Raw genomic sequence first — 56863 nt, 5'->3', positions numbered from 1 at the left:
GTGGGGATCGTTGGCGAGCAGCGGCTTTCCGCTCGCCGTGTGGGCGCCGGAGACCACCCACGAGTTCGAGCCGATGTCGGTGCCCGCCGGCCCCATCAGTGTCGGAAGCCCTGCGAGGCTCGACTGGAGCTCTTCGAGGGCGCCGACCTCTCCCGGCGCGGTCGGGGGAGTCGACGCGGCCGCGGGGGTCACGGCCGGCGCCGTCCGCGACGTGTCACCGTCGCCGAGTGCCGTGATCGTCGGATGCTGCGCATACGGATAACTCGGATGCAGCTGGGCGATCTGCTGGAGTGTCAGCTTGGTCAGCGCCAGGGCCCGGTCGATCTCGTCGTCGAGGTTCGACCGGAGGTCCCAGGCCATGGCCTTGAGCCAGGCGACGGAGTCCGCCGGTGTCCACGGTTCGGGGGAGTAGCCGGGATTCTGCAGGCCGAGGACGGCGTACTCCAGTGAGAGGGCGGCGCCGGAATGGCCCTTCAGGTACGCGTTCACACCGTCGGCGTAGTCCTGGTAGTACCGCAGCGACGTCGGGTCGAGGGCTTTGACCTCCTGCTCGGCGACGGTGCGCCAGCCGAGGGTTCGGATGAACGTATCGGTCGCGACCTGGCTCGCGCCGAACAGCTCGGAGAGGCGACCCGCTGTGACGTGCCGACGGAAATCCATCTCCCAGAAGCGATCCTGGGCGTGGACGAACCCTTGTGCCTTGAACAGGTCGTCGGCGGTCGTGGCCTCGATCTGGGGTACGCCGGCATCGTCGCGGTAGACGGTCACGGCCGCCGAGAGACCGGGGACCCGGATCGTGCCGGACGTCTGCGGGAACGACCGGGTGACGGTCCAGACGCCGAGACCGCCGACGATGATGGCCAGGGCGACGACGACCGCCAGGATCACACCGATGACCCGCAGTATCGGATGGCGGCGCCTCAGGCGCGGCAGATCATCCCCCACGCCACTCCTTCGGGTCGGGTTGCCGTCTTCTTCAGCGACACTAACCCATCCCGCCCCCAGGTGACCCCTGTAAAACGGCTCAGGCGTGAAGAGCGGCGTTCAGCTCGATGCCGGTACCGCCGCGCTGGAGGACTTCGACGGCGCCGCTGAGCGAATTGCGACGGAACAGGAGGTCGGGCACGCCCGAGAGTTCGACGGCTTTGATCGACTGCGGCGTGCCGTCCGCATTGGGGGTGGATCCGACCAGGACGACCTTGGTTCCCGCTGTGACGTACAGCCCGGCTTCCACCACCGAGTTGTCTCCGATGGAGATGCCGATACCGGAGTTCGCGCCGAGGAGTGCGCGCTCGCCGATCGAGACGCGTTGCGTGCCGCCGCCCGAGAGCGTGCCCATGATGGACGCCCCGCCACCGATGTCCGAACCATCGCCGACGACCACCCCTTGGGAGATTCTGCCCTCGACCATCGACGTCCCGAGGGTTCCGGCGTTGAAGTTGACGAACCCCTCGTGCATCACGGTGGTCCCCGGCGCCAGGTACGCGCCGAGCCGCACCCGGGATGCGTCAGCGATGCGCACACGGTGGGGCGTCACGTAGTCGAGGAGGCGCGGGAACTTGTCAATGCCCGTCACGTGGATGCCGGCGCGCTGCAGGGCGGGGCGCAGGCGCGTCAGGTCGGCCGGCAGCACAGGGCCGGCGTTCGTCCAGGCGACGATCGGCAGGTGGGCGAAGATCCCCTCGAGGTTCACCGTGTTCGGCTTCACGAGCAGGTGCGAGAGCAGGTGCAGGCGCAGGTAGGCGTCCGGAGTGGTCGCAGGGGGAGTGTCGAGGTCGATGTCCACCGTCACGATGTCGATGCGGACGTTGCGCCGGCGGTCGTCGCCGGCGAGGGACTCGAGCTCGGCAGGGGCGATCCAGCGGTCGCGCCCGGCCGGAAGCGCACCCAGGCGCGGCTCGGGGTACCAGGTGTCGAGCACCGTTCCGTCACCGGCGACGGTCGCGAGGCCGTAACCCCAGGCGAGCCGGGGCGTGCGGGCTGAGTGCGCAGCTGATTCGTGGGGTACGTCGGAGGGCATGGCTCTAGATTAGTAGGGTGCCTCTCGACCTGACTGCGACCTCCACCGACCTCACCCGGCAGCTCTGCGACATCGAATCCGTCTCGGGGAACGAGACGACGCTCGCCGACGAGATGGAGGCGGCCCTCGCCGGACTCGACCATCTGGAGATCATCCGCGACGGTGACACCATCGTCGCCCGGACCAACCTCGGCCGGCCGCGGCGCGTGATCATCGCGGGCCACATCGACACGGTGCCGCTGAACGGAAACCTGCCCACCCGCTACGAGACGATCGACGGGGTGAAGTACCTCTGGGGCCGGGGAACCGTCGACATGAAGGGCGGCACGGCCGTCCAGCTGAAGCTCGCCGCCGAGCTCGACGAGCCGGCCATCGATGTGACGTGGATGTGGTACGACCACGAGGAGGTCTCGAATGAGCTGAACGGGCTCGGCCGACTGGCGCGCAAGCGGCCCGACCTCTTCGTCGGCGACTTCGCGATCCTCGGCGAGCCGAGCAACGGCATCGTCGAAGGCGGCTGCAACGGCAACCTGCGGGTCGAAGTGCGCACCTTCGGACTCCGCGCGCACTCGGCGCGGGGCTGGGTCGGTGACAACGCCATCCACAAGGCGGCGCCCATCCTCGACATCCTGGCGGCCTACCAGGCGCGCGAAGTCGACGTCGACGGCCTGGTGTACCGCGAGGGACTCAACGCCGTCGGCATCAGCGGCGGCGTCGCGGGCAACATCATCCCCGACGAGTGCATGGTGCACATCAACTACCGGTTCGCGCCCAGCCGCAGCTCCGACGAGGCGATCGAGCACCTGCGCGAGCTCTTCGCCGGCTACCAGCTGACCGTCGTGGACCGCGCGGACGGCGCCCGCCCCGGTCTCGACGCTCCGCTCGCGCAGGAGTTCCTCGCCGCCGTCGGCGCGGAGGCGAAGCCGAAATACGGCTGGACCGACGTCGCGCGCTTCTCGGCACTCGGCATCCCGGCCGTGAACTTCGGTCCGGGGGACCCCCTCAAGGCTCACGCGGACGACGAACGTGTCGCTGTCGACCAGATCACTTCGTGCGAAACGGGATTGCGTGCCTGGCTCACCGGCGCCGTCGCCGTCAACTGACGCGGTCGAGGTCGCGCGGGAGGCGCCCGCCGGCACAGCGGTGAGCCGGTGGCGGCGCTCGCCATGGTGGCTGAGCGTCATCCTGATCTTCGTGGCGAGCCGGATCGTCACCACCGTCATGCTGCTCGTGCTCGCGAGTGTCCAGGGACCCAACCCCTGGACCGGCGCGCATCCCGGCTATTTCGACTTCGCGGCGATCTGGGACGGCCGCTGGTACAACATCGTGTCCATCGCGGGATATCCGTCGTCGCTGCCCCTGCTCGATGGGCACGTGAACCAGAACGCGTGGGCGTTCATGCCGGGCTACCCATCGGTCGTGGACATCGTCGCCTTCGTGACCCGGGCGCCCTGGCCGGTCGCCGCCGTGATCGCCTCGACCGCGTTCGGTCTGGGCGCAGCCCTCGTCTTCTACCGGCTCCTCCGGCTCCGGCTCCTCCCGTCGACGAGCCTCTACGCCGTCGTCCTGTTCTGCGTCGCACCGGTCTCGCCGCTCTTCCAGCTGGCCTACGCCGAGTCGATGTACATCTTCCTGCTCGCGCTCGCGCTGTACCTCCTGATGCTGCGGCGCTACTGGTGGCTGATCCCGGTGGTGACCGTCATGGCGTTCACCCGGCCGAGCGGCCTGGCTTTTGCGCTCGCGCTGGGGATGCACGTCGTCTACCGGTTCGCGGTACGGGCCCGCGATCCGTTCCCGGCCGCCGACCGCGTCGCCTCCATCGCCGTGACGATCTACAGTGGCCTGGCCGGGTTGGCGTGGCCGGCGACCGCTGCGATCGTCACCGGCTCGATCACCGCGTACACCGACACGGAGCTCTCCTGGCGGGCGCAATACATCGGCTTCACCCATCTCGTGCCGTTCACGCCGTGGTTCGAGGGCGCGGACTGGTGGTTCAGCTTCGCTCTCGGACTGCCTGCGTGGCTCGGAACCGTCACCGTCGTGCTGCTGATCGAGCTCTATGTCGTGCTTCTGTTCACCCCCGCGGTCAAGCGCCTGGGTGTCGATCTGCGCTTCTGGCTCGCCGCGTACGGGCTCTACCTGCTGGCCGTCTTCTTCCCGCAATCGAGCACCTTCCGCCTGCTGATGCCGATTTTTCCACTGCTCGGCGTGCTCGCGATGCCGAGGAGCAAGGTTTACCGGATAGCTCTCGTCATCGTGTTCCTCGCACTCCAGTGGGGCTGGTTGCTGATCTGCTGGGGGGTCGACGGACTCGACTGGACTCCGCCGTAACCGTGACTGGGGTAGACCCGCGATTTTCTCCGGTCTCCCGGATGACAGATAATAGAAGGACATCCACGAAAGGGGAGCTGCATGGCGGCCATGAAGCCGAGGACCGGAGACGGGCCAATGGAGGCTGTAAAGGAGGGTCGGCTCATCATCGTGCGTGTTCCGCTCGAGGGTGGCGGCCGTCTTGTCGTCTCAGTCAACGACGCGGAAGCCAAGGAGCTTCACGACGCGCTTGCGAGCGTCGTCGCCAATTCCTGACGAGCAGGGCTCCCGGCTGGGGGCCCTACTCGCTCAGTTTGGTGATCTGGAGCAGACCGTCACCGACCGGTGAGAGTGCACTGACGACAGCACCGGATGCCGCAGTCTCGGTGACGAGGGTGCGGAATCCGGTGGCGACATCGTCGCGTTGCGCCGGGTCGGACACGCGTCCCTTCCAGAGCGCGTGGGCGACGAGCACGGTCCCTCCGGGGCGAGCGAGCCGCAGCCCGTGTTCGACGTATTCGATGACGGACTGCGGGTCGGCGTCGACGAAGACGATGTCGTACGAGTTCTCGTTCATCCGGGGCAGGACGTCGAGCGCGCGGCCGGTGATGAGCCGGACCCGGTTCGACTGGATGCCCGCCTCGGTGAAGAAGGTCCTGGCATGCTGCTGGTGGTCGAGCTCGGAGTCGATGGACGTCAGGGTGGCGTGGGTGCCGCCGGTCAGCAGCCACAGGCCCGAGACGCCGACGCCCGTGCCGATCTCGACGATGCTCGATGCGTCGGTGGCCGCAGCGACCACCGCGGCCTGGGCGCCGACCGAGGGCGCGATGGGGTCGATCCCGAGCTCGAGGGACTGTTGACGCGCACGCGCGATGACCTCAGGCTCGACGACGATCTCGTCGGCGAACTTCCAGTTCGATTCTTTGTCTGACACAGCGCTCCCAGGGGTCTACCGGCACCAGAATACGGCTCGCACTGGCAGCATTCGTGCAGGCCGCACGCGTTAGTCTGATCTGGTGTTCGGATTGACCTTCGAGAAGCTGCTCATCATCGGGGTGATCGCTGTCTTCCTGCTCGGTCCCGAGCGTCTTCCGACGTACGCCGCGAAGCTCGGCCAGTTCACGCGCACCCTCCGCGACATGGCGAACGGGGCCAAGGACCGCATGCGCGAGGAGATGGGTCCCGAATTCGAAGAGGTCGACTGGAAGAAGCTCGACCCCCGGCAGTACGACCCGCGGCGGATCATCCGTGAGGCGCTCCTCGAGGACGAGCCGGCTCCCACCATCAAACCGGTCACCGAGTCCGCCTACGCCCAGAGGCAGCGCAAACTGCAGGCCGGGTCTCTCCCGCCCTTCGATACCGAAGCGACCTGACGCACCGGCGTCCGATCCGGCGTCGGCTTCGGCTATATCATTCTCGAATGATCGCAACAGAGCAGTTGCTCGACCGCCGCACGATCGCGCGTTACGCGATCGGCTCACTCGGCACCGGGGGGTTCGCAACCCTGCCAGGACTCGTCCTCGTCTACTACCTCACGGACACACTCGGGGTGGCCGCTATCGCGGCAGGAATCGTTGTCACACTGGCCAAGGTGTGGGATGTCGTGATCGATCCGGTGATCGGATCGCGAAGCGACCTGCTCCTGGCACGCAGCGGTACGCGACGCGGGATGATGGTCCTCGGCGCCGTCACCCTGCCCGTCTTCTTCATCGTGACGTTCGCGGTGCCGGCGGGCGTGGCCGCGGTGCCCGCCGCCGTCTGGGTCATGGTCGCCTTCCTGCTGACGGCCACATCGTTCAGTCTTTTCCAGGTGCCGTACATCGCCCTGCCGGCCGAACTGGCGTCGGGCTACGACCAGCGCACCCGGCTGCTGACATGGCGCGTCGTCGTCCTGACCTTCGCCATCCTGCTCTTCGGGGCAGGCGGTCCGGCCCTCCGCGCTCTCGGGGGCGCGGACAAGCACGCAGGCTACCTGCTGATGGCGATCGTCGCCGGCCTCGTGATCGGTGGCGGGATGCTCGTGTCGAGCTTCGTCGCACCGAAGGGTGTGCCCGCACCGGCTTCGAACGAGCGCAAGGTGGGCATCCTCACAACGCTCCGCACCAACTATTCAGCCGGGATCGGCGCCCTGCGTGACAGCCAGCCGTTCCGTGCGCTGCTGCTCACCTTCCTCCTCCAGGGCCTGGCGACGGGCGCGATGCTCGCCGGAGCGAACTACGTGGCCACCTGGGTGCTCCATTCCGAGGATGCGGTCACGTTCCTCTTCGTCGCCCTGATCGGCCCCGCGCTCGTGGTGACACCGCTCTGGGCCGTGATCGCGCGACGGATCGGCAAGGAGCGTGGCTTCGCGGCGGCGAGCATCCTGTTCGGCCTCGCCGCCCTCTCGATGGTGCTGCTCGTCTGGGCGCCCGGGAACTGGGTCTACCTTCCGGTCGCCCTGGTCGGCGCCGGCTACGCGGGCATGCAGTCCCTGCCGATGGCGATGCTGCCCGACGTGATCTCTCACGACGCTCGACGCAACGGCCCGGGCCGCGCCGGTACGTTCGGAGGCATGTGGACGGCGGGGGAGACCACGGGCATGGCACTCGGAGCGACGGTGCTCACCGCCGTGCTCGCGGTCACCGGCTACGTCGCACACACGGCGACGGTGACGGCGGCGGCGGGCGAGACCCAGCCCGCCAGCGCGATCGTCGGAATCGTGCTCAGCTTCAGCGTGGTGCCGGCGGCCATCATCGCGGTCAGTCTCGTGCCGCTGGCGCGTTACCGGCTGCGCAAGGAGGACATCGATGGTGCAGTTTGACGCACGGGAGATCCTGGGACGGCTCGCGGAACTGCGTGAAGGCGACGCTCCCACGCACGGGGGCCGCGTGCTCTCGTACGTCTACGACTCCGGTGTGCCGGAGATCGACCTGCTGGCAGCCGATGCGATCCGGATGGTGCAGCCGGTCAACGGCCTGGACCCGACGACGTTCACGTCGGTCGCCGTCATGGAGCGGGACCTGATCGCGTTCGCTCGCGGCCTGCTCCGCGGCGGCGAAGGCATCGTCGGATCGGTGACGACGGGCGGCACCGAGTCGTGCCTGCTCGCCGTGAAGACGGCCAGGGATGCGTGGCGCGCCGCCGGAGGTCAGGGAAGGCCCCGACTCGTCGCTCCGACGACCGTACACGCCGCGTTCCAGAAGGCGGCCCACTACTTCGATCTCGTCCTCGACCTCGTCCCGGTCGACGTCGCGAGTGGACGAGTCGAGGCCGACCGGATCGCCCAACGGCTGGGATCCGACGTCGCGCTCGTCGTCGTCTCGGCGCCCTCGTACCCTTTCGCATCGCTCGACCCGGTCGAAGCGGTCGCAGCGCAGTGCGACGACGTCGGGATCGCGTGCCATGTGGACGCGTGCATCGGGGGGCTCATCCTCCCGTTCTGGAGCACCGGGGACGGTGAGGCGGTCCCGCCCTGGGACTTCAGCGTCCGCGGCGTGACGAGCATCTCGGCAGACCTGCACAAGTTCGGGTACGCGCCCAAGGGTGCGAGTGTCCTCCTCCACCGTGACCGGGACCGCCAGCGTCTGCAGTACTTCGCAACGACGTCGTGGCCCGGCTACCCTGTCGTGAACCCGACGATCCTGGGGTCGAAGTCGGCAGGCGCGCTGGCCGCATCGTGGGCGATCGTCGAGGCGCTCGGCGCCGACGGCTTCGCCGAGCTCGCGCAGTCCTGCCTGCGCGCGACCCGCGCACTCGTCGACATCGTCGGCGACATCGAGGGGCTCCGGGTGATGGGTGATCCCGTCGGACCCCTGCTGGCGGTTGCCGCCGACACCTCGGTTCCCGCCGAATCCCGGGTGGACCCCCACCACTGGGCCGACCAGGCGAGAGCACGGGGCTGGTTGCTGCAGCTCCAGCCCGGACTCGAGCAGGCGGATGGCACACGGCTCCCGCATACCACGCATCTCACGGTGACGCCTGTGACGCTCGAACGCATCGACGAGCTCGAAGCCGTGCTCCGCGCATCCGCCGCCGAGGTTCGTGGGGTAGCCGCCGTGGCCCCGGCCGACCTGCTCGCCACGTTGCCGGCCGACCTGCTGGCCGGGCTCGCGGGCGGCGATGCGTCACTCGACTCGGAGGCGGCGCTCCAGGTGCTCAGACAGATCGGTCTTGTCGGCGTGGAGGCGGGAGCCGGTGCCGCGTCCGCGCGCCTCCCCGAGCGGATGGCGCCGTTCCTGGCACTGATCGAGACGCTTCCGCACGCACTGACCGAGCGACTCCTCATCGAGCTCTTGGCGCGGATCGTCGAGCCCCGATGAGGTGGTGACTAGGAGATCGTGACTCCGAGCCGGCGGCCGGCGAGCGAGCGACCGCGCGTCGCGAGCCGCCCGGCCACCGCGCGGATCGCCTGCGCCGCGGGGTCGTCCGGGTCGCTCAGCACGATCGGGATGCCCGCGTCACCTCCTGCTCGCAGGGAGACGCTCAGAGGGATGGAGGCGAGCAGGGGCACCGGGTCGTCCTGACCGACCGACAGCCTGCGGGCCACCTCCGCGCCGCCGCCGCTTCCGAAGAGGTCGAGGATCGTGCCGTCCGGTTGGGCGAGGCCCGCCATGTTCTCGATGACACCGATGACACGCTGGCCCGTCTGCCGGGCCACCGTTCCGCTGCGCTCCGCGACATCGGCCGCGGCAGGCTGCGGGGTCGTCACGACGACGACCTCGGCGTGGGACAGCAGCTGGCCGACCGTGATGGCGACGTCGCCCGTCCCCGGCGGCAGGTCGAGCAGCAGCACATCGAGGTCGCCCCAGTAGACGTCCGTGAGGAACTGCTGGATCGTGCGGTGGAGCATCGGCCCGCGCCAGGCGACCGCCGCAGACGGCGAATCGACAAACATGCCGATGGAGATGATCTTCACCTCGTGCGCTACGGGCGGCAGGATCATGTCGTCGACGCGCGTGGGCCGGGGTGCCGCACCGGACGCATCGAGGAGCCCGAGGATGCCCGGGATCGAGAAGCCGTAGACGTCGGCGTCGAGAATGCCGACGGCGAGACCGCGTTGCGCGAGCGCCACCGCGAGGTTGGCGGTGAGGGTGGACTTGCCGACGCCACCCTTGCCGCTGGTGACGGCGTAGACCTGGGTCAGCGAGTCCGGGCCGAACTGCGGCCTCCGCGCCGCCCGTGAACCACGGAGCCGCTCGGTCAGTGCCGCCCGTTCTTCCTTCGTCATCACCGACACGTCGACGACGACGGTCGTGACGCCGGGGACCGAGGCCGTGGCGGCGCGGACGTCGCGTTCGATCGTGTCGGCTGCCGGGCATCCGACGATCGTCAGCTTGACGGCGACGGTCGCCGTCCCGAGGTCGTCGACGGAGACGGAGCCGACCATGTCGAGCTCGGTGATCGGCCTCCTGATCTCCGGATCGAGGACGCGCGACAGCGCCGCACGCACCGCTTCGGCGAGTCCGGCATCCGTTCCGCGACTGCCGCCCTCAGGCACCGGACTGCTCGGCTTCGGCCTCATCGCGGCTGTCCAGGTCTTCGAGCAGAGCGCGCAGTTCGGCGCGGATGAAGTCCTTCGTGGCCATGTCCCTGACCGCGAGTCGGAGTGCGACCACCTCGCGCGCGAGATATTCGGTGTCGGCGAGATTGCGCTCCGCGCGTTGCCGGTCCTGCTCGATCTGGACCCGGTCGCGGTCGTCCTGCCGGTTCTGGGCGAGCAGGATGAGCGGCGCGGCGTAGGAGGCCTGGAGCGAGAGCACCAGAGTGAGCGCGATGAACCCGAGCGCAGCAGAGTCGAAACGCAGCGGCGCCGGGGCCAGGATGTTCCAGGCCATCCAGAAGATGACGAAGATCGTCAGCCCGATGATGAACCAGGGCGTGCCCATGTTGCGGGCGATCCACTCGGTGAAACGACCGAACCGGTCCCTGTCGCTCGCACCCCGGCGGGGAAGGACGCTCGTGCGCAGCCCTTTGGGCGCGTCCAGGCGGATGTCCGACCGGCTAGCTCGTGCCATTTCCGACCCTCCTTCCGTTCGCGATGGGGATACTGCCTGTACTGTCCGAGAGCGCCGGGCGTTTCAGCACGTCGTCTTCGTCGTCGCGACTTCGCCAGTCGTCGGGGAGCAGGAAGTCGAGGATGTCGTCAATGGTCACCACCCCGACCAGGCGATGGTTCTCGTCCACGACCGGGACCGAGACGAGGTTGTAGCTGGCGAGGATGCGCGAGACCTCGGCCGCCGAGGCGTCTGCCGTCACCGGCTCGAGGCTCGGGTCGAGCAGCGTGCCGAGGCGCACGTGCGGCGGGTAGCGGAGCATCCGCTGGAAGTGCACCATGCCGAGGAAGCGGCCCGTAGGGGCCTCGTACGGGGGAAGCGTGACGCAGATTGCGGCGCCGAGCGCGGGCGCGAGCTCGTGCCGGCGGATCAGGGCGAGACCCTCGGCGACGGTCGCATCCGCTGAGACGATGATGGGCTCGGTGGTCATGAGGCCGCCCGCGGTGTCCGGCGCATAGTTGAGGAGCATGCGGACGTCCTCGGCCTCCTCCGGCTGCATCAGCTCCAGGAGGTGCTCGCCGCGTTCGTCCGACAGCTGGGCGATCAGGTCGGCGGCGTCGTCCGGCTGCATCTGATCGAGCACGTCGGCCGCACGGTCGTCATCGAGCTGCCCGAGGATCTGGACCTGCTCGCTCTCCGGCATCTCTTCGAGGACATCGGCGAGACGGTCGTCCGGCAGCTCCTCCGCGACTTCGAGCATGCGCTGCTGCGGAAGGTCGAGAAGGGTGTTGGCGAGGTCGGCCGGCTTCAGCTCGGAGTAGGTCGCGATGAGCTGCTCGGCCGACTGGGCCTGACCCGCACTCGCCTTCTCGAACACCTCGGACCAGGAGACGAATGCGGTCGGCCCTTTGCCGAACGGCGACGAACCGGTCTTCGGACGCCGCACGAAGAGCTGCTCGATCGCCCACTCGCCCTGGCCCGAATTCTCGATGGCCACGTCCTCGATGGTCGCCTCGCCGGAGCCGTCGGCGAAGACGACGCGGCGTCCGAGCATCTCGGCGATGACGCGCACCTCGCCGCCGCGCTGCTCGAAGCGGCGGACGTTGATCAGGCCGGTCGTGATGATCTGACCGCTGCCGATGCTGGTCACCCGGCCGATCGAGACGAATACCCTGCGCTTCCCGGGGATCTCGACGATGAGGCCGACCACGCGCGGCGGGTCGCTCTTGCGGTAGACCACCAGGACGTCGCGCACCTTGCCCACGCGGTCTCCCGCGGGGTCGAAGACGGTGCACCCGGCGAGCCGAGCGACGAAAACTCTGGAGGCACTCACAGGTAATAACTTATGCCCTCGAAGCCGGGGAACGGCGCTGGGTGAAAGAATGGTCAGGTGAGTAACCAGAGCCCGTTCGGCGGCCGCAGCAGAGTGGTTTTCCCGACACTTCCACGCGGCGAGGTCATTGCGACCTACGAGACGTATCCCGAGGCCCAGCAGGCGGTCGACGTGCTCGCCCGCGCCGACTTCCCCGTCGCCAAACTCTCGATCGTCGGAAGCGACCTCAAAAGCGTCGAGCGGGTCACCGGCAAACTGAGCTGGGGGCGGGTCGCAGTCGCAGGAGCGGCCTCCGGCGCCTGGTTCGGGATCTTCATCGGTCTGCTGCTCGTGATCTTCAACCCGGCCACCAGCTTCGCGTTCGTGATCGCAGCCGTGCTGATCGGCGCGGGCTTCGGAACGCTCTTCGGGGTCGTGTCGTACGCGGTGAACCGCCGCCGGCGCGACTACACCTCGGTCGCCCAGGTCATCGCGACGAGCTATTCGGTGCTCGTCGATTCCGAGCTCGTCAATCGTGCGCGCAATCTGATCGCCGGTGACCACCAGGCGGCGCCGGTCGCGGATGCGGCTCCGGTCGCACCGCACCCGTCCGACCCGCCGCCGGCACGGGCTGCGCCACCCGCACCGCCGGCGGACGCGGGGCCCTCGCATCCGTCGGATCCGCCGCCCGCCCCGCCTGCCGTAGGCTAGGCCGGCGCAAGCGGAGCCGGCCGCCCCAGGTCGGCTGCCTAGTTCCGCGCGCCCTGCACCCAGGCTTCGACCTCGTCGGCCGTGCGGGGGATCGCGATCGAGAGGTTCTCCGCGCCGTCCGCCGTCACGAGGATGTTGTCCTCGATGCGCACACCGATGCCGCGGAAATGCTCGGGCACCGTCAGATCGTCAGGCTGGAAGTACAGGCCGGGCTCGATGGTGAACACCATGCCGGGCTCGAGCACGCCGTCCAGGTAGAGGTCGCGGCGCGCCTGCGCGCAGTCGTGGACGTCGAGGCCGAGATGATGGCTCGTGCCGTGCACCATGTAACGGCGGTGCTGCTGGTTGTCAGCCAGGAGCGCCTCCTCCGCCGACACGGGGAGGAGGCCCCATTCGGCGGTCCGCCGGGCGATCACGGCCATCGCCGTCGCATGGATCTCACGGAACCGGATGCCGGGGCGCACGATCGCGAATGCCGCATCCGCTGCTTCGCGCACCGCCTCGTACACGAGGCGCTGGGTCTCGGTGAACCGCCCGCTGATCGGGAACGTTCGCGTGATGTCGGCGGTGTAGTAGCTGTCGACCTCCACTCCGGCGTCGAGCAGGATGAGATCGCCGGGCACGACGGGCCCATCGTTCCGGGTCCAGTGCAGGATGCACGCGTGCGGCCCGCTCGCAGCGATGGTGTCGTACCCGACCGCGTTGCCGTCGGCCCGGGCGCGCCCGTTGAACACCCCTTCGACGAGTCGCTCGCCGCGGCGGTGCGCGGTGATCCGGGGGAGGTCTGCGACCACGTCGTCGAACCCGCGTGCCGTGGCGTCCACCGCGGCGCGCAGTTCGCCGATCTCGAACGAGTCCTTCACGAGGCGCAGCTCGGAAAGGTCGCGTGCCAGCTCGTCATCGCCCTCGTGCGCCTCCACATCGGCGATCCGGTCGTCGAGGTTGAGCAGCCTGAGGCCGTCGATCTGGTCCGTGAGCGTCGGATCGGCCTCGCGCACGACCAGGGTGTTCTCGTCGGTGGCCTCGATGACAGCCGTCAGCTCGGCGATGCCGCGTGCAGGAAGGGCGAGATCGCTCGCTACCTGTGCGAGCGAAGGCCGCGGCCCGATCCAGAACTCGCCGATCTCGGGGTTGGCGTAGAACTCGTCCGAATCGCGTCCGGCGCGCTCGCGGAAGTACAGGGTGGCGTCGTGGCCGTCAGCAGTCGGTTCGAGGACCAGAACGCTGCCCGGCTCCGTGTCCGAGCCCCAACCGGTCAGGTGCGCGAATGCGGAATGCGCGCGGAAGGCGTAGTCGGTGTCGTTCGAGCGCGTCTTGAGCCGGCCGGCGGGGATGACGATGCGCTTGCCCGGGTGGAGCCGCGAGATGCGCGCACGGCGGTCGGCGGCGAACGCGGCCTGCTCACGGGCGCCGGGGAGCACATCCGGACGCTCCGCCCAGCCGCTGCCGATGTACTCCTTGAACGCGTCGGAACCCGGCGTCGTCGACCGATTCGAGGTCGCGCGCGGCTCCGGCTCGCTGGTGGCGGTCTGCTGGGGCGATTCGGTGTGTGACGACATGCCTCCATTCTTTCACCGACGGCGACGTGCCTGCGGCCGCCGGGGTCGCGCCCCGTACGATGAACCCATGGGTGATGAGCGACGCTTCCGTGGTCCCATCGACCTACACACGCATTCGAGTGTGTCCGACGGGACGGAGACGCCCGCCGAGCTGGTGCGCGCGGCCGCTGTCGCCGGGCTCGGAACGGTCGCGCTCACCGACCACGACTCCACGGCGGGCTGGGCGGATGCGGCCTCCGCCGTCCCCGAAGCCGGCGTCACCCTCATCCCCGGCATGGAGCTCAGCACGCGCATCGAGTTCGCCAGCGTGCACATGCTCGGCTACCTGTTCGATCCTCTCGACGAGGCGCTCGCCGCCGAGACGGAGCGCATCAGGGTCGGGCGGCTGCGGCGCGCCGAGGAGATGGTGCAGCGGATCTCCGAGGATTACGACCTGACGTGGGACGACGTGGTGGCACAGACCACGGAGGGCGCGACGGTCGGACGGCCCCACATCGCCGACGCCCTCGTCGCCCGCGGACTGGCGCCCGACCGCAGCGCAGCGTTCGCCGGAATCCTCCACTGGCGCGCGGGCTACTACCAGCCGCACTACGCGCCCGACCCCCTCACCGGCGTGCGCCTCATCCGCGCGGCCGGAGGCGTCCCGGTCCTCGCGCACCCCGGCACGCGCGGCCGCGGCCGCGTCATCCCGCCGGACCGTCTCGCGCGCCTCGTCGACGCCGGGCTCTTCGGACTGGAGATCGACCACCGCGAGAACACGCCCGACGGCAGGGAGCGACTACACGAACTCGCACAGCGCTTCGGGCTCCAGGTCACGGGGTCGAGCGACTACCACGGCTCCGGGAAACCGAACCGGTTCGGCGAGAACACGACGGATCCTCGCGTTCTGGATCTCATTATCGAACAAGCGACAGGCGCGGCGCCCTTCTACGCCTCATGAGATTAGCGTCGTAGCCTGAACGGGGCACGAGCGAGCGGAGGGTGCAGGTGAGAGGTCGATCCCGAGTCGGCGTGGGACTCCTCGTCGCTGCGCTCCTCGCCGTGGGCGGCGGGGTGCCGGCTGCCACCGCCGACACGAGCTACCCCAGCTGGGGCGACGTGCAGGCCGCGAAAGCGAGCCAGGCCGCCACGCAGGCGGAAGTCACGAAGATCGACCAGCTGCTTGGCCGGCTTCAGCAGCAGGCCGCTGCAGCGGCCGACCTTGCGATCAAACGGGCCGCGGAATCCGCCAAGGCCCAATCCGACCTCGCCGCTGCGACCGACAAGGCGACCAGGCTCGCGAAGAGCGCGGCCTCGGCCAGCGCATCCGCCCGATCCCTCAAGACCCAGAGCGGCGCCCTCACCGAGCAGCTGACGCGGATCAGCGGCGCCGACCTCACCATCCACCTGTTCCTCGACGGGTCCCGCGCTCCCGGCGCGCCGGACCTCCTCTACCAGCTCGGGGCGATGGCCGGGCTCACGAGCCGAGCGGGGGACCTCTTCACCAAAGCCATCCAGCAGCAGAACCTCGCCACGTCGCTCAGCGGCGACGCGAAGTCGGCCGAGGTGGCCCGCGCGTCGCTCGCCGTGAAGGCGCAGAAGGCGCTCGAGGCGGCGCAGGCGGCACAGCGCGCAGCGGATGCAGAACTCGCCACCCAGCGGACGCACGCCAAGGTTCTGTACGCGCAGCTCGCATCCCTGAAACGCACGACCGCGAAGGTCGAGGAGAAGTACGCCGAAGGCGTCGCGGCGGCGGCGGCACTCGCCCAGCAGCAAGCGAGCCAGGGCTCAGCGGACAGTTTCGCTCCTCCGCCCGGCGGCGTGGTCGTCGATCCTGCCGGTGCGCAGGCCTACGCGCAGAGCGTCCTGCCGTCCTACGGCTGGGGCGGGGACCAGATGTCCTGCCTGATCCGCCTGTGGAACCAGGAATCCGGATGGCGCGCCGACGCATACAACACGTCGAGCGGTGCCTACGGCATCCCGCAGTCGCTTCCCGCAAGCAAGATGGCGACGGCCGGACCCGACTGGCAGACGAACGCCCGCACCCAGATCAACTGGGGACTCTCGTACATCTCGCGCGCGTACGGGTCACCGTGCGGAGCGTGGAACCACGAGATGGGCTACAACTGGTACTGACTCGGCGAGATCAGGTACCACGAAAAACGCCAAAACGCGCTTTCGAAGCGTAATTCGTGGCACCCAATCGCGTGCCCGGCGGGGCTAGCTCGCGGGGGCGGCGGTGGGGGAGCCGCCGCTGCGGCGACGCGTGCGGCTGCGACGGCGCGGGGCGCTGTTGCCGTCGTGGTGCTGCGCACCGCCGCCGTCGTGGGTGCCGGACGCGGCGTGCTCGGCAGCGGGCTGGCCGTCGTGCGATGCGCCGGCGGATGCCGGGCGGCCGCCGCGTGTCCGCGAACGCGAACGGTTCCGGCTCTCGCCGCCCTCCGCGCGTGAGCCCTGCGAATCACGGGGACCGCGGGAGCCGGCGGACTCGACCTTGACGGCGGGGGTGCTCTTCAGCCGGCCCTTGGCGCCTTCCGGGATGTCCAGGTCGGAGTACAGGTGGGGGGACGATGAGTAGGTCTCGACCGGCTCGGGCTGGCCGAACTCGAGAGCCCGGTTGATCAGCGCCCACTTGTGCAGGTCGTCCCAGTCGACGAAGGTCACGGCGATGCCGGTCTTGCCCGCACGGCCGGTGCGCCCAGCGCGGTGGAGGTAGGTCTTCTCGTCTTCGGGGATGGTGTGGTTGATGACGTGCGTCACGTCGTCGACGTCGATTCCTCGCGCGGCGACGTCGGTGGCGATCAGGATGTCCTTCTTGCCCGCCTTGAACGCTGCCATCGCCCGCTCGCGCTGCTCCTGGTTGAGGTCGCCGTGCACGGCTGCGGCGTTGAACCCGCGATCGCCCAGCTCCTCCACCAGTTTCGCGGCGGCGCGCTTGGTGCGGGTGAAGACGACGGTCTTGCCGCGTCCCTCGGCCTGGAGGATGCGGGCGACCACCTCGTCCTTGTCGAGCGCATGCGCACGGTAGATGAGGTGCTTGATGTTCGCCTGTACCTGGCCCTCGTCGGGGTCGGTCGCGCGGATGTGGATGGGCCGCGTCATGAACCGGCGCGCGAGGGCGACGATCGGACCCGGCATCGTCGCAGAGAACAGCATGGTGTGGCGGGTCGCCGGTGTCTGGGCGAAGAGCTTCTCGATGTCGGCGAGGAAGCCGAGGTCGAGCATCTTGTCGGCCTCGTCCAGCACCATCTCGCGCACGTTGCCGAGGTTGAGCAGGCGCTGGCCGGCGAGGTCGAGGAGGCGCCCCGGGGTGCCGACGACGATCTGAGCGCCGGCCTTGATCTGCTCGATCTGGCCTTCGTAGGCCTTGCCGCCGTAGATCGCGACGACGCTGGTCGAGCGGTTCTCGGCCGCCTGCGACAGGTCTTCGAAAACCTGCACGCAGAGTTCGCGGGTGGGGACGACGATGAGGGCCTGGACGCCGGGCTTCGGGTCGAGCCCGAGGCGCTGGATGACGGGGAGGCCGAAGCCGAACGTCTTACCGGTTCCGGTCTTGGCCTGGCCGATGATGTCCTGGCCGTCGAGGGCGAGGGGGATGGTCTGGGCCTGGATGGGGAACGGTTCGACGATCCCCTTCGCTGCCAGCGCGTCGACCATGTCCTGGTCGATGTTGAGATCGGAGAAAGTCACGAATTGATGCCTGTCGGTTTGTTCACGAGGTCTACGCCGTCTTCTTTTCACAGGCGTAGGGCCGTCGATCCATGCCGACGGCATTCACAGCCTAGTTGATGCTCCTGTACAGACGGCGTTAAGGGGGATGCGGGCGAACTGCCCCGAGCACGCGCATCCGCCATCGCTACACTTGCGTACGTGTCAACCTGGTTCACCCGTCGCCGGCCACTGGTCGAGCTTCCCCGGCTCAAGCCGCGGTCGGAGCAGCCGCCTGCGACGAGGGTGGACCTGCACGAGATCGCCCCCGAACTCCTGCCCTACCTCGGACAGGCGGCCTACCTGCAGCTCGAGGCCTTCCAGACGCTCTCCCGCGTCGTCGGCGAAGTGCCCGACCTCGAGGCACGGGAGAGCATCGGCAAGGCGGCCGGTTTCGCACTGGCCAAGCATCAGGGACTGGTGGCCGAGATCCGCAGGCGCGGAGACGATCCCGCCTACGCCATGCAGCCGTTCGCCGACGCCATCGACGGTTTCAGTGCGATCACGACGGGCGCGGACTGGCAGGAGACCCTCCTGGCCGCCCATCTGACGGCAGGGCTCCTCGACGACTTCTTCATCCGCCTGTCCGCCGGCCTTCCCGGCGACTTCGGGCCCCGGGCGGCCCAGCTGCTCGGACTCGACTCGGGCCAGGACGAGGTGGTGCGCATCCTTCGCGACGCCATTGCAGAGGACCCGCAGCTCGCGTCGCGGCTGGCGATGTGGGGCAGGCGGCTCGTCGGCGACACGCTCCTCGTGGCGCGGTCCGCACTTCATCTGTCCGGCAACGCGCGCACGGACGAAGAGCGGACGGAACCGATCTTCACCGAACTGATCGCGGCGCACACCAGACGGATGGACGCCCTCGGCCTCACGGCCTGAACGAAGCGCCGTCGTCGACGACGCGGTGCCGACGTCAGCGTGCCGGGATGGGCGAGGCCTTCGAGAGTGTCGCGAGCAGTTTCGCGTCATGCGTGGTGCGCACCCGGCCCACGACCAGGTCGGTGACCACCACGATCGCAGTAGTGCCGAGCAGCGTGATGACCCAGATCCAGCCGCCGTCCCACTTCAGGCCGGCCCAGGTGAGTCCCTCCCACAGGACAGCCGAGGCGATCACGCCGATCGCTGGCATGAGCGCCGACCCGTGCGTGTGACGGTGCGGAAGGAGGTACCGCGCGGCGAGACCGATGATCGCGCCGGCGAGCGTGATGAACAGCAGCTCCATCGCTACCCTCCGCCTCAGCCCACGAATCCGATGCGGCGCGACTCCTCGGTGCCGATCTCGACATACGCGATGCCGGCGGTGGGAATCAGGTACACCTTGCCCTTGTCGTCCGTGAGCCGGAGGAAGCCGGTGCCGCTGGTCAGCGCGGCCGAGACCTGCTGCGCGATTTCGTCGGCCGTCTGGGAGCTCTCGAAACTGAGTTCGCGAGGAGCATTGAGGATTCCGATGCGGATGTCCACGTGTGGTGCCTTTCGAATCTGACCGGCGGATGTGAGTTCAGACTACGACACTCGGCCGACGGCGCTGCGTCACGTTCTCTGTCGGCGGACGCCGGTACGGTTCTGGTCATGACGACACGAGGTTTCCGGTCCCTGGCTCCGCGGGACACCGGCATCGGCGACCTCCGGCTCGACGAATCCCAGGCCGCCGTGCTCGACCTCGGCGACGGAGAATCGGCCGCGGTGCTCGGTGCTCCGGGCACCGGCAAGACGACGACCCTCGTCGAGGTGCTGGCGGAGCGCGTGCTCGATCGCGGCTACGCGACCGACGAGGTCCTCGCACTCACGGCATCCCGAACCTCGGCGACGCGGCTTCGCGACCGGATCGCGGTGCGCCTCGACGTGCCGACGAACGGCCCGCTCGCGCGGACGGCGACCTCGCTGGCGTTCCAGCTGGTCGGCCGGAGGGCCAGGGCCGCCGCCGTCGATCCGCCCAGGCTGCTGACCGGTGGGGAACAGGACCAGATCATCGCCGAGCTCCTCGCCGGCCACCTCGAAGACGGCAGCGGCCCCGTATGGCCCGAGCCACTCGGCGACGACGTCCGCGCGCTCCGCGGTTTCCGCACCGAACTGCGCGAGCTCATGGCGCGGTGCGTCGAGCACGGGGTGTCGCCGCACCGGCTCAGACGGCTGGCTGACGAAACGGGTCACGACCAGTGGCTGGCGGTTGCCGACTTCATCGTCGAATACCAGCGCGTCATCGACAGCTATCGAGGCGATTTCGTCGACTCCGCCGAACTCGTGGCCGAGGCGGTCTCGGTCGTCGCCACGGAGGGCGCGCTGGAGCGGCTCCGGCTGATCGTCGTCGACGATGTCCAGGAGGCGACCGTCGCGACGCTCTCGCTGCTGCGCGCGTTCGCCGCCCGCGGTGTGGCCGTCGTCGCGTTCGGCGATCCCGATGTCGCCTCGACGACGTTCCGCGGTGCCGAGCCGTCCGCCCTCGGGCGGCTGGACGCCACGCTCGGGATCCCTGTCGAGCGTTTCGTACTCACGACGGCGCACCGTCAGCCACCGGCGCTGCGCGAACTGACCGCACGGGTCACGGAGCGCATCGGCACCGCGGCGGCAGGTGTGCAGCGGCTCGCAGGCGCGGGGCGCGAGGCGAGCGCGGCGCCCGCGATCATCCGGATCGAGGCGTCGTCGGCGCCCGCCGAGGCCGGGCGTCTCGCCCGACGCCTGCGGGAGCATCACCTCTTCGACGGGGTGCCCTGGAACGACATGGCCGTGGTGGTGCGGTCGGGGGCGTTGGTCCCGGCGCTGGCGCGGGCGCTCGCCGTGGCCGAGGTCCCGACCCGCACCTCCGTCGCAGGACGCGCGCTCCGCGACGAATTCGCTGCCAGACAGCTGCTGACCCTGGCCGGCGTGGAGCTGGGCTCGGTCGAGCTGACGGCGACCGTCGCGTCCGACCTTCTGCTCGGGCCGTTCGGTGGCCTCGACGGGGTCGGGCTCCGGCGGCTGCGGCTGGCCCTGCGCCAGGAGGAGCTCGCCGGCGGAGGCAATCGGCCGGCCGACGACCTGATCGTCGACGCGCTGAACGCGCCGGGTCGCTTTGCCACCATCGACTCGTCCCCGGCACGACGAGCGTCGCGACTCGCCGAGACCCTCCACGCCGGACGGGCCCGTGGCGCCGACGGTGCGACGATCGAGGAGCTCCTCTGGCACGCCTGGGAGCGGAGCGGGCTCGCGAAGCGCTGGCTCGAACAGTCGGAGCGCACCGGCATCGTCGCCGACGAGGCGAACCGGCACCTCGACGGCGTGGTCGCCTTGTTCACAGCCGCCAGGCGCTTCGTCGAGCGCTATCCGGAGAGCCCGGCCTCGGTGTTCGTCGAAGAACTGCTCGGAGCAGAAGTGCCCGAGGACACGCTTGCTGCGCAGACGGCCTCGGATTCGGTGCTGGTGGGAACACCGAGCGCGACGATCGGTGCGGAATTCGAGGTCGTCGCCATCGCCGGCCTGCAGGAGAGCGTCTGGCCCAACCTTCGCCTGAGGGGGTCGCTGCTGCATCCCCAGAAGCTCGGAGACGCCGTCGCCGGGATCGCGGCCACCACGGTCGACGAACGCGCGCTGGTCATGGGAGACGAGCTCCGGATGTTCGCCCTCGCGGTCTCGCGGGCGCGCCGCCAGGTCATCCTCACGGCCACCGCGAACGACGAGGAGCAGCCGTCGCCGCTCCTGCGACTGGCGGGGGATCTCGCGGAGGACGACCATGACGACTCGGTTCATCCGCTCTCGCTTCGCGGGATGGTCGGCCGTCTTCGCCGCCGTGCCGTGGCGACCGGCTCGCCCGATGCGGTGGATGCGCTTGCCCGCCTCTCGGCAGCCGACGTACCCGGTGCGGATCCGGGCCAGTGGTACGGACTGATCGAACCCTCGACGACCCAGCCCCTCGTCGACCTCTCCGATCCGGAGGCCCGGGTGCGGGTCTCGCCGTCGAGGCTGGAGACCTTCGAGAAGTCGCCGCTCGCGTGGTTCATCGATGCGATGGCGTCGTCGCCGAGCGGGCTCGCAGCAGGCATCGGAACGGTGGTCCACGCCGTCATGGAACAGGTGAGCACCGATGACTCCGGCGACCTGAGCGTCGAGCGCATCTGGAGCGGCATCGAAGCGCGCTGGTCCGAGCTCCAGTTCGAATCGCCCTGGCTCGAAGAGAAGGAGAGACGCCGTACCCGGCGCCTGGCCGACGGGCTCTCCGAGTATCTCCGTGACTTCGACCGGAGCGGAGGCACGTTGCTCGGTTCGGAAGGCGCCTTCGAGCTGCCGGTCGGACGCGCGATCGTCAACGGGACGATCGACCGCATCGAGCGGACGCCCGAAGGAACCATCGTCATCGTCGACCTGAAGACGGGGAAGACTATTCCGAGCGCTGCGAAAGTGGCGGAGCATGCCCAGCTCGGCGCGTACCAGCTGGCCCAGGAGCAGGGGGTCGTCGAGCCGGGGGCGGGAATGCCTGCCGGTGGGGCGAAGCTGCTCTTCGTCGGCACCGGCGTTCGCGGCAAGAGCTATCGCGAAGCGGTCCAGGGACCACCCGACGAGGCAGCGCTCGACCGGCTGCGCGAACGCGTGTCGGCGGCTGCCGACGGCATGGCGGCGAACTCGTTCCTCGGAGTCGTGAATCTCGACGAACGGGACCCGCACGCGCGCTTCGAGTACCGCATCCATCTCGTACCGGCGGTGAGCGCATGACCGACGGGCGCGACGACGGCCTTCTCGACTGGGCGGTCGACGAGTCCGCCCTCGATCTCGTCGAGCAGGCGCTCGACGCGGAGGCAGGAGAGTACGAGCCGTCGCGTCGCCGCGTGAGCTCGGCCGACATCGCGGGAGCGCTCGGCCTCCCCATCCCGACCCCGCAGCAGCAGGCGGTGATCGAAGCCCCGCTCGCGCCGGCCATCGTCGTCGCGGGCGCCGGCAGCGGCAAGACCGAGACGATGGCCAACCGCGTGGTCTGGCTGCTCGCGAACGGGCATGTGCGCGTGCCGGAGATCCTCGGGCTCACGTTCACCCGGAAGGCGGCCGGGGAGCTCGCCGTGCGCATCCGGCGTCGCATCGACCAGCTCGCCGCCTCCGGCCTCGTGGAGCTCGATTCCGACCCGTTCGAGGCCCCGAACGTCGGCACCTACAACTCGTTCGCCAATGCGATCTTCCGTGAGAATGCGCTTCTGATCGGGAGGGAGCCGGAGTCCGCCGTGCTGAGCGAGGCATCGGCATGGCAGCTCGCGCGGCGCCTCGTCGTCTCGAGCGCCGACGAACGGCTCGTCGACCTCGAGAAGAGCGTCGACGTCGTCACCAGTGCCGTCATCGCGCTCAGCCGCGCCCTCAGTGAGAACGTCGCGGACGGTGCAGATGTCGAGTCGATGATCGCGAAGTTCGGAGCGCTGGCTGAGCTTCCGACCGGCAACGGACGCGTCAAAGAGATGTACGCATCCGTTCGGTCAGCCGTCGCAGTGGTCGGCTCGCTGGCCCCTCTCCTCGACCTGGCCGCACGCTTCGCCGCTGAGAAAGTGCGACGCGGATTCGTCGAGTACTCCGATCAGGTCGCCCTCGCCCTGCAGGTGTGCGATCGGCTGCCCTCGGTCATCGAGGACTATCGTGCGCGGTACCGGGTCATCCTCCTCGACGAATACCAGGACACGTCGGTGGTGCAGACCAGGCTCCTCTCGCGGCTGTTCGGCGGGCAGGCGGTCATGGCGGTCGGCGATCCACACCAGTCGATCTACGGCTGGCGCGGTGCGAGCGCGGCGAACCTCGGCCGGTTCTCCCTCGACTTCACCGGCAATCGGCCGGGGATCGCGCAGGGAGGAGCAGCGGAATACGCGCTCTCGACCTCGTGGCGCAATCCCTCCCGCGTGCTCGATGCGGCGAACGTGCTGGTCGGTCCGCTGTCGGCCGCGTCCCCGGTCCACGTCCATCGACTCGAGGCGCGTCCCGGCGTTCCTGCGGGCGACCTCGACGTGCGATTCGAACAGACGGTGGCAGACGAGGCGGAGGCGGTCGCGGACTGGCTGGCGAACCGGCTGGCGCGGCGCGACGACGACGGGCAGCCGCCGAGCGCCGCCATGCTCTGCCGCTCGCTCAAGAAGATCGATGTCTTCACAGAGGCCCTCGACCGGCGCGGTGTCCGCTATCACGTTCTCGGACTCGGCGGCCTCCTCGAGCAACCGGTGATCGCAGACCTGCTGAGCGCGATGCGCGTGATGCACGACCCGACCGCTGGGTCGGAACTGATCCGTGTGCTCTCCGGGGCGCGCTGGAGGATCGCTCCGAAGGACATCGCCGTTCTGCGGTCGGTCGCCTCCTGGCTGGCGGCCCGCGACCACCGCTTCCGCGAGCTCGACGCGTCGGTTCGCGAGCGGCTGCGTCAGTCGGTGGCAGGCGAAGAGTCCGCCTCCCTCGTCGACGCACTCGATTTCGTCGTCGAGGCGCCGGAGACCCACACCCAGCTGGCGTCGTTCAGCCCCGACGGCCTGAGCAGGATGCGCGAAGCGGGACGACAGCTCGGCTACCTGCGTTCACGCGCCGGGCTCGACCTCCTCGATCTCGTCACCCTCGTGCAACAGGAACTGATGCTGGACATCGAGGTCGCCGCCAACGAGAACGCGCAACTCGGCCAGGCGAGCCTCGACGCCTTCGCGGAACAGGTCGCCTCCTACCTGGCGAGTGATGAGCAGGCGACGCTCGGTTCGTTCCTCGCCTGGCTGGCCGAGGCTGAGCAGCGCGACAACCTGGCGCCCCGGAGCGAGGACGCGGAGCCCGGGACCGTGCAGATCCTGACCATCCACGGCTCGAAAGGGCTCGAGTGGGACATCGTCGCGGTGCCTCGGATGGTCGACGGCGAGTTGCCCGGTCCGCCCCGCAGTAAGAAGGGCTGGCTCGAGTTCGGCGCACTGCCTTACGAATTCCGCGGCGACTCGACTGAACTGCCCGTCCTCGGCTGGCGGTCGGCCCTCACCCAGAAGGAGTTCGACGACGCGCTCGCTGTATTCGAGGCCGAGAACGCCGAACGGCATGCGGCCGAGCAGCGGCGGCTGGCCTACGTCGCGGTGACGCGTGCGCGCGGCAGCCTGCTCCTGACGGGTTCGTACTGGTCGACGCAGACCCGTCCCCGGGGGCCGGGGCTGTTCCTCCTCGAACTGCAGAGTGCAGGCCTGCTCGCCGCCGACGCGTTCCCCGAGCCGGATGAGACGGACGAGAACCCGTACGCGCTCGCGACACAGACGGTGGCCTGGCCACTCGATCCCCTGGGAATGCGGCGGCCGCGGGTCGTCCGGGCCGCCCAGGCCGTCCGCGACGCGCAGGCACGTGGCAGCAACAGCGGCGGCAGCTATGCCGACGACATCGAACTGCTGCTCGCGGAGCGTGCGAAGCGCTCGGCGGGCGGCGACCGCATCGACCTTCCTTCGCGCATCCCGGCATCCCGGTTCAAGGACTATGTGACCGATCCGGCCGCGGTGGCGGCGGCGCTGCGGCGTCCCATGCCGGAACGGCCATACCGGCAGACCCGCCTCGGCACCCTCTTCCACGGCTGGGTGGAGCAGCGGTACGGCACGGCCGGCGGAGCATCCGACACGATCGACGCCTCGGCGGTCGAACTCGACGACCCGGCAGGCGAGAACATCGAAGCTGCGGAGCTGGAGGCACTCCAGCAGACGTTCGCCGCCAGCACCTGGGCCGACCGGCGCCCGGAGGAGGTCGAGATCGAGATCCACGTCGTGCTGGCCGGGCAGGTCGTCGTCTGCAAGCTCGACGCCGTGTACCGTGCCGACGACGGGATCCACGACTACCAGATCGTCGACTGGAAGACCGGCAAAGCCCCGCGCGACGCCGACGACCTCGAACGGAAGCAACTGCAGCTCGCGCTGTACCGGCTAGCATTCGCCCGCTGGAAAGGCATCGCGCCGGAGCGGATCGACGCCGTCTTCTACTTCGTCTCCGACGACGCCGTCATCCGGCCGGAACGCCTCTACTCCGAGAAGGAGCTGCGCTCGCTCTGGTCGTCGGTCACCGGCTTCATCCCGCCGGCGTGACCGTAGTCGTCTGCTGAACGGTCGCCCGGAGTCCGATCGAGCATCGCTTCGACATCCGAGACGGCCATGATCGGGCCGGTCGCGGTCGAAAGCGGGTTCGCGACGTTCGTGTGGACGCGGTCGACCAGCCCGTCGAGCATCTCCACCGCATCGTCGACGATCGACTGATTGCGCACCTCGCGGCCATGGAGCAGCCACCGCGCCACCTCGAGCTCCGCATAGAGCATCGCCCGCTGCGTGAACTGCCGGTCCGTCGTCACCTGGCGGGCGGCGCCGTACGCACCGAGGGCGCTCTCGGCGGCATCCGAATTCATCGCGAGCAGCCAGTGGAGGTCACGTGCCGGATCGCCGACACGGAGGGCGGACCAGCCGAGGACGGCGGAGATCGACTCACCCTCGACGAGGAAGGAGTCCGCAGTCAGCGCTCCGTTGATGACCGTGGGCTGGAACTGCCAGAGCGCGCCGTCCGCCGACGCCTCGCGCCACCGGTCTCGGAGGGCACTCGGAAGAAGTCCTGTGGCCGCCGCAGACTCGATGAGAGAGGTGGTGGACGTGTGGCACTCGGGGGCGCTCAGCACGGGCAGCCCGGCCTCCCCGACGAATGCCGTCGGAAGCGTGTGGATGGCCGCGATGGCGTGCCCGATCGCCCCGGCAAGTCCGTCACCAGGCGGAACGTCGTCCACGTCGATGTGGACACCGGGCAGGAAGCCGTACACGATCGCACGCGTTCCGCCGACCGGCGTCTGCCCGAGGAAAGTCGGGACATCGAAGGGAAGCCGGCTGCGGATCCCCGTGGTGAGTGCGCGAAGGGCGACGAGATCGGCGCTCTGCTCCGACTCGGCCGCCTGCGACGTGGGAACCCGGATGATGCTGGTGCTGCCGTCGCGCCCGCTGAGCAGTGCGGAATCGAAATCGCCCGCACCACCGGCCGTGAAGCTGCGGGCGCCCGACACCTCCAGCCCGGGAACGGCCGAGGTGGCCAGCGCGGCTAGAGTGAGATGGGATCTGGCCATAGCACCTAGGTTAAGTGGACATCCCCGGCACCCGTTGATCGCCACGCCTACCCAGCCGTTCGCGTCGGAAACGATCGTCATCCGTCAACCGTGAGAGGACCCCGATGTCGCGCTCCGCTCTCCGCGACCTTCCCCTGTCGCGCAGCGCTGTCGATCGCGATCATGAGGCGCGTTCCCGCCCCGCGCTTTTCGATGAGCTCTGGGCTGAGCCGACCACGCGGATCCTCCCGCTCTGGAGGGGGCGTGCGCTGGTGACCGCCGAGAGTGTCGCCGCCGCAACCCCCGGTTCGGACGGCTGGGGGACGGCCCGGGATGGTGAACGGGCCACGCTCGAACTGCTTCCCGTCGAACGCGTCACGTCCGCGCTCGTGCGGGTCTACCTCGGCCGCACCCTGGTCGAGGCACCCGGAGAGCCCGCCGGTTCGGCGATCGTCCTGAGTGTGCTCACCGACGCTGCGGCGACCGAGCTGGAACCCGACGAAACGCGATGGGCGAACCTCCGGACCGTGGGAACCGTGATGAGCGACCGTGATGCGGGTCTCTTCACCGAGGCGCTCGGGATCGCGAACTGGCACGCGTCGCACACCCATTGCCCGCGCTGCGGCACCCCGACCGTCGTCGAAAGGGGCGGCTGGGTCCGGCGATGCTTCGAAGACGAGACGGAGATCTTCCCGCGCACCGATCCCGCGGTGATCGTCAGCGTGCTCGACCAGGACGACCGCCTGCTGCTCGGTTCCAACGCGATGTGGGAGAACACCCGGTTCTCGCTGCTCGCCGGGTTCGTCGAGCCGGGCGAGTCGTTCGAAGCGGCTGTGGAACGGGAGATCTTCGAGGAGGCCGGAGTCCGGGTCGTCGACCCGGAATACCTCGGCTCGCAGCCGTGGCCCTTCCCTGCTTCGGTCATGGTCGGCTTCACGGCACGGCTCGCCCAGGACCAGGATCCTGATGCCCTCATGCCGGACGGCGACGAGATACTGGACCTCCGCTGGTTCACCCGCGACGAGGTGTGGTCGAACCGCGAGTTCGTCATTCTTCCCGGTCGTACGTCCATCGCCCGCGCGATCATCGAGGACTGGTACGGGGGACCGCTCGACGAGCCGCCGGCGCCCGCATCCGCCGGGGAACGATGACGCCCGAACACGTGCTCGCGGGGCTCGACGACCAACAGCGCGTCGCCGCGGAGGCGCTGCTCGGCCCCGTCTGCATCCTCGCGGGGGCGGGCACGGGCAAGACGCGCGCGATCACCCACCGGATCGCCTACGGGGTCGCGACCGGCGCATACACGCCCAACCGGGTCATGGCACTGACGTTCACCAGCCGTGCCGCCTCCGAGCTCAGGGGCAGGCTGCGCCAACTCGGTGCCGGCGGCGTCTCCGCGAGGACCTTCCACGCGTCAGCCCTCAGCCAGCTCAACTTCTTCTGGCCCCAGGTGGTCGGCGGCCAGCTTCCGTCGATCCTCGAGGGCAAGGCCAGGGTTCTCGGCCACGCCGCAGAACGCCTCCGTCTCAAGCTCGACACGGCGATGCTGCGCGACGTCGCGGCAGAGATCGAATGGCGCAAGGTCTCGGGTCTCAGCATCGACCAGTACGCGCACCGCATCGCCGGGCGATCCCTTCCCGGCTCCCTGACGGCCGATCAGGCGGTACTCCTCCAGCAGGCGTACGAAGACCTCAAGGATGAGCGGCGCCAGTTCGACTTCGAAGATGTCCTTCTCGCCTGTGCCGGGATGATCGAGACCGAGCCCGCGGTGGCCATGCAGGTGCGCGAACAGTACCGCTTCTTCGTCGTGGACGAGTACCAGGACGTCTCACCCCTGCAGCAGCAGCTTCTCGATCTCTGGCTCGGTGGCCGACGCGACGTGTGCGTCGTCGGCGACGCAAGCCAGACGATCTACTCGTTCGCGGGCGCCCGAAGCGATTTCCTGCTCGACTTCGAGCGACGCTACGAGGACGCCACGGTCGTGCGCCTTGAACAGAACTACCGGTCGACACCGGACGTGGTCGACGCGGCCAACCGGCTCATGCGGGGACGCCCGGGGGCGCTCACCCTCCACGCCGCTACCGCACACGGGGCGGGTCGCACGGAGCGGCCGGGGGCCGACCCGGCGACGCCGGATCCCGTTGCGTTCGCATCCGACCTGGCTGAGGCGCGTGGAGTCGCGCAGGCGATCGCGCAGCAGATTGCGGCCGGTGACCGGCCCGAAGACATCGCGGTGCTGTACCGGGTCAACGTCCAGGCCGCAGCCCTCGAGGCTGCGCTTGCCGATGTCGGTGTCAGCTACCAGATCAGGGGCTCGAAGCGCTTCTTCGACCTCCCCGAGGTCAAGCAGGCGGTGATGTCCCTGCGTGCGGCCTCCGTCTCGGTGACGGGCGAACCGCTCTTCAAATCGGTGAGCGATGTGCTCCGGTCGCTCGGTTGGAGTCAGGATGCGCCCGAAGCGCGTGGCGCCGTCCGCGATCGCTGGGAGTCGCTCAACGCCATCATGGGACTGGTCGACCAGCAACCCGCGGGCACGTCGTTCCGCAGCTTCACGGACGAGCTGATGGAACGCCAGGCGGGACAGCACGAGCCGACCGTCGCCGCGGTGACCCTGGCGACCCTTCACTCGGCGAAGGGCCTCGAGTGGGATTCGGTCTACCTGATCGGGCTCAGCGAAGGACTCGTGCCGATCAGCTACGCGAAAACGTTCGAGCAGGTCGACGAGGAACGACGCCTCCTGTACGTGGGGATCACCCGGGCGCGACGGCGCCTGCACCTCAGCTGGGCCGAAGGCGGCCAGCAGCGCGGCCCTCGTCAGCCGTCCCGGTTCCTGGCAGAGCTCGGCACCCGCACTCCGCGTGGTTCCGCACCTCGACGACGTCCGTAGCACCCGTCGCCCCGTCGTAGCGGATGCTCGAAGCGGCGAACCGACGCGACCCGCGCATCAGCCTGGCCAGCATCATCCGCGATGCCACGGCCGAGACCGCGGTGCTGACCAGCTCCGTCTCGAGTGCGGACGTCTTTTCCGACAGCTGCGTCGCGAGCGCCGCCCACGCGGGGTCGTCGTCCATGCGCCGGAGCTCCCGGCAGGAGAGGCACGGGCCTCTGCCCGGCTCGACGAGTGGCCCGATCGAAACGTTCCTGTCGCCGAAGACGACGGACAGGTGGGGGATGTCGCGGCGGAGCCACCGACCGTGTCGCTCGGGCACCACGGCGAAATGCGCGACGATCACGGCAGCGTCCACCCGGTCGACGTCGGCGATATCGCTCGTCACCGGGTACCCGCAGCTGCCGAGGATCCCCGCGATCCTGCGTGCGGTGGGACCGCCGCCGTCGAGGGCGACACGAGGGCGCACCGGGCCTGACGGCCGCGCCGGGGGACGCAGGACGGGCCTCAACCGGGCGAGCAGCGATTCGATGTCGACGGGTGCGCGCATGGTGTCCGCCAGCGCCTGGAGTCCGTCGCGGGTGACACCGCTATCGAGGTCGAAGAGGAGCCGCTCTTCAGCGTCGGTCACATTGCGAAGAACCAGCAGGCGCTGGTCGACGCCGAACTGCAGGTCTGTCGGAGTGCGCCACACGCGGGGGATACGAGGATCGAGCTGGAAGATCACCCCTGCATCATTCCGCGCACGGGGTGACCGCCGCAGAATCTCTCCACAATTTCTTACCCCTACTCCTCCGTCGGACGCTCCGTGTCGCCGCGAAGGAGGTCTTCGAGCGCCTGGTCGACGGCGTCGTACTCGGGCTCTTCGCCACTCGCCTCAGCAGTGAGTCGCGCGACCAGCGCCGACGGGTCGTCGAGGTCGGCTCCTGTGGGCATCAGGTCGGGATGCGACCAGAGCCGGTCGCGTCCGTCTGCGCCGACCGCCTCACTCACCGCTCTCCACATCGCTGCGGCCTCGCGAAGCCGGCGTGGCCGCAGTTCCAGTCCGACGAGGGTCGCGAACGCCGATTCGGCCGGTCCGCCGGAAGCGCGGCGGCGGCGGACCGTCTCCGCGATGGCGTCGGCCTTCGGGAGGAGCTTCGTCGCCTCGGCGGTGACGACGTCCACCCAGCCTTCGACGAGGGCGAGCACGGTTTCCAGCCGGGCGAGCGCCGCCTGTTGGGCCTCGGTCTTCGGCGGGATCAGCGCGCCGCTCACCATCGCCTCCCGGAGCTCCTCCGGGTTCGACGGGTCGAAACTCTCGGCGAGTTCCTCGAGGCGGTCCGTGTCGATGGTGATGCCCTTGGCGAACTCGGTGATGGAGGTGATCAGCTGGAGGCGAAGCCATTTCGCGTGGCGGAACAGCCGGGCATGGGCGAGCTCGCGCACCGCCAGGTAGAGCTGCACCTGGTCGTCGGGGATGTCGAGTCCCTCGCCGAACTCCGCGACGTTCTGGGGGAGGAGGGCGGCATGGCCGTCCTCGAGCAGCGGGATCCCGATATCGCCGCCCGACACGACCTCCTTCGCGAGCTGGCCGACGACCTGGCCCAGCTGCATGGCGAAGAGCGCGCCTCCGATCGAGCGCATGATCTGTCCGGCGTTCGCGAGCATCCCCTGCATCTCTTCCGGGGCCTGCTCCTTGAGCACCTGGGTGAGCGCATCCGAGATGCTGAGCGCGACGGGCTCGGCGAGCTGGGTCCAGATCGGCATGGTCTGGCGTGCCCATTCGACGCGCCCGATCAGCTGCGGCTGTGTCGTCAGCTCGGCGACGCTGGTCACGCCGTCGAGCCAGAGGGCGGCGACGTGGAAGGCCTGCTCGAGAGCGGCCCGTTCGGCCGGCTCCGTCGGACGCGCGTCGGCGCCCGCGAGGGTCCTGGCCTGCTCGAGCGCAAGGTCCCAGTTGATCCCGTCTCCATTGCTCCGGATGGCGTTCTGGAGCTGGCCGAGCAACTGGGCGATGCTCGCCGGATCGTTCGGAAGCCCCGCAGCGCCGGCGAGCTGGCTCGGGTCGATCGACGAATTGCCGGACAGGAATTCACGCAGCATGTCGCGGAATTCGTCGTCCTGGTCCTTGTTCGGATCATCGGCCATCGTCTCGCCTTTCGTATTGGCAACCTTTCAGGCGCAGAATCTACGCTAGCCCGTGATTCTGCGAAGCAGGATGGGAATTGGCCTAGGCTCAGGGGTTGGGTGTCCGCCCGTCGCGAACATCAGGAAGGCACATGCGTGGCACTCTTCACAGACGACGATCTGCAGCCTGCTCCCAGCACTCCGCCGGAGCGCATCCGGCCGAAGCGCAGCGTTATCGTCGGGTGGTCGTTCGTCGGTGCGGCATTCATCCTGACCCTCGTCCTGGCGCTCGTCCCTGCGCCGTACGTGATCGAGCAGCCCGGCCCGGTGTTCAACACCCTCGGCACCGACCAGCCCGTCGGCAGCACTCCGTCGAAGGATGCCAAGCTCCTCATCACGATCCCCAGCAAGACCACGTACCCGACCGCAGGCTCACTCGACCTGCTCACCGTGTCGGTCGTGGGCAACCCCGACTCCCTGCCGAGCTGGATCGAAGTCGCCTCCGCCTGGTTCACACCGAGCAAGGCGGTCCTGCCGGTCGACTCCGTCTTCCCGCCCGGGGTCACGACCGAGCAGAGCAACAAGGAGAACGCCCAGCTCATGGTCGACTCCCAGCAGGATGCGATCGCGGCCGCCCTGAACGAGCTCGGCTACACGTATCCGCAGGAGGTCGTGGTCAAACAGATCATCATGGGCTCGCCTGCCGATGGCGTGCTCAAGGTCGGTGACGAGATCATCACGGTCAACGGAGTCCACGTACCCGGAGTGCAGACCCTGAGGGACCTCCTCAAGAAGAACGGCGCCGGAAAGCCGGCGACGATCGGCATCATCCGCGACGGCAAGCCGAGCACCGTGCAGATCACGCCCGAGAAGAGCGGGCCGGCCGTCATCGTCGGGATCGGGGCGGGGATGCACTACTCCTTCCCGTTCGACGTGATGATCCAGTTGAACAACGTCGGCGGCCCGAGCGCGGGTCAGATGTTCGCGCTGGGCATCATCGACAAGCTCACGCCGGGCAAGCTCAACGGCGGTCAGCGGGTCGCCGGGACCGGGACGATCGACAACGAAGGCAACATCGGCGCCATCGGCGGAATCCGCCAGAAGATGTACGCGGCCAAGGGCGCCGGCAACACGTGGTTCCTCGCACCGCAGGTGAACTGCGACGAGGTGACCGGCCACATCCCGCCGGGGCTCACCGTGTTCGCGGTCAAGAAGCTCGACGACTCGCTCGCCGTGATGAAGGCGCTCAGCTCGCACTCGAGCACGGCGGCCTTCCCGAGGTGCCCGGCGTCCTGAGCTTTCTCCAAGCGTCCCGCGCCTAGGATGGGTTTCTGACCTTTCAACGCAGAGCAAGAGGGCCGAACGTGAGTTCAACAGCAGCAGGGCGACCAGCCGGTCGTCGCCGGGCAGCGATCTGGATCACGCTCGGCGTGGTCGTAGCCCTCGTCATCGCGTTCTTCGTGTTCGCCGGCCTCTACGCCGACGTCCTCTGGTACCAGCAGGTCGGCTACCTGAACGTCCTGACGACGCAGTGGCTCGCCGCCGGCCTCCTCTTCTTCATCGGCTTCCTCGGAATGGCCGTGCCGCTCTGGCTCTCGATCCAGCTCGCCTATCGTCTCCGACCGGTCTACGCCAAGCTGAACACCCAGCTCGACCGGTACCAGCAGGTGATCGAGCCGCTACGGCGCCTGGCCATGTACGGCATCCCTGTGATCTTCGGTATCTTCGCCGGGGTCTCCACAGGCAGCCGCTGGCAGACGGCCCTGATGTGGGTCAACAGCACGTCGTCGGGCAAGACCGACCCGCAATTCCATCTCGACATCTCGTTCTATCTGTTCGACCTGCCGTTCTATCGCGGTCTTGTCGGCTTCGCGTCGGCCGTAGTGATCATCTCGCTGTTCGCGACACTGGCGACCTGCTACCTGTACGGGTCGATCCGCATCAGCGGACGCGAGGTGCGCATCTCGAAGGCGGCGCGCATCCAGATCGCCGTCATCGCGGCGCTCTACCTGCTCCTGCAGGGCGTGAGCATCTGGCTCGACCGCTACGCGACCGTCACCGACTCGAATGTCAACGACATGATCAACGGTGCGGCCTACACCGATGTCAACGCCACGATCCCCGGTCGCGCCATCCTCGCTGGGATCGCGGTCTTCGTCGCGGCACTCTTCGTGGTCACGGCTTTCATCGGACGATGGCGGTTCCCGCTCGTCGGCACCGCCCTGCTCATCATCGCGGCCCTCGTGGTCGGGGCGATCTATCCGTGGATCGTCCAGCGGTTCCAGGTCGACCCGAGCCAGAAGACGCTGGAGACGTCGTACATCCAGCGCAGCATCAACAGCACCCGCGACGCCTATGGGCTCTCGAACGTCGACGTGATCCCGTACAACGCCAAGACGACGGCCGAGCAGGGACAGCTGCGCGAAGACGCCCAGACGACGGCGCAGATCCGCATCATCGACCCTGCCCAGGTCAGCCCCTCCTTCCGGCAGCTCGAGCAGTTCCGCCAGTACTACGCCTTCCCCGACAACCTCGCGGTCGACCGGTACACGATCGGCGGCAAGGAGCAGGACGCCGTCGTCGCCGTCCGCGAGCTCCAGCAGTCCGGTCTGGGTTCTGCGCAGAACTGGTACAACGACACCATCGTCTACACGCACGGCTACGGAGTGGTCGCGGCGTACGGAAACCAGCGGTCGACCGACGGCCAGCCCGTGTTCCTCGAGTCGGGCATCCCGACCACCGGCTCCCTCGGCACCTACGAGCCGCGCATCTACTTCGGCCAGCAGTCGCCGAAATACTCGATCGTGGGAGGGCCGACCAACCAGAAGTCGGTCGAACTCGACTACCCCGGCGGTGCGGACAACGCGCAGCAGACCTACACGACGTTCGCGGGCAACGGCGGACCGAAGCTCGACAACATCTTCAAGCGGCTGATCTACGCGCTCAAATTCCAGGACGAGCAGATCGTCCTCTCCGATGCCGTGAACAGCGATTCGCAGATCCTGTACGACCGGGACCCGATCACCCGGGTGCAGAAGGTCGCGCCCTACCTGACGCTCGACTCCCAGGCGTATCCGACCGTGGTCGACGGCCGCGTCAAGTGGGTCATCGACGGCTACACCACAAGCGACCAGTACCCCTACTCGCACGTGGGAAGCCTGAGCGACGCGATCGCGGACACCGAGACCCCCAAGCCGGCCTACCCGTTCGACAACATCAACTACATCCGCAACTCGGTGAAGGCGACAGTCGACGCGTACGACGGCAAGGTCACCCTGTACGCCTGGGACGCGAGCGACCCGATCCTGAAGACGTGGGAGAAGATCTTCCCCGCGACCGTCAAGCCGATGAGCGATATGAGCTCCGACCTGATCAGCCACGTGCGGTACCCCGCCGACCTTTTCAAGGTGCAGCGTTCGGTGCTCGGCCAGTACCACGTGACCGATGCCGGCTCCTTCTACTCGCGTGACGATGCGTGGACGACGCCGAACGACCCCGTGTCGCCGGCGAGCAACCCGACGCTCCAGCCGCCGTACTACCTCACCATGCAGATGCCGGGCCAGACCGCGCCGACGTTCTCCCTCTATTCCACCTTCGTTCCGCTGGCGACGACGGAGTCGAGTCGTTCGGTGCTGAAGGGCTACCTTGCGGTGGATGCGGATGCCGGGGACACCAAGGGGCAGAAGGCCTCCGGGTACGGCAAACTACGGCTCCTCACCCTGCCATCCAGCGACACGGTGCCAGGGCCGGGCCAGGTCCAGAACAACTTCAACTCCGATCCGGGGGTCTCGCAACAGCTGAACCTGCTGCGGCAGGGAAAGACGGATGTGATCAGCGGCAACCTCCTGACGCTCCCGGTGGGCGGAGGCCTCCTCTACGTGCAGCCCGTCTACGTCAAGTCGACCGGTGAGACGAGCTACCCGCTGCTTCAGAAGGTGCTTGTCGCCTTCGGAGACAAGATCGCCTTCCAGGACACCCTCGACGGCGCGCTCGACGTTCTCTTCGGCGGCAATTCGGGTGCGACGGCAGGCGACAACGCTGCCGGCGGCGGCGGAGGCAGCTCGGGTACGACGACACCGCCGACCGCGGGAACCGGTTCCAACCCGGCCCTTGAAGCGGCGCTGGTGGATGCCCGCCAGGCGATCCTCGACCGCGACGCAGCGCTGAAAGCCGGAAACTGGGCCGCATACGGCATCGCGGACGCGAACCTCAAGAAGGCGGTCGCGCAGGCGCTCGCCGCCGAGGCCCAGGCGACGACTCCGAAGCCGGCACCGACCCCCACCCCGACCCCGAGCCCGTCGAAGTAGCGCCCGCCAACACAAGCGGTCGAGCACGCGGAAGGGCCGCGGGATCGACTCGATCCCGCGGCCCTTCCGTGACGTGTGGTGCGTTCGCTCAGGACAGAGCGCGTGACTTGATGTGATCGAATTCGGCCTGGGTGATCGTACCGGAGTCGAGAAGCGCCTTCGCCTTCGCGATCTCGTCAGCCGGGCTGGAGGGGGAGCCGGCCACCTGCTGGATGTAGGTGTCCGTCGCCGCCTGCACCTGGCGCGCCTCCCGCTGGCTGCGTTCGGCCATCCCGGAACCACGCGCGATCAGGTAGATCAGCGCGGTCAGGAAGGGAACGAAGACCAGGAAGATGATCCAGAGGGCTTTCCACCAGCCGTTCAGCTTGTGGTCGCGGAACAGGTCGCCGATGATCGCGAACAGCGCGAACAGGTACGCGACGAACGCGAAGCTCCAGAAGAAGATCCAGATGATGTTCCAGAAGTTGTTCCAAAAGTCCATGTTTCGTGTGCCCCTTTCTGGTGGGGCTCCGTGCCCCAGTTCAGAATCTAGCGGGCGGATGCGCGCGACGGCCAGCATCGGCGGCGTCCGTGCCGCCACGCAGCGGAAATCGGAGGCAACTCCGATGCGGTGACGTCCGGGCAGGACGATGCTCTGGAGTGCACCACCAGGGAGGAACCATGAAAGGAATACCGGCGGAAGCGCAGAGTCCCACCGCCCCCTCATCGACAACACTCGGAAGCCTGCCGCCGTGGGCCCTGACCGGAGCGATCATCCTCGTCGTGGTGGTCGTCGGCGTGCTGCTCGTCGTCAACGGCTGGCCGCGAGCGGCGACTGCATCGAGCAGTGCTGATCGCAGCGTCGTCCGAAGCTGGATCGCCGTGAGCCTGGTCGTCGGCCTTCTCGTGCTGACCGCGGCCGAGATCGCGGGCAACAACGCGACGACGACCAGCGCCCTCATCGGCGGTCTCACGGCATCCGTCGGTAGCGCGATCGCGTACTACTTCTCGACGAAGGCGTCCGAACAGGCGCAGGAGAAGCTCACGACCGCCGCAGGATCGCGGGGCGGTCCGATCGTCGTCCCCGACCTCATGGGGAAGTCGGTCAACGATGCCCTCCTGGCCCTCGGCAGTCTGGAACTCCGCCTCGTCGTCGACCCGACCGCCATCACGCAGGGCACGGTGGGAACCATCGTGGGTCAGGTTCCCTCGCCCGGGCCGTCGACGGTCCGCGACAAGACGGTCACCGTCACGCTCGGCTCCTGAACTCGGGGAGGCGGCGCGAGGATCTACCCGGACAAACAAGAAACCCCCGAACCGGTGAGGGTTCGAGGGTTCCTGTGTCCTGAGAGGACAGTCGTTGCGGGGACAGGATTTGAACCTGCGACCTCTGGGTTATGAGCCCAGCGAGCTACCGAGCTGCTCCACCCCGCGTCACGAAAATCTACTCTAACACGACGTGGGAGCGACCCCGACCACCGGGTGCCGAAACGGGCAACGTCCGGCGCACGCAGGCCAGATCGCGTGGAATATCGCGCCTCGGCCCATAGAGTTGGACGCAGAGGGGGATGCGGATGGCGAACGCGGAGCAGAAGTACCGGGTCTGCGTGATCGAGGACGATCCGGATGTCGCGCTGTTCATGAAGACGGTCCTCGAGAAGCGGGCTGACGCCCTCGTTCTGGCCATCACCGACCCGGCGAAGGCGCTCGCGGGGATCGCGGAGTTCGAGCCCGACATGGTCATCACCGACATCGAGATGCCCGGCATCAGCGGCCTCGACCTCCTCAAGGAGTTGCGCGGGACCTATCCGGACCTTCCCGTCGCCGTGATGACCGCGCACGTCTCGATCGACTACGCCGTCTCTGCGCTGAGGAGCCAGGCCGACGAGTTCCTGACGAAGCCCATCGCGTCCGCCGACCTCGTCGCACTCGTGACCCGTCTCGCAGCCAAGGGCCGTCTCACGAAGACCGCGCAGGAGCCGCAGGTGGTCCTGGCGATCGGAGCGCACCCCGACGACGTCGAGATCGGCGTGGGCGGCATCCTGGCAGCCCACAGGGCGGCGGGCAATCGTGTCGTCATCCTCACGTTGTCGCGCGGCGCCCGCGGAGGCGATGCCGACGACCGCCAGCACGAGTCCCTGGCCGCTGCCGAGCTCCTCGGTGCCCGCCTCTTCATGGAGGACCTCGAAGACACCCAGATCTCGGCGGCGGATCCGACTGTCGGAATCATCGAGAGGGTCATCGCGGAGGTCCGGCCGGACATCGTCTACACGCACAGCGCCCACGAGCGCCACCAGGACCATCGCGCCGTGCACGCGGCGACCCTGATCGCAGCGCGCGCCGTGCGAACCGTCTGCTGTTACCAGAGCCCCTCTGCGACGATCGACTTCCGCCCGACCAGATTCGTGCCCATCGACGGTTTCACGGATGCGAAACTCGCGCTCATCCGCTGTTTCGAGTCCCAGACCGAAGTGCGCGCCTATCTCGAGCCCGACTTCGTGCTCGCCACGGCCCGGTACTGGTCGCGATTCGGGGGAGGCACGAGCTGTGAACCACTCGAAGTCATCAAGGACACCGTCGACATCTCGGTCCCCGCGTCATCGATCACGAACGCCGCGCGACTGAAAGGCGAACGACCATGACGAGGGTCCTCGTGACCGGGGTCGGAGGACCAGCCGGCGTCGCTGTGCTCCGGTCGCTCGTGAAGCGCCAGGACGTGGAGGTCTTCGCCGCCGACATGGACGGCTGGGCGAGCGGGCTCTACCTGGTCGAGTCCGCTCGGCGCCGGATCGTGCCGGCCGGCCGCTCGGACGGGTTCGTCGACCACCTCATCGAGTTGTGCGCGGCCGACGGCATCGACGTACTGTTTTCGACCGTCGACGCCGAGCTGCCCGGCCTGGCGGCCCGCAGGGATGAGCTTCTTGCGGCCGGTACGCGCCTCGCCGCACCGAGTGCGGAAACTCTCGCCGTCTGCCTGGACAAGTACCTTCTCGCCGAGCGCTGCAGCCCGACGGTCACGGTTCCCGTGACGCGGCTGCTCACTGGCCACGGACGCGCGTACGACTGGGATTTTCCGGTCATCGTGAAGCCCCGAAGCGGCGCGGGGTCACGCGGAGTCCGCGTGGTCGCAGACAGACCGGCGCTCGAAGCGCTCGGCGACGACGAGAGCATCATCATCCAGGAGCACCTGCCCGGCGACGAGTTCTCCGTCGACGTCCTCGCGGGCCTCGACGGCGCGGTGATCGCCGCAGTGCCGCGTTCCCGAGAACGGGTCGACTCCGGCGTCTCGATCGCGGGACGCACCGTCCGTCGTGCTGAACTGTCCGACACGGCCGCCGCCGTCGCCCGCGCCATCGGGCTCACCGGCGTCGCCAACGTGCAACTGCGCTACAGCGCGAGCGGAGTGCCGGCGCTTCTCGAAGTGAATCCGCGCTTTCCGGGGGCCATGCCCCTCACCATCGCCGCGGGTGTCGACATGCCCTCTCTCCTTCACGACCTGGTGATCGGCGAGGAGGTGCCGTCGAAGGTCGACTTCGTCGAGCTAGCCAACGTCCGCTTCCTGGAGGACGTCTTCCTCGATCCAGCCGATGTGCTCGTCTCCGAGAACGCGGCGCACGCAGAGGGGCCGGGCGAGTAGTGGCGGAGGCCCTCCTCGGCGACTATCACGTTCATTCGACGTTCTCGGATGACGCCGAGAGCACGCTCGCCGAGAACCTCGCCGCCGCGGCGACCGCCGGGCTGCGCGAGCTCCGTCTCACCGACCACGTGCGCCGCGCAACGACCTGGGTGCCGGAATTCCTCGCGGCGGTGGCGGCCGAGCCGCGCGATCCCTCTCTCGCAGTGTTCACGGGCGTCGAGGCCAAACTCCTCGATGCGACCGGAGCGGTCGATGTTCCGCCTCGGCTCGTCGCAGGCAGGGGAGGTCCCGACGCCATCGTCATCGGCGACCACCAGTTCCCGGGACCGGAAGGTCCCTGGTCGCCGGCGCAGACGCGGGCGAAGCTCGCGGACGGGCTGTCAGCGGCAGATGCGCTCGACCTCCTGATCGTCGCGGGCAACCGCGCCATGGAGCACACGGCGAACGCCCAGCTCGCGCACTGGTTCTCCATCCTGCCCAAGGTGGGGCTCTCCGAGGACGACCTCGGCGACGACCAGCTGAGCGCGTGGGCGCAGACGGCGGCGCGCACGGGGACGCTCATCGAAGTCAACGAGAAATGGGGATGCCCGGGGCCGCGTGCCGTACGGGCCGCACTCGACGCAGGCGCGCGAGTGGTCGCATCCACCGACAGCCACTCGGCCGCCACCGTCGGCCGGTACGACCGGGTGGCGGCCATCCTTCGCGACGCGACGTCGAGGTAGCCCACGTGGACGGGAACGGTTTCTGGCTGACGGTGCTCACCGTGGTGCTGCTCGTCTTCGTCGCCCTTGGTGCGGTTCCCATCGTCGCAATGGCGTACCAGTTCGTGATCATCCCGTTTCATGCCTTCATCAACCACTACGGGCGCGCGGCGCCGTACCTGCCCCGGGTGGCGGTGATCGTGCCGGCGTGGAATGAGGGGGCGGTCATCGGTGCATCGATCGAACGGCTGCTGTCCCTCGACTACCCGGCGGATGCGCTGCGCATCTACGTCGTCGACGATGCGAGCACCGACGACACCGCAGAGGTCGTGCTCGCCATGGCGGCCCTTCATCCAGGCCGGGTGTTCCACCTCCGCCGTGAGCAGGGCGGCGAGGGCAAGGCGCACACGCTCAACCACGGCATCAGCGCGGTGCTCGCGGAGGACTGGATGCAGGCGCTCCTGATCATGGACGCCGACGTGATCTACCTGCCCGACTCCCTTCGGCGCATGACACGGCACCTGGCCGATGCCGAGGTCGGTGCGGTGACCGCGTTCATCCGGGAGGGCAGCTCCGACCGCAACTTCCTCACCCGATTCATCGGGCTCGAATACGTGCTCGCGCAGGCGGCGTCGAGGCGGGCCCAGAACGTGCTCGGCGCCATCGCCTGCCTCGCCGGGGGTGCTCAGCTTCATTCGCGAACCAATCTCGAGGCCATCGGCGGGCGGATCGACACCACCACACTCGCCGAGGACACGGTCACCACGTTCCGCACGCAGGTCGCCGGCCGCCGGGTGGTGTTCGAACCGTACGCCGTCGTGCTCGCTGAGGAGCCGCACCGCATCGCGGCCCTCTGGAAGCAGAGGTTGCGCTGGGCACGCGGAAACGTGCAGGTGACGACGATGTACCGCAGGTTGTGGTTCCGCCCCTCGAAACAGCATCGACTCGGCAGCATCTCGTTCGGTGTGTTCTGGTTCAGCATCTTCCTGCTTCCCGTCGCGATGGTGCTCTCGACGATCGGTCTCGTCGGTCTGTTTCTCCTCGAGAGCGACCTCGCGGCGGCGGTCTTCCGGTCGACCTGGGCCCTGGCCACCTGTACCTACGTGTTCGCGATGGTCCTCGGCGTGCAACTCGACCCGAAGACGGGCCGGAGCAGCTGGCGGGAAGCGATCCTGTTTCCCGGAGTCATCTCGATCGTCGTGCTGATCTCGGCGTTCTTCCCCGGACTCATCGACCACGTCGTTCCGGGATGGTTCGGTGTCGAGGTGACCCCGGCCGCCGTGACGGCGTGGACCCTTTTCGTGTATGCCTGGATCACGCTCTCGATGGTCGCGGCCTGGCTCGTCAAACTCGTGGACTCGACGCGTGTCGGGCGCATCTTCTCGCCCCTGCTCACCTACATCGTCGGCTACGGGCCGATCCTCTGCGCGGTGACCGTCGACTCGTACATCAAGGAATGGCGGGGAGCGGCGCGGACGTGGGACAAGACCGAGAAGACGGGGAGGGTTCTGGGATGAACCGAGAACAGCAGATCGTGCTCCAGGACGAGATCGATGCCGATCGGCGGGCCGAGTTCGGCCTGATCCCGAAGGCCATGGTCGCACTCGTGGTCGTCGGGGTGCTCGTCGCCATCCGGGTGGTGTTCTTCACATGAGCGACGCGGCCGTCCTTCGTCGGGTGGTCATCGCGGATGACGACCCGGACATCCGCGCCCTCATGGTCATCGCTGCCGAGCGGGCGGGCGTCGAGATCGCCGCATCCGTCGACAACGGGCAGGCGGTGCTGGATGCGATCGAACCCGGAGACATCGACCTCATCGTGCTCGACATCTCGATGCCGGGGATGAGCGGGCTCGAGGTCGTGGATCGGATGCGGGCGGAGAGCCGGTTCGACTCCACACGGATCCTGATCGTCTCGGCGTCGGTCCAGATGCTCACCGACCAGGCCTCCGTCGAGGTGCGCTCCGACCGGTTCATCGTGAAGCCGTTCAGTCCCCGGCAGCTCGCCGCGACGATCACCGAGATGCTCGAGGGATCGGGGCGCTCGTGACGTTCGACCGACTGCTTTCGCGGATCTCGCTCGATTCGCCGTCCCCGCTGGTCAAACAGGCCCCGACCATCGTCGCTTTCGCGATCGCCATCGTCCTGCTGCTGTCGCCGCATCCGGTCGCAGTGATCACGAACTTCGCTGATTTCACCATCGGAGTCCTGCTCGTGGCCGTGGCAAGCGTGCTCGCAGCTGCCGTGCCGTGGTCGCGTCTCCCCACAGAAGCGGCGATCGCGGTTCCGGTGATCTCCCTGATCGCCGTCGGATTCTTCCGGCTCGGCACCGGCGGGGCGCTCTCTCCGTTCGGTGCGATCCTGCTCCTTCCCTTTGTGTGGATCGCGTCGGAGGAGGGTCGCCTCAACGCCCTGATCGCAGCGGTCGGAACCTTCCTGGTGCTGTTCGCCCCGATCGTCCGCACAGAGGGCGCAGCGTCGGGCACCGACCTGGTCCGGGCGTTCTACGCTCCGGTCATCTACCTGCTGGTGGCGTTCGTGATCAACGAGATCGCCCATCGGGTCCGGCTGCAGCTGGCCGCGGCGGAGGCTGCGGCGGCGCAGCGTAAAGAACTGCTCGACCAGGCCGTGCGGGCGAGCGACGAGCTCGCGCTGAACGAAGCGCGCCTCAAGACCGCCAACCGTCTCATCCTCAGCATCTGGAACGCGGTCACGGAGCAGTCGGTGATCGGGACCGATCTCGACGGGCTGATCGATGTCTGGAATCCGGGCGCGGAGAAGATGCTCGGCCTGACTCAGGAGCAGGTCAAGGCTGCAGGCCGCCACGTCGTCGATTTCCATCTGACGTCGGAGCTCGAGGAGCGTCTGCGCGAACTGGACGTGCGCAAGGTCACGGTGTCGAGCCCAGGGGACTTCTCGGCCCTCGTCGACGCCGTCCGGGCCGGCTACGCCGAGGCGCGGGACTGGACCTATGTGCGCGCGGACGGGAAGCAGGTGCCCGTGCAGGTCACGGCGACTCCGCGACTCGACGAGAACGGTCACCGTGTCGGCTTCATCTTCGTCGCGACCGACATGACGAAAGCTCGCGAGTTCGCCCGCTTGAAGGACGAATTCGTCGGACTCATCTCGCACGAGCTCCGCACGCCCCTGAGCTCGATCCTCGGGTACCTCGAGCTGATGCGCGACGACGAGGACGCGCCCCTCTCCGCTGAGCAGTTGCAGTATCTGGGAATCGCAGAACGCAACGCGCACCGGCTGCTCCGCCTCGTCGGCGATCTGCTCTTCACGGCCCAGGTCGAGTCGGGCCAGTTCCCCCTCGACCTCCGCGAGGTCGACCTCCGCGATGTGGTCGGCGCCTCGATCGAATCGGCCGGGCCCGCTGCGGACTCCGCAGGCATCGATCTCGTCGCGCGGCTGGACGACCGCCCCCTGCTGATCAGGGGAGACGCCCAGCGGATCGGGCAGGCCGTGGACAACCTCGTCTCAAACGCCATCAAGTTCACTCCTGCGCGGGGCACGATCACCGTCGGCCTTGAGCGCGACGACACGGATGCGTGCATCACCGTCAGCGATTCGGGCATAGGGATTCCGGCGGTCGAGCTCGGACAGCTCTCGACCCGCTTCTTCCGCGCCTCCACCGCGACGCGCAACGCCGTCCCCGGGGTCGGGCTGGGCCTCACCATCACCAAGGCCATCGTCACCGCCCATGGCGGCAGGATGGCCATCGAGAGCGAAGAGGGCGTCGGCACATCGTTCACCGTGCGGCTCCCTCTCGAAGGGAGTGACCGCAATGACGGATGAGACGGTGGTGTCGGTGGTGCAGTTCGCGCCCGGAGCAGACGTCGAGGCCAACCGCTCGTCGATCGCGGGCTTCGTCGAGCGTGCGGCGGCGCTCGGCGCGCGGCTGGTGGTGTTCCCCGAGTACTCCTCGTTCTTCGTGCATCCGCTCGGCGCCGAGTTCGTGGAGGCGGCCGAGCCGCTCGACGGACCTTTCGTGGCGGAGCTCGGTCGTCTGGCGGGGGCTCACCGCATCCATGTCGTCGCCGGCCTGGTGGAACGCACGGACGACCCGGCGCGCTTCTCGAACACCCTCGTCGCAGTCGGCCCGGATGGCGCATTGGAGGCGACCTATCGGAAGCAGCACCTCTATGACGCGTTCGGCGCGTCGGAATCGTCCTGGGTCGTGCCCGGGAGCCTGGACGAACCGCAGACGTTCGACCTCGACGGCTTCCGGGTCGGGATGCAGACCTGCTACGACATCCGGTTCCCCGAGGTGACGCGACGGCTCGTCGACGCCGGAGCGGAACTGGTCCTCGTTCCGGCCGAGTGGGTCCGCGGTCCCCTCAAGGAGAAGCACTGGTCGACCCTTCTCGCCGCCCGAGCGATCGAGAACACCGTGTATGTCGCTGCTGCTGACCAGACGCCGCCGATCGGCGTGGGCGGGAGCGTCATCCTCGATCCGATGGGGGTCGCGCTCGCCGGGCTCGGCGAGACCCCCGGGCTGACCACCGCGACCGTGTCGAGGGAGCGTCTCGATGCCGTCCGGGAGTCGAACCCGTCCCTCGCCCTGCGCCGCTACCGCGTGGTCGAGCGCTGACGCAGCCCTGACAGCTGGGCGGCCGCCCTCTCGAGAACCTCGACCCGTTTGCAGAACGCGAACCGGACGAGGGATGCCGTCCTCGCCGCGTACTCGCCCCGGCAGAACGCGGACAGCGGGATCGCGACGACGCCGGCGAGCTCCGGCAGTTGCCGGCACAAGTCGACGGCGTCGGTGAACCCGAGCGGCGCGGCGTCGGCGACGACGAAATAGGTGCCGCGCGACTCGGCCACGTCGAACCCTGCCGTGCGCAGTCCGGCCGAGAGGACATCGCGTTTGGCCTGGAGCCCCGCGGCGATGCCGGCGAAATAGTCATCGCCGAGGCGGAGTCCTGTTGCGATCGCCGGCTGGAACGGGGCCGCGTTGACATAGGTGAGGAACTGCTTGACAGCGAGGATGGCCGTCACCAGTTCGGCCGGCGCCATGACCCAGCCCACCTTCCAGCCCGTCGTGTTGAACGTCTTCCCGCCCGACGAGATGCTCACCGTGCGCTCTCTCGCGCCCGGAAGCGATGCGATCGGAATGTGGGGGACACCGAATGTGAGGTGCTCGTAGACCTCGTCGGTCACGATCACCGCATCGTGGCGGTGCGCCAGTTCGACGATCAGCTCGAGTGTCTCGAGGGGGAGCACCGATCCGGTCGGGTTGTGCGGGCTGTTCACCAGGATGACCCGGGTGCGGTCGGACACCGCCGACCTCAGCGCATCCGGATCGGGCGTGAAGTCGGCGCCGGTGAGTGGAACGGTGACGTGGACGCCGCCGGCGAGCGCGATGAGCGCGCCGTACGCGTCGTAGAACGGCTCGAAGGTGACTACTTCGTCGCCGGGCTCGAGCAGGGCGAGCAGGGTCGCGGCGATCGCTTCCGTCGCGCCCGCTGTGACCAGGACCTCGCGGTCGGGGTCGAGGCGGATGCCGTAGAAGCGTTCCTGGTGCTCCGCGATCGCCAGCCGCAGGTCGGCGATCCCGATGCCTGGCGGATACTGGTTGTCGCCTCGCCTGATCGCGTCGACGGCTGCTGTGAGCACCTCGGCGGGGCCGTCCTCGTCGGGGAAGCCCTGGCCCAGGTTGATCGCGCCCGTCCGGGTTGCGAGCGCGCTCATCTCGGCGAAGATGGTCGGCGCGCTGCGACCGTCGGAGGCGAGGAGGCCCGCACCGCGTGCCGCGCGCTGCCACGATCCTGGAATCACCATGCTGCTCCCTCCGCCGCTCGACCCTGCGAACGGCGTCCGAGACAAATTTACGGCTTCGCAGGATCGGCGGGTTCGCACGGCCTCGGGAGAGTCATTGAGAGGCGGAAGGTCGCTCACAGGGCGTCCAAATAGAATGCTCAGGTAAGAGGCGGATGCTGTGAGTGCTTGGAAGGAGCAACACAATGACCGACACCCCGAACGACTCCGAGAACACGCCGGAGTCCGCCAAGGCGCAGCCTGAAATCGACCGCACCGAGTCGGTCGTCGAGCCTGCCGCATCCACGCCTCAGACTCCTGCCGAGGCTCCGGCGCCCGCAGCAGTGACGCCCGCCGACTCGCAGCCCACGGTTCCGCAGCCGAGTGTTCCGCAGGCACCGATCGCGGCTCCTGTCGGTTCGCAGCCGACCGCCCAGCAGCCGACCGCGCCGCAGCCCGACTACGGCCACGGCTCGTTCGGGCAGCCCGCGCCGGTCTACGCCCCGTACGCGGCCCCCCACGGCTATGCGACCGCGCCGGGCGCTCCGTTGGCCCTTGGCGCAGCCAAGCCGGCCAAGAAGCGCAACACCGGCCTGATCGTCGCGACCCTGGCGATCGGCGCCCTCATCGGCGGCGTCGCGGGCGGCGGTGTCGTCGGCATCTACGCCGCTTCGCAGAACACCACCGTCAAGACGAGCGACGCCTCGGGCGCGACCAACATCACGGTCAACAACCCCAACGACGCGACCATCGTCACAGCGGTCGCCGCCAAGGCCTCGCCGAGCGTCGTCACGATCTCCGTCTCCGCGTCCGGCGGGAGCGCCGGCGGCACCGGCTCGGGCATCATCCTCTCGTCCGACGGCTACGTGCTCACCAATACGCACGTGGTCACGCTCGACGGCCAGGCCTCGAACGTGACGGTCCAGGTGCAGGACAACGACGGCAAGCTCTACAGCGCCAAGATCGTCGGCACCGACCCGACCACCGACCTTGCCGTCATCAAGCTGAACAACGCCAGCGGACTCACGCCGGCGACCTTCGCCGATTCCAGCAAGCTGAACGTCGGCGACACCGCCGTCGCCATCGGCGCACCGCTCGGTCTCTCCGGAACCGTCACCAACGGCATCGTCTCCGCCCTGAACCGCAGCATCAGCATCGCGTCGTCCGCGGCGCCGAACAGCAGCGACGGCACGCAGGGCAACGGCAACGGCGGTCCGTTCAACCTGTGGAACTTCGACCTGCCCGGTCAGGGCGGCAGCGGAAGCCAGAGCCAGAGCACGCCGACCGCGACGATCTCCCTTCCGGTCATCCAGACCGACGCCGCGATCAACCCCGGCAACTCCGGTGGCGCGCTCCTCAACGACAAGGCCGAGATCATCGGTGTCAACGTCGCCATCGCCAGCGCGAGCAGCACGTCGAGCTCGAGCGGCCAGTCGGGCAGCATCGGCGTGGGCTTCGCCATCCCGGCGAACCTCGCGCAGCGCATCGCGCAGGAGCTCATCAAGGACGGCAAGGCCAGCCACGGCCTTCTCGGAGCTTCGGTCACCGACGCCACCAACGACACCAAGAGCAGCACCGTCGGCGCCGAGATCAAGGACGTCACCGGTGGTGGCGCAGCCGACAAGGGCGGTCTGAAGTCCGGTGACATCATCACCAACTTCAACGGGCTCCCGATCACGAGCGCCACCGACCTGACCGCTCAGGTCCGCGCACTCGCGGGCGGATCCAAGGCGGACGTCACCTACGTGCGCGGCGGCCAGACCAAGACCACGACGGTCACGCTCGGAAACCTCAGCACCAAGTAGGTCGCTCAGCGACCGCGTCAGCCGCCCCCGTGGACCAGCCACGGGGGCGGCTTCCTGTGTGCGTGGCCAAATTGCGAAACGTCCCGGCTGATAAGCTCAACCGACCCGAACGGCGAATGGATCAGATGGCGGAACAGGCACCAGAGCACACCCTCCCCGGTGTGTCCTACGTCATGCCCGTGTTGAACGAGGTCACCCACGTACGGGCCGCCGTCGACAGTCTGCTGGCCCAGGACTACGCGGGACCGTTCGAGGTCACGCTTGCGCTCGGGCCCAGCATCGACGGCACGACCGAACTCGTCGCAGAACTCTCCGCGGCCGACCCGCGCATCAAGATCGTCGACAACGAGATCGGTTCCACACCTTCCGGGCTGAACCTGGCGATCGAGTCCTCGATCTATCCGATCGTCGTACGCGTCGACGCCCACTCGGTGCTCCCGGTGGACTACACGCGCATCGCGGTCGAGACGATCCTCGCCACCGGCGCCGACAACGTCGGTGGCATCATGGACGCCCAGGGAATCACCTCGTTCGAACGCGCCGTGGCGCGCGCATACGGGAGCAGGATCGGTCTCGGCGGCACCAAACTCCACGTCGGCGGCGAGGAAGGGCCGGCGGAGACCGTGTACCTCGGAGTGTTCCAGCGGCAGCGCCTGCTCGACGTCGGCCTCTTCGACGAGGACATCAAGCGCGGCCAGGACTGGGAGCTCAACCGGCGCCTCAGGGCATCCGGTGGAGTCGTCTGGTTCACGCCACGCCTCAAGGTGACCTACCGCCCACGTCCGAACCTCGATCGACTCGCGCGGCAGTTCGTCTCGACCGGTGTCTGGCGCGGCGAACTCGCGCGTCGCTTCCCGGCCGCGAACGGCATCCGCTACTTCGTTCCGCCGGCAATGGTGATCGCGGTGACGGTGGGGTTCCTCGTGGGGGTCGCAGGCATCGTGCAGGCGGCGATGGGTGCCGCCCCGTGGCTCCTGCTCGGCTTCGTCATCCCAGCCTTCTACCTGCTCATCGTCATCGTCGCCGCGATCGTCCTCATGCGGTCCGGCGGCCTTCGCGCTACGCTCTGGTTTCTCGTAGTCTTGCCCTGCATCCACTTCTGCTGGGGGATCGGCTTCGTGCTGGGCTTCCTCTCGCTCACCCGCAACATCACAGCACACACGGGAAGGTAGGCATGGACGCCTCTGGAACAGGAACTCACGGCGCCCATCCGACCTCGATCGCCGAGCTTCGGGCCGTCGCTCAGCCACCCGAGGTGCGGGGCCGGCGCAACGCCGAGCACTGGACGGCGTCGCTGTACCTCCGCAACCTGTCGCCCTACCTCACCTGGCTGCTGCTGAAGACGAGCATCTCGGCGAACGGCGTCACCGGGCTGATGATCCTGGTCGGATGGTCGACCGCCTTCGCCCTGCTGATTCCAGGAATCTGGGGCGCGGTCCTCGCACTCATCCTGGGGCAGCTCCAGATGCTCGTGGACTGCAGCGACGGCGAGGTCGCTCGCTGGCGCGGCACATCGTCACCCGCCGGGGTCTTTCTCGACAAGGTCGGGCACTACACGACGGAGGCGCTGATCCCGATCGTCCTGGGCATCCGGGCCGCCGGGTTCCCGTTCCAGGCGCCCGCCGACTACCTCTGGACGACCCTCGGTGTGACCCTGGCGCTCATCATCGTGCTCAACAAGGCGCTCAACGACATGGTCCATGTCGCCCGGGCGAACGCCGGGCTGCCGAAGCTCACGGACACGCACGGCGAGTCGGCGCCGACGCACGGCTTCGTGTCGACCCTGAGGCGGGCGGCCCGGTTCGTGCCGTTCCACCGGCTCTACCACTCCGTCGAGCTGACGATGCTGGCTCTGCTGGCAGCGATCGTCGGCCTGTTCATCGGTGACGAACTCGCGAACCGCATCCTCGTGGTGGCATTGGTGCCGCTCGCCTTCCTCGCGCTCGTCGGGCATTTCGTTGCGATCATGGCCTCCAAGCGTGTCCGGTCCTGAGACCGTCACGTTCGGAGTCGTCGTCCTCACCCAGGGCAAGCGTCCGGACGACCTCAGGCGCGGCCTCGAGTCCGTACTCGCCCAGAAGGGCGTCGGCACCGACATCGTCGTCGTCGGGAACGGCTGGGATCCGCAGACCGCGCACCCCCCGCTCCCTGCGGGTGTGGCCACACTCGCGCTCGACGAGAACCTCGGCATCCCTGCGGGCCGCAACCGTGGCGTCCCCCTGGTCAGGGGGGAGTATCTCTTCTTCCTCGATGACGACGCGAGCATCCCGTCGCCCGACTTCCTGACGGATGCGGTGGCGCACCTGAAACGCGACCCCGCCATCGGGATGGTCCAGCCGCGGGTCGTCGACCCGTCCGGGCGCACGTCACCCCGTCGCTGGGTGCCGCGCATCCGCAAAGGCGAGGCCGACCGGTCGAGCGTCGTCTTCTCGGTCTGGGAGGGTGCAGTGGTCATCCCGCGCGACCTCTTCGAGGCGACGGGCGGCTGGGCGGATCCGTTCTTCTACGCCCACGAAGGTATCGAGCTCGCCTGGCGGGTCTGGGATCAGGGCCGGTGCGCCTGGTACGCAGGAGACCTGGTCGCCCATCACCCCGCGATCGAGCCGACACGCCACTCGTACTACTACCGCCTCAATGCGCGCAACCGCGTGTGGCTCGCGCGCCGCAACCTTCCCGCGATCCTGATCCCCGTGTATGTCGGTGCCTGGACCGGCATCCAGCTGCTCCGCTGGTTCCGGCGGCCGTCTGCTCTCGCCGCGTGGTTCAGGGGCTGGGCGGAAGGCTGGAGGACTGATCCGGGCGAGCGCAGGCCGCTGGCCTGGCGCACCGTGTGGCGGATGACGCGTGCCGGGCGGCCTCCGATCGTCTGAGGCCGGTGTCTCAGAGTTCGCTCGACGGCTCCGGCGCTGACGAAGGCTTCGACGAAGGCTTCGGCCGCGGGAGCGCTCGACGGGCCACGTGACCGGCCCGCACGGCAGCCCCGCCTGCCGCGTCTCCGAACCTCTTGAGCCCGCTTCCTGCTGCAGTCAGGGCACGCGGGCGTGTGCGCACGACAAGAGGGGGAAGGTCGAGTGCGTGGACGAACGTCTCGGGGGCCGGTCCGAACGCGAGACGTGAATTCTGTACGATGCGGCGGCCGAGCATGTTGTTGCCGGCGCCTCCGATGACTGCACCGATCCCGAACGGAATCGCGCGCCCGACGATGCTGGCTCCTCCGCGCACGGCGAACTGGCGCAGGAAGGTGGTCTTCAGCCGGTCGACTAGAGGACCGACCACGGTGCGCGGGAGACTCGAAGCGATGAGCTCGCCCCAGTAGGCGGTTCGCGACACCCCGGTGCCGCCGAGCTGTCCGGCGAGTTGTCGGACGAGGTCTGAGCCTTCACGTCCGAGCATCATCGTGAGGACGAGCGCACGCGCACGCTCGGGATCATCCACAGCGACCCCGTGCAGTTCGCTCAGGGATTGGGCGTAGAGCGATGTCGCCTCGAGGAATCCCGCCGTCTCGAGTCCCGAGAGTGCGAGGGTCACACCGGTGCCGATTGCGGGAACTACCGCGGTCACGCCGACCGCGGCGCCACCCGTCGTCACAGCGGCGAGGTAGCGGCGCTCCAGCACGACGGCGAGCTGCGCAGGGGTCGCCCCCGGGTTACGGCGGCGGATCGATCGCAGATGGGCGAGCACGACCGGTCGCTGAATTGCGAGGAAACGGTCGATTCCGCGGTTGAGGGCACGTGGGGGCTGACCGCCGCGCGGCGTTCCCCCCGTCGACGAGACGATCGGTTTCGGTGTACGTGCCATTGCACCCGAGTCTACGTGCCGCACACGAAATGCATGTATCCCGCATTCATTGCATGTATTGTGAGTATTGCAGAATTGCAGCACAAACAGTAGAGGCAGTGGCACTCTGGCTTCGCACGCTTGGGACCAATAGGCATGATGCATGCCTGAACCCCACTCACAAGCCGCCCGCCTCTTCGGTGAACGTGTCCGGGATGCGAGGATCGGCCTCGGCCTCAGCCAGGAGAGCATCGCCGACCTTGCCGAGATGCATGTGACGAACTTCGGCAAGATCGAGCGTGGTGTCGCGAATCCCAGTCTCCACACCATCGTGCGGATCGCGACGGTGCTCGGAGTCGACCCGGCGACCCTCGTCGCAGGGCTCGGTCAGGGAGACCTCCCCGAGCGGATGCACGCCCTCACCGCAGCCGAATACATCCGCGAGCGCAACCTGCGGTCGGGGTCGGCCGGCTGAGGGCGGATCAGAAGCTCACCTGCCACAGGTACTCGGCCCCGTCAGGTGCGAACCAGCGGACGACCAGGATCGTGTCACGAGCCGGATCCGGCCCGTCGACCGTCGCGTGGACGGCCGCGCCCGGATGCACGACGGCGGGAGCCGCGACCCTGAACCGTGACGTTCCGAACACGCTGACCGTGACTCCGCGAAGAGTGTGGTCGCCAGCATTCCGGATGCGGTAATGCGGAGCATCCGCCCGTTCGACCTGCCACGGTACGCGGTAGGCCACCGGACGGCGTTGGATCGGTCGGAGGATGCGTGGAGCTCTGCGTCGGATCATGCGGCAACGCTAAGCGCCGCATCCGACCATCTCCGCGGTCCGGCCGTCGCCAGCGCCGATTTCTGTGTACAGAGCCGCCGCATGCGCATCCTGTGGAGGAGTCAGCGCGGAAGGAGAGCCGAGAATCAGACCCCGTAGTCGGTGTTGTACAACGCGAGCACGTCGTCGATCGGCCCGTCGAGCACCAGTCTGCCCTTGTCCAGGTAGAGCCCGCGCGAACAGAACCGACGAAGGTCCTTCTCGTTGTGCGACACGAAGAAGAGGGTGCGGCCGCCGTCGAGCAGTTCTTCGATGCGTGCGTAGCACTTCTCCTTGAATCCGCGGTCGCCGACCGCCAGCACTTCGTCGACGAGGATGATCGGCTCCTCGAGGCGGGAGATGACCGAGAACGCGATGCGTACCTTCATTCCGCTCGACAGATGCTTGTAGGGAGTGTCGACGAAGTCTTCGATCTCGGCGAACGCGATGATGTCGTCGAAGCGGTCGTCGATCTGCGCCCTGGTCATCCCGTGAAGGCCCGCGGTGAGGTAGACGTTGTCGCGGACCGTGAGGTCGTCGACGAATCCTCCGGTGATCTCGATCAGGGGGGCCACGCCCTCGGCGACGACGACATCGCCCTCATCGGGTAGCACGACCCCGGCGACGAGTTTCAGGAGCGTCGACTTGCCCTGGCCGTTGCGACCGACCACGCCGATCGCCTCACCGGGCTGAACGTCGAAGCTCAGGTCGCGCAGTGCCCAGAACTCGCCGGGCTTGCTGCGCCGGTTGCTCGGCGAGAAGAGGTCCTTGAAGAGCCTGCGGCCACCACGATTGCGCCGGAAGCGGATGCCGATCGATCGTGCCTGGATCACCGGTGAGGTCATCAGATCTCCTTGAGCACAGCGCGTTCGCAGCGTTTGAAGACGAAGAAACCGAGTGCGAGCAGGAGCAGCGACATGACGGCGGCGACTGCCACGAGGAACCAGTCGAGCTCCTGGGGGAAGAAGGCCGAGCGGTACAGGCTGAAGATTCCGGTGAGGGGGTTGAAAGCAGCCCAGAAATGCCAGGTGAAGAGGGTGTCGGCCTGTTGCCCGACCGCGGTGGCGCAATGCTTCACCGCAACACCCGGTGCGCATCCGCCGGGAAGATCGCGCGCGCTGTAGATGATCGGAGACGCATAGAAGAGGAAGCGCAGGAAGAGCTTCACCGCCCGCTCGAGGTCGCGGAAGAACACCACGAGTGGGGCTACGATCAGCCCGACGCCGATCGTCAGCACGGCCTGGATGAGGACGGCGAGCGGGAAGAAGACGATGTTCCAGTTGATCGTCGCATGGCTGATGATCGCGAACAAAGCGATCACCGGCAGGGAGGCGAGGAACTCGATGCCCTTCGACAGCACGAGGCGATTGACCCAGATCGTTCGCGGGATCGTGGTCGACCTGATGAGTTTCGCCTCGCGGATGAAAGCGCGCGTGCAGTCCGACACCGTGCCGTTGAACCACATCCACGGCAGGAGTGCCGCGAGAAGGAAGACGATGTACGGGTCTTCGCCGACGGACCGCTTGAAGATCTGCGTGAACACGAACCAATAGATCGCGCTCATCACCAGCGGATCGAGGATCGACCAGAAATAGCCGAGCGCACTCGTCGAGTAACGCACCCGCAGGTCGCGCTTGGTCAGCAGCCACAGCGAGTGACGATAGCGAGCAGAACGCGTCCGTTGCCCGGGGCGCACTTCAGCGTATGTACTCACGAAACCCATCGTATTGGTCGGCTTCACCGCGACGGTGGAGCGCTCATCGGCGACCATACGACTATACGAACAGATTCGCCCTCTCGAGGTCCTCGGCGAAGTCGACCTCGACCGCGTACAGGTCGGAGATGTCGACGGGCTCGACGAGCATGCGGTCCTGCTCGATGGCGAGTTCGATCCCGCGCTCGAAGTAGTCCTGGTCGCCGACGCGCTGGAGCTGGCGCAGCAGCGCCGCCTTGTCGCCGCTCGAGACGTAGTTGATGCCGACAGCCTCGCCGAGGCCGTTCTTCACGGTCTTCGACAGCTCCTCGATGTAGCCTTCGGCGCCCGTCGTGTACTTGACCTCTTCGTCTGCGACAGACGACGTGTTGACCGTGACGAACGTCTGATCGCGTGCGACCATCACAGCTGCGCGGTCGAGGACAGCGGGATCGAAGACGACATCGCCGTTCATCCACAGGACGCCGCCGGCGCTGGACGCCTGGAGCGCACGCATGAGGCTCTTCGACGTGTTGGTCTGGTCGTACATCTCGTTGTAGACGAAGGATGCGTCGGGGAATGCCTCGATGATGTGCTCGAGCTTGTAGCCGACGACGATCGTCACCTTGGCGGCCTTGCCGAAGGCGTGGTGGATGTTGTCGAACTGCTGCTGCATGATGGTGCGGCCATCGCTCAGCTCGGTGAGCGGCTTGGGAAGGGTGCGGCCGAGCCGACTGCCCATTCCGGCGGCAAGAATCACTACCTGCGTGGTCATAATCGTCTCCTTGTGTTCAGTGCAGCGCCTGGTCTGGCCTGCTCCGGCCACGCGAATCGCATCCCCAGAGGATCGTTCACACGGCGTTCACCCGCACTTACGCGTATCGACACCCCTTTATGCCGTCGCCAGTTTACCGACGCACCCCTTCGAGGGGCAGGGGTGGATCAGGTCGTTGCCGACTCGTGATATTCCTCACAGGACTTTCCTAGGTGAAATCACAGCGTTTTCGTGTGGAACTACCGAACTTCGTCACGAAGCCGCGCGGATCGGAGAGCGTCTTGGTACGTTAGCGGAGTGAGTTTCGAGCGCCCACCTTCTGACAGCACCGAGTCCTCCGAGACGCCGGGACAGAAGGCGAGCCCTCGGCGGTCGCCCTCACCGCGAACGAGTTCCGGCCGGGCATCATCGCCGGCTACGAAGAGTCCGTCCGCGAGTCCGGCGAAGCGCACGACGGCCGCCGCCAAGCGGCCCGCGACGCGCACTCCGGCCGAGCGCAAGCGGGACGAATCGGATGAGGCCGCGGTCGAGTCGACGGTCGTCGCCGAATCCGCGCCGAAGGTCACGGAGACCATCGCCACCATCGAGCTCCCGGCCGAGGAGGCCGCGGCGCCGCAACCGGCGAGCATCCGTGCGCGGAAGCCCGCCAGCACCCGCAAGCCTGCCGCCCGTTCGACGACACGCACCGCCACCACCGTCGCTGCGACCGCGGGCGACGCGAATGCCTCGGATGCGCCGGCTGCGACGCCGACCGCTGAGAAGCCTGCCGCGAAGGCACCGGCTCGCAAGCCGGCGGCCACGCGAACGCGCGTCGCGCCCCCGACCTCGCAGCCGAAGACGGGTGCTACGCGAACACGGACCCCGAAGCCCGCAGAGCCCAAGCCCGTCTCGTCGACGCCTGCACCGGTGGAGGACTCCGTCGTCGTTGAGGTGGCCCCCGTCGTCGAGGAGACGCCGATAGTTGAGGAAATATCGGTTTTGGAGGAAACTTCGGTTGTGGATGAGGCTCCGGCCGTCGTAGAAGCGGCTCCCACCGTGGACGTGACTCCGGTTGCGGATGAAGCGCTGGTCGTGGATACATCCCCAGCTGAAGAGCCGACGGCGGTGATCGAAGAGGCCGTGGTGGTCGAAAGCCTTCCCGTCGCGATCGAGGAACCCCAGGCGCGGGTCTCCGATGAGGCGGCGCTGGCCGAGGAGATCGACGCGATCGCGCCGCCTCTCGCCGAGCTGGCCGGTTCGTCAGCGGTTCTGGCCGCGACGACCGAGACGCCGGTCGCCCCCGACGCCGCGACCGCCCCGATCGTCCTCTCGCTGACCGGCCTCGTGAAGCACTTCGGCGACACCATCGCGGTCGACGGAGTGACCCTCGATGTTCGGCGCGGCTCGTTCTACGGCATCGTCGGGCCGAACGGCGCAGGCAAGACCACGACGCTGTCCATGGTCACGGGGCTTCTCCGCCCCGACGCCGGGCGAATCCTCGTCCATGGTGTCGACGCGTGGGCCGACCCGGTCAAGGCCAAGCGCACGATCGGTGTGCTGCCCGACAAGCTCCGGCTGTTCGATCGTCTCACCGGTGCGCAGCTGCTCTACTACGCCGGCACCCTCCGGGGACTCAAGAACGACGTGGTGCGTTCGCGTTCGGCCGACCTCGCCAAGGCGCTGGGCATCGAGGATGCGCTCAACCGACTGGTCGCGGATTACTCGGCCGGCATGACGAAGAAGATCGCCCTGGCTGCGGCGATGATCCATTCGCCCCGGCTCCTGGTGCTCGACGAGCCGTTCGAATCCGTCGACCCCGTGTCGGCCGCCAACGTGATCGACATCCTCCAACGGTACGTGTCCGCCGGCGGAACCGTGGTGCTCTCCAGTCACGGCATGGACCTCATCCAGCGGGTCTGCGACAGCGTCGCGATCATCGTCCGTGGCCGTGTGCTGGCCGCTGGAACGGTCGACGAGGTGCGCGGCGAGCAGACCCTCGAGGAGCGTTTCGTCGAACTCGCAGGAGGACGCAAGGCGGCGGAAGGCATGGAGT

Annotated in this window: 52 protein-coding genes and 1 tRNA gene (3 of these 53 only partly in view); 32 read left to right on the top strand and 21 right to left on the bottom strand. The window is 68.3% G+C overall.

The features are described 5' to 3' along the window. Window positions 1-945, bottom strand: the start of a protein-coding gene (locus G3T36_RS13405) for a penicillin acylase family protein (RefSeq protein ID WP_163290228.1). 1632 nt of this gene lie to the left of the window's left edge; 945 of the gene's 2577 nt are visible here — the first part of the coding sequence; it begins with the start codon at window positions 943-945; the stop codon falls past the left edge of the window. 79 nt (window positions 946-1024) lie between these two features. Further along, on the bottom strand, window positions 1025-2020 hold the full coding sequence (gene dapD, locus G3T36_RS13400; RefSeq protein WP_163290227.1) for a 2,3,4,5-tetrahydropyridine-2,6-dicarboxylate N-succinyltransferase: 996 nt from the start codon (window positions 2018-2020) through the stop codon (window positions 1025-1027). A gap of 17 nt (window positions 2021-2037) precedes the next feature. Here dapD and dapE point away from each other — a divergent pair, with 17 nt between their 5' ends. The 3 genes from dapE to G3T36_RS13385 all read left to right on the top strand — a co-directional run bounded on the left by dapE (window position 2038) and on the right by G3T36_RS13385 (window position 4606). Further along, the gene (gene dapE, locus G3T36_RS13395) at window positions 2038-3123 is read left to right on the top strand and encodes a succinyl-diaminopimelate desuccinylase (protein WP_163290226.1); all 1086 of its coding nucleotides are present in this window, start codon (window positions 2038-2040) and stop codon (window positions 3121-3123) included. Beyond that, window positions 3089-4351: a hypothetical protein gene (locus G3T36_RS13390; protein WP_163290225.1), complete on the top strand. Its 1263-nt coding sequence runs from the start codon at window positions 3089-3091 to the stop codon at window positions 4349-4351. Before dapE ends, G3T36_RS13390 begins: the two co-directional genes overlap by 35 nt. Before the next feature lie 81 nt (window positions 4352-4432). After that, window positions 4433-4606, top strand: coding sequence for a DUF3117 domain-containing protein (locus G3T36_RS13385; RefSeq protein WP_163290224.1), 174 nt, complete (start codon window positions 4433-4435; stop codon window positions 4604-4606). A 25-nt stretch (window positions 4607-4631) separates the two neighbouring features. Here the strand turns inward: G3T36_RS13385 and G3T36_RS13380 are convergent, their stop codons facing one another. Beyond that, window positions 4632-5264, bottom strand: coding sequence for a class I SAM-dependent methyltransferase (locus G3T36_RS13380; protein ID WP_163290223.1), 633 nt, complete (start codon window positions 5262-5264; stop codon window positions 4632-4634). A gap of 82 nt (window positions 5265-5346) precedes the next feature. On the opposite strand from G3T36_RS13380, the gene G3T36_RS13375 reads away from it, so the two are divergent. The 3 genes from G3T36_RS13375 to G3T36_RS13365 are packed head-to-tail and all read left to right on the top strand — an operon-like array spanning window position 5347 to window position 8628. After that, the gene (locus G3T36_RS13375; RefSeq protein ID WP_163290222.1) at window positions 5347-5703 is read left to right on the top strand and encodes a sec-independent translocase; all 357 of its coding nucleotides are present in this window, start codon (window positions 5347-5349) and stop codon (window positions 5701-5703) included. Window positions 5704-5750: 47 nt separating this feature from the next. Continuing rightward, window positions 5751-7130 carry an MFS transporter gene (locus tag G3T36_RS13370; protein WP_163290221.1) on the top strand — a complete coding sequence of 460 codons (1380 nt, stop codon included), beginning with the start codon at window positions 5751-5753 and terminating at the stop codon, window positions 7128-7130. Then, window positions 7117-8628 (top strand): pyridoxal phosphate-dependent decarboxylase family protein, encoded by a 1512-nt coding sequence (locus G3T36_RS13365; protein ID WP_163290220.1) that lies wholly within the window; start codon window positions 7117-7119, stop codon window positions 8626-8628. The genes G3T36_RS13370 and G3T36_RS13365 overlap by 14 nt, the downstream gene beginning before the upstream one ends. A gap of 8 nt (window positions 8629-8636) precedes the next feature. On the opposite strand, the gene G3T36_RS13360 is transcribed toward G3T36_RS13365, so the two are convergent. From G3T36_RS13360 to G3T36_RS13350, 3 genes are read right to left on the bottom strand one after another with little or no spacing between them, the layout of a single operon-like run. Then, a complete protein-coding gene (locus tag G3T36_RS13360) occupies window positions 8637-9830 on the bottom strand; it encodes an Mrp/NBP35 family ATP-binding protein (protein ID WP_193571100.1) in 1194 nt (397 codons plus the stop codon). Beyond that, window positions 9799-10323: a DUF1003 domain-containing protein gene (locus G3T36_RS13355; protein WP_163290218.1), complete on the bottom strand. Its 525-nt coding sequence runs from the start codon at window positions 10321-10323 to the stop codon at window positions 9799-9801. The genes G3T36_RS13360 and G3T36_RS13355 overlap by 32 nt, the downstream gene beginning before the upstream one ends. After that, window positions 10310-11635, bottom strand: a complete 1326-nt coding sequence (locus G3T36_RS13350) for a magnesium transporter MgtE N-terminal domain-containing protein (RefSeq protein ID WP_163290217.1) — start codon at window positions 11633-11635, stop codon at window positions 10310-10312. The genes G3T36_RS13355 and G3T36_RS13350 overlap by 14 nt, the downstream gene beginning before the upstream one ends. Window positions 11636-11692: 57 nt before the next feature. Between G3T36_RS13350 and G3T36_RS13345 the strand changes: the two genes are divergently transcribed. Beyond that, a complete protein-coding gene (locus tag G3T36_RS13345; RefSeq protein WP_240148543.1) occupies window positions 11693-12325 on the top strand; it encodes a YflT domain-containing protein in 633 nt (210 codons plus the stop codon). A 38-nt stretch (window positions 12326-12363) separates the two neighbouring features. Here G3T36_RS13345 and G3T36_RS13340 read toward each other — a convergent pair whose 3' ends face one another. Next, window positions 12364-13884 carry an aminopeptidase P family protein gene (locus G3T36_RS13340; RefSeq protein ID WP_163290216.1) on the bottom strand — a complete coding sequence of 507 codons (1521 nt, stop codon included), beginning with the start codon at window positions 13882-13884 and terminating at the stop codon, window positions 12364-12366. A 67-nt stretch (window positions 13885-13951) separates the two neighbouring features. Between G3T36_RS13340 and G3T36_RS13335 the strand changes: the two genes are divergently transcribed. Continuing rightward, entirely contained in the window at window positions 13952-14824 is an 873-nt protein-coding gene (locus G3T36_RS13335; protein ID WP_163290215.1) for a PHP domain-containing protein, read from the top strand. Between the two features lie 71 nt (window positions 14825-14895). After that, window positions 14896-15999: an aggregation-promoting factor C-terminal-like domain-containing protein gene (locus G3T36_RS13330; protein ID WP_205245058.1), complete on the top strand. Its 1104-nt coding sequence runs from the start codon at window positions 14896-14898 to the stop codon at window positions 15997-15999. 84 nt (window positions 16000-16083) lie between these two features. On the opposite strand, the gene G3T36_RS13325 is transcribed toward G3T36_RS13330, so the two are convergent. After that, window positions 16084-17553, bottom strand: coding sequence for a DEAD/DEAH box helicase (locus G3T36_RS13325; protein WP_163290213.1), 1470 nt, complete (start codon window positions 17551-17553; stop codon window positions 16084-16086). Window positions 17554-17733: 180 nt separating this feature from the next. Here G3T36_RS13325 and G3T36_RS13320 point away from each other — a divergent pair, with 180 nt between their 5' ends. Next, a complete protein-coding gene (locus tag G3T36_RS13320) occupies window positions 17734-18450 on the top strand; it encodes a ferritin-like fold-containing protein (RefSeq protein WP_163290212.1) in 717 nt (238 codons plus the stop codon). 34 nt (window positions 18451-18484) lie between these two features. Here the strand turns inward: G3T36_RS13320 and G3T36_RS13315 are convergent, their stop codons facing one another. Beyond that, window positions 18485-18793, bottom strand: a complete 309-nt coding sequence (locus G3T36_RS13315; RefSeq protein ID WP_163290211.1) for a hypothetical protein — start codon at window positions 18791-18793, stop codon at window positions 18485-18487. Window positions 18794-18807: 14 nt separating this feature from the next. Further along, window positions 18808-19032, bottom strand: coding sequence for a DUF3107 family protein (locus G3T36_RS13310; protein WP_163290210.1), 225 nt, complete (start codon window positions 19030-19032; stop codon window positions 18808-18810). A gap of 108 nt (window positions 19033-19140) precedes the next feature. On the opposite strand from G3T36_RS13310, the gene G3T36_RS13305 reads away from it, so the two are divergent. After that, window positions 19141-22254: an ATP-dependent helicase gene (locus tag G3T36_RS13305; protein WP_163290209.1), complete on the top strand. Its 3114-nt coding sequence runs from the start codon at window positions 19141-19143 to the stop codon at window positions 22252-22254. After that, window positions 22251-25592, top strand: a complete 3342-nt coding sequence (locus G3T36_RS13300; RefSeq protein ID WP_163290208.1) for an ATP-dependent helicase — start codon at window positions 22251-22253, stop codon at window positions 25590-25592. The genes G3T36_RS13305 and G3T36_RS13300 overlap by 4 nt, the downstream gene beginning before the upstream one ends. On the opposite strand, the gene G3T36_RS13295 is transcribed toward G3T36_RS13300, so the two are convergent. Then, window positions 25529-26605 carry a phosphotransferase gene (locus G3T36_RS13295; RefSeq protein WP_163290207.1) on the bottom strand — a complete coding sequence of 359 codons (1077 nt, stop codon included), beginning with the start codon at window positions 26603-26605 and terminating at the stop codon, window positions 25529-25531. The genes G3T36_RS13300 and G3T36_RS13295 overlap by 64 nt on opposite strands. Window positions 26606-26709: 104 nt before the next feature. Here G3T36_RS13295 and nudC point away from each other — a divergent pair, with 104 nt between their 5' ends. After that, the gene (gene nudC, locus G3T36_RS13290) at window positions 26710-27735 is read left to right on the top strand and encodes an NAD(+) diphosphatase (protein ID WP_163290206.1); all 1026 of its coding nucleotides are present in this window, start codon (window positions 26710-26712) and stop codon (window positions 27733-27735) included. After that, on the top strand, window positions 27732-29471 hold the full coding sequence (locus tag G3T36_RS13285) for an ATP-dependent helicase (protein WP_163290205.1): 1740 nt from the start codon (window positions 27732-27734) through the stop codon (window positions 29469-29471). Before nudC ends, G3T36_RS13285 begins: the two co-directional genes overlap by 4 nt. On the opposite strand, the gene G3T36_RS13280 is transcribed toward G3T36_RS13285, so the two are convergent. Then, a complete protein-coding gene (locus G3T36_RS13280; RefSeq protein WP_163290204.1) occupies window positions 29362-30198 on the bottom strand; it encodes a TOMM precursor leader peptide-binding protein in 837 nt (278 codons plus the stop codon). The genes G3T36_RS13285 and G3T36_RS13280 overlap by 110 nt on opposite strands. 59 nt (window positions 30199-30257) lie before the next feature. Further along, a complete protein-coding gene (locus tag G3T36_RS13275; RefSeq protein WP_163290203.1) occupies window positions 30258-31601 on the bottom strand; it encodes a zinc-dependent metalloprotease in 1344 nt (447 codons plus the stop codon). Between the two features lie 135 nt (window positions 31602-31736). On the opposite strand from G3T36_RS13275, the gene G3T36_RS13270 reads away from it, so the two are divergent. Beyond that, the gene (locus G3T36_RS13270) at window positions 31737-32876 is read left to right on the top strand and encodes a PDZ domain-containing protein (protein WP_163290202.1); all 1140 of its coding nucleotides are present in this window, start codon (window positions 31737-31739) and stop codon (window positions 32874-32876) included. 68 nt (window positions 32877-32944) lie between these two features. Beyond that, a complete protein-coding gene (locus tag G3T36_RS13265; RefSeq protein WP_338031578.1) occupies window positions 32945-35887 on the top strand; it encodes a UPF0182 family membrane protein in 2943 nt (980 codons plus the stop codon). A gap of 88 nt (window positions 35888-35975) precedes the next feature. On the opposite strand, the gene G3T36_RS13260 is transcribed toward G3T36_RS13265, so the two are convergent. After that, window positions 35976-36368 carry an SHOCT domain-containing protein gene (locus G3T36_RS13260; RefSeq protein ID WP_163290201.1) on the bottom strand — a complete coding sequence of 131 codons (393 nt, stop codon included), beginning with the start codon at window positions 36366-36368 and terminating at the stop codon, window positions 35976-35978. Window positions 36369-36547: 179 nt separating this feature from the next. Here G3T36_RS13260 and G3T36_RS13255 point away from each other — a divergent pair, with 179 nt between their 5' ends. Then, window positions 36548-37132, top strand: coding sequence for a PASTA domain-containing protein (locus G3T36_RS13255; protein WP_163290200.1), 585 nt, complete (start codon window positions 36548-36550; stop codon window positions 37130-37132). A gap of 94 nt (window positions 37133-37226) precedes the next feature. On the opposite strand, the gene G3T36_RS13250 is transcribed toward G3T36_RS13255, so the two are convergent. Next, a tRNA-Met gene (locus tag G3T36_RS13250) sits at window positions 37227-37300 on the bottom strand. A 140-nt stretch (window positions 37301-37440) separates the two neighbouring features. Between G3T36_RS13250 and G3T36_RS13245 the strand changes: the two genes are divergently transcribed. From G3T36_RS13245 to G3T36_RS13210, 8 genes are read left to right on the top strand one after another with little or no spacing between them, the layout of a single operon-like run. Further along, window positions 37441-38508, top strand: a complete 1068-nt coding sequence (locus G3T36_RS13245) for a response regulator (protein WP_163290199.1) — start codon at window positions 37441-37443, stop codon at window positions 38506-38508. Then, entirely contained in the window at window positions 38505-39503 is a 999-nt protein-coding gene (locus tag G3T36_RS13240; RefSeq protein ID WP_163290198.1) for an ATP-grasp domain-containing protein, read from the top strand. The genes G3T36_RS13245 and G3T36_RS13240 overlap by 4 nt, the downstream gene beginning before the upstream one ends. Continuing rightward, entirely contained in the window at window positions 39503-40225 is a 723-nt protein-coding gene (locus tag G3T36_RS13235) for a PHP domain-containing protein (protein WP_163290197.1), read from the top strand. Before G3T36_RS13240 ends, G3T36_RS13235 begins: the two co-directional genes overlap by 1 nt. A gap of 5 nt (window positions 40226-40230) precedes the next feature. Continuing rightward, a complete protein-coding gene (locus G3T36_RS13230) occupies window positions 40231-41721 on the top strand; it encodes a glycosyltransferase family 2 protein (RefSeq protein WP_338031577.1) in 1491 nt (496 codons plus the stop codon). Continuing rightward, entirely contained in the window at window positions 41718-41858 is a 141-nt protein-coding gene (locus tag G3T36_RS13225) for a hypothetical protein (RefSeq protein ID WP_163290196.1), read from the top strand. The genes G3T36_RS13230 and G3T36_RS13225 overlap by 4 nt, the downstream gene beginning before the upstream one ends. Further along, window positions 41855-42253: a response regulator gene (locus tag G3T36_RS13220; protein WP_163290195.1), complete on the top strand. Its 399-nt coding sequence runs from the start codon at window positions 41855-41857 to the stop codon at window positions 42251-42253. The genes G3T36_RS13225 and G3T36_RS13220 overlap by 4 nt, the downstream gene beginning before the upstream one ends. Next, entirely contained in the window at window positions 42250-44004 is a 1755-nt protein-coding gene (locus tag G3T36_RS13215; protein ID WP_163290194.1) for an ATP-binding protein, read from the top strand. The genes G3T36_RS13220 and G3T36_RS13215 overlap by 4 nt, the downstream gene beginning before the upstream one ends. After that, on the top strand, window positions 43994-44800 hold the full coding sequence (locus G3T36_RS13210) for a carbon-nitrogen hydrolase family protein (protein WP_163290193.1): 807 nt from the start codon (window positions 43994-43996) through the stop codon (window positions 44798-44800). The genes G3T36_RS13215 and G3T36_RS13210 overlap by 11 nt, the downstream gene beginning before the upstream one ends. Here the strand turns inward: G3T36_RS13210 and G3T36_RS13205 are convergent. Further along, a complete protein-coding gene (locus G3T36_RS13205) occupies window positions 44779-45990 on the bottom strand; it encodes a pyridoxal phosphate-dependent aminotransferase (protein ID WP_163290192.1) in 1212 nt (403 codons plus the stop codon). The genes G3T36_RS13210 and G3T36_RS13205 overlap by 22 nt on opposite strands. Before the next feature lie 182 nt (window positions 45991-46172). Between G3T36_RS13205 and G3T36_RS13200 the strand changes: the two genes are divergently transcribed. The 4 genes from G3T36_RS13200 (at window position 46173) to G3T36_RS13185 (ending at window position 50641) form a co-directional block, all read left to right on the top strand. Further along, a complete protein-coding gene (locus tag G3T36_RS13200; protein WP_163290191.1) occupies window positions 46173-47771 on the top strand; it encodes a S1C family serine protease in 1599 nt (532 codons plus the stop codon). Between the two features lie 125 nt (window positions 47772-47896). Next, window positions 47897-48943, top strand: a complete 1047-nt coding sequence (locus G3T36_RS13195; RefSeq protein ID WP_163290190.1) for a glycosyltransferase family 2 protein — start codon at window positions 47897-47899, stop codon at window positions 48941-48943. A 2-nt stretch (window positions 48944-48945) separates the two neighbouring features. Then, window positions 48946-49764, top strand: a complete 819-nt coding sequence (locus G3T36_RS13190; protein ID WP_163290189.1) for a CDP-alcohol phosphatidyltransferase family protein — start codon at window positions 48946-48948, stop codon at window positions 49762-49764. Further along, a complete protein-coding gene (locus tag G3T36_RS13185; protein ID WP_163290188.1) occupies window positions 49751-50641 on the top strand; it encodes a glycosyltransferase in 891 nt (296 codons plus the stop codon). The genes G3T36_RS13190 and G3T36_RS13185 overlap by 14 nt, the downstream gene beginning before the upstream one ends. A gap of 10 nt (window positions 50642-50651) precedes the next feature. Here the strand turns inward: G3T36_RS13185 and G3T36_RS13180 are convergent, their stop codons facing one another. After that, window positions 50652-51569 carry a hypothetical protein gene (locus G3T36_RS13180; protein WP_240148449.1) on the bottom strand — a complete coding sequence of 306 codons (918 nt, stop codon included), beginning with the start codon at window positions 51567-51569 and terminating at the stop codon, window positions 50652-50654. 142 nt (window positions 51570-51711) lie between these two features. Here G3T36_RS13180 and G3T36_RS13175 point away from each other — a divergent pair, with 142 nt between their 5' ends. Continuing rightward, window positions 51712-52023, top strand: coding sequence for a helix-turn-helix domain-containing protein (locus G3T36_RS13175; protein ID WP_163290187.1), 312 nt, complete (start codon window positions 51712-51714; stop codon window positions 52021-52023). Between the two features lie 7 nt (window positions 52024-52030). Here G3T36_RS13175 and G3T36_RS13170 read toward each other — a convergent pair whose 3' ends face one another. From G3T36_RS13170 to G3T36_RS13155, 4 genes are all read right to left on the bottom strand, one after another. Beyond that, window positions 52031-52345 carry a hypothetical protein gene (locus G3T36_RS13170; protein WP_193571096.1) on the bottom strand — a complete coding sequence of 105 codons (315 nt, stop codon included), beginning with the start codon at window positions 52343-52345 and terminating at the stop codon, window positions 52031-52033. Between the two features lie 125 nt (window positions 52346-52470). Then, window positions 52471-53208 (bottom strand): ABC transporter ATP-binding protein, encoded by a 738-nt coding sequence (locus G3T36_RS13165; protein ID WP_163290186.1) that lies wholly within the window; start codon window positions 53206-53208, stop codon window positions 52471-52473. Then, complete coding sequence (locus G3T36_RS13160) at window positions 53208-54086, bottom strand: ABC transporter permease (protein ID WP_193571217.1); 879 nt, start codon at window positions 54084-54086, stop codon at window positions 53208-53210. Before G3T36_RS13160 ends, G3T36_RS13165 begins: the two co-directional genes overlap by 1 nt. A 52-nt stretch (window positions 54087-54138) precedes the next feature. Next, window positions 54139-54831 carry a phosphocholine cytidylyltransferase family protein gene (locus G3T36_RS13155; protein ID WP_163290185.1) on the bottom strand — a complete coding sequence of 231 codons (693 nt, stop codon included), beginning with the start codon at window positions 54829-54831 and terminating at the stop codon, window positions 54139-54141. A gap of 297 nt (window positions 54832-55128) precedes the next feature. Here G3T36_RS13155 and G3T36_RS20175 point away from each other — a divergent pair, with 297 nt between their 5' ends. Then, window positions 55129-56863 carry the 5' portion of an ATP-binding cassette domain-containing protein gene (locus G3T36_RS20175; protein WP_338031576.1) on the top strand. It continues 23 nt past the right edge of the window, so only the first 1735 of its 1758 coding nucleotides appear in the window; its start codon is at window positions 55129-55131; its stop codon lies off the right edge, out of view. Continuing rightward, window positions 56862-56863 carry a 2-nt sliver of a hypothetical protein gene (locus G3T36_RS13145; protein ID WP_338031575.1) on the top strand. 1576 nt of this gene lie beyond the right edge of the window, so just 2 of its 1578 coding nucleotides fall inside the window; the start codon is cut by the window's right edge — 2 of its three bases fall inside, at window positions 56862-56863; its stop codon lies off the right edge, out of view. Before G3T36_RS20175 ends, G3T36_RS13145 begins: the two co-directional genes overlap by 25 nt.

The sequence above is a fragment of the Leifsonia tongyongensis genome, assembly GCF_010686705.1.
Taxonomy (GTDB): domain Bacteria; phylum Actinomycetota; class Actinomycetes; order Actinomycetales; family Microbacteriaceae; genus Diaminobutyricibacter; species Diaminobutyricibacter tongyongensis.
The sequence above is the reverse complement of the archived record's forward strand: the minus strand, read 5'-3'. Positions and strand labels throughout refer to the sequence as shown.

What these genes read in the sequence shown, in the direction of transcription:
- G3T36_RS13180 (WP_240148449.1), bottom strand. Translation starts at nt 51,569, where the DNA reads ATGGCACGTACACCGAAACCGATCGTCTCGTCGACGGGGGGAACGCCG.
- G3T36_RS13295 (WP_163290207.1), bottom strand. Translation starts at nt 26,605, where the DNA reads ATGGCCAGATCCCATCTCACTCTAGCCGCGCTGGCCACCTCGGCCGTT.
- G3T36_RS13175 (WP_163290187.1), top strand. Translation starts at nt 51,712, where the DNA reads ATGCCTGAACCCCACTCACAAGCCGCCCGCCTCTTCGGTGAACGTGTC.
- G3T36_RS13360 (WP_193571100.1), bottom strand. Translation starts at nt 9,830, where the DNA reads ATGAGGCCGAAGCCGAGCAGTCCGGTGCCTGAGGGCGGCAGTCGCGGA.
- G3T36_RS13220 (WP_163290195.1), top strand. Translation starts at nt 41,855, where the DNA reads ATGAGCGACGCGGCCGTCCTTCGTCGGGTGGTCATCGCGGATGACGAC.
- G3T36_RS13190 (WP_163290189.1), top strand. Translation starts at nt 48,946, where the DNA reads ATGGACGCCTCTGGAACAGGAACTCACGGCGCCCATCCGACCTCGATC.
- G3T36_RS13315 (WP_163290211.1), bottom strand. Translation starts at nt 18,793, where the DNA reads ATGGAGCTGCTGTTCATCACGCTCGCCGGCGCGATCATCGGTCTCGCC.
- G3T36_RS13240 (WP_163290198.1), top strand. Translation starts at nt 38,505, where the DNA reads ATGACGAGGGTCCTCGTGACCGGGGTCGGAGGACCAGCCGGCGTCGCT.
- G3T36_RS13260 (WP_163290201.1), bottom strand. Translation starts at nt 36,368, where the DNA reads ATGGACTTTTGGAACAACTTCTGGAACATCATCTGGATCTTCTTCTGG.
- G3T36_RS13225 (WP_163290196.1), top strand. Translation starts at nt 41,718, where the DNA reads ATGAACCGAGAACAGCAGATCGTGCTCCAGGACGAGATCGATGCCGAT.
- G3T36_RS13335 (WP_163290215.1), top strand. Translation starts at nt 13,952, where the DNA reads ATGGGTGATGAGCGACGCTTCCGTGGTCCCATCGACCTACACACGCAT.
- G3T36_RS13165 (WP_163290186.1), bottom strand. Translation starts at nt 53,208, where the DNA reads ATGACCTCACCGGTGATCCAGGCACGATCGATCGGCATCCGCTTCCGG.
- G3T36_RS13205 (WP_163290192.1), bottom strand. Translation starts at nt 45,990, where the DNA reads ATGGTGATTCCAGGATCGTGGCAGCGCGCGGCACGCGGTGCGGGCCTC.
- G3T36_RS13275 (WP_163290203.1), bottom strand. Translation starts at nt 31,601, where the DNA reads ATGGCCGATGATCCGAACAAGGACCAGGACGACGAATTCCGCGACATG.
- G3T36_RS13305 (WP_163290209.1), top strand. Translation starts at nt 19,141, where the DNA reads ATGACGACACGAGGTTTCCGGTCCCTGGCTCCGCGGGACACCGGCATC.
- G3T36_RS13355 (WP_163290218.1), bottom strand. Translation starts at nt 10,323, where the DNA reads ATGGCACGAGCTAGCCGGTCGGACATCCGCCTGGACGCGCCCAAAGGG.
- G3T36_RS13285 (WP_163290205.1), top strand. Translation starts at nt 27,732, where the DNA reads ATGACGCCCGAACACGTGCTCGCGGGGCTCGACGACCAACAGCGCGTC.
- G3T36_RS13300 (WP_163290208.1), top strand. Translation starts at nt 22,251, where the DNA reads ATGACCGACGGGCGCGACGACGGCCTTCTCGACTGGGCGGTCGACGAG.
- G3T36_RS13365 (WP_163290220.1), top strand. Translation starts at nt 7,117, where the DNA reads ATGGTGCAGTTTGACGCACGGGAGATCCTGGGACGGCTCGCGGAACTG.
- G3T36_RS13155 (WP_163290185.1), bottom strand. Translation starts at nt 54,831, where the DNA reads ATGACCACGCAGGTAGTGATTCTTGCCGCCGGAATGGGCAGTCGGCTC.
- G3T36_RS13385 (WP_163290224.1), top strand. Translation starts at nt 4,433, where the DNA reads ATGGCGGCCATGAAGCCGAGGACCGGAGACGGGCCAATGGAGGCTGTA.
- G3T36_RS13200 (WP_163290191.1), top strand. Translation starts at nt 46,173, where the DNA reads ATGACCGACACCCCGAACGACTCCGAGAACACGCCGGAGTCCGCCAAG.
- G3T36_RS13160 (WP_193571217.1), bottom strand. Translation starts at nt 54,086, where the DNA reads ATGGGTTTCGTGAGTACATACGCTGAAGTGCGCCCCGGGCAACGGACG.
- G3T36_RS13195 (WP_163290190.1), top strand. Translation starts at nt 47,897, where the DNA reads ATGGCGGAACAGGCACCAGAGCACACCCTCCCCGGTGTGTCCTACGTC.
- G3T36_RS13255 (WP_163290200.1), top strand. Translation starts at nt 36,548, where the DNA reads ATGAAAGGAATACCGGCGGAAGCGCAGAGTCCCACCGCCCCCTCATCG.
- dapD (WP_163290227.1), bottom strand. Translation starts at nt 2,020, where the DNA reads ATGCCCTCCGACGTACCCCACGAATCAGCTGCGCACTCAGCCCGCACG.
- nudC (WP_163290206.1), top strand. Translation starts at nt 26,710, where the DNA reads ATGTCGCGCTCCGCTCTCCGCGACCTTCCCCTGTCGCGCAGCGCTGTC.
- G3T36_RS13210 (WP_163290193.1), top strand. Translation starts at nt 43,994, where the DNA reads ATGACGGATGAGACGGTGGTGTCGGTGGTGCAGTTCGCGCCCGGAGCA.
- G3T36_RS13340 (WP_163290216.1), bottom strand. Translation starts at nt 13,884, where the DNA reads ATGTCGTCACACACCGAATCGCCCCAGCAGACCGCCACCAGCGAGCCG.
- G3T36_RS13245 (WP_163290199.1), top strand. Translation starts at nt 37,441, where the DNA reads ATGGCGAACGCGGAGCAGAAGTACCGGGTCTGCGTGATCGAGGACGAT.
- G3T36_RS13170 (WP_193571096.1), bottom strand. Translation starts at nt 52,345, where the DNA reads ATGATCCGACGCAGAGCTCCACGCATCCTCCGACCGATCCAACGCCGT.
- G3T36_RS13370 (WP_163290221.1), top strand. Translation starts at nt 5,751, where the DNA reads ATGATCGCAACAGAGCAGTTGCTCGACCGCCGCACGATCGCGCGTTAC.